Here is a 56739-nt window from a genome sequence, read left to right as displayed (position 1 = left end):
GCGTTTGTACTCATAGTCATACCGTTTGGGTTGACCTGCTTGGGCAGCGATAGGAGTACGCACTTGTGCAATCAGAGGGCAAGGACGCTCATCAAAGCAAATGACTGGACGCTTGGGGTCATAAGCCTCTGCATACAAGTCCAATAAGTCCTCCATCCGCCACACATATTTCGCATCAACTTCAGGAATACACCATTGCTCTTTCAACCACGGTTTAACGTCGTTTTTTTCAGGGTCTGGCGCACAGTTTCATCCGAAATTGCCTCTACCACTTGCAGTTCAACCAAGCGGTTGGCTAACAACTGCATTGTCCACTCGGAGCGCCCATCTGGTGCATTTGAGCAAGCTGTCGCAATTAACAGTGCTTCCGCTTTGGCATCTAGTTTACGAGGCTTGGGCGGATGGGGGCGATCATTGAGGGCTTCCTCTAGCGTCGCTGAGTGAACAAATTTTTCACGGGTTCGCTCTACTGTTGAAAGATTCACACCTAAATTGTCAGCCACTTCCCGGTCGGTCTTGCTCTCATGAACCTGTAACAGGATACGCGCACGGGTGAGTTTGCGAGCCGAGTGTTTTCCAGTCCTCAACAGGGTTTCTAACGCTTGAACTTCAGCATCTGTCAAATCGACAATATAGCGCTTCTCACTCATGACCATCTCTCTAGGTTTGAGTCAGCTTACCAGCAATACCCCCACTAGGCAAAGTTCACTTGGTAGACTACTAGGTTCTGAGATGCAAGATAACCCGATATAAGGAGGAGGTATGGAAGGAAGAATGACGGACATAAGTAAAGATGCACTTGGGGCAATGGGATTCAAAGAGCACCCCTCTGATGAAATACTTGAAGCAATCTTTCACTTAATCAAGGTATATTCTATTCAAGGTTTTGAATTTAATGATTTAGAGGAGATCAAGCAAACCCAATCAATTCGATTTGGACAAATTTGTACCGCAATTATTGGCAACAGCGTCAATGCTATATCTAATACATTATTCAAAGAGGATATTGTAGAGAATGAAGAAGAGTGGCAAAAAGAGTCTAAAGCATCTCCACCTTTTCTTTTTCTTTGTTTTGGACCGACGGAACTTCATCAACTTAAAGGTGGGTTCAGGCAAAAAGAGAATGATGAAATACTGACTTATGATTGTTTTTCTAGTGCAAAAAAGCAACTGATTAGCTGGGAGAATGAATTCCTGTCATCAGTAATGACTTCTATATCTGTTAAGTTCTCATCTTCTAAAAAATTAGTCAATTTCATTCCGGTATCTCGCAGTTTTTTTTGGAAAAACTACCAAAGGTGAAATACTGCACGACATCAGAATTGAAATGTCTGCTACTCTCAGCTTATCTACAAGGATGAACTTGGAGCAAGTCAATTCGTTGTTGTTATCGTCTTCAAAGCTGTATTGCAATCTTGATACCAAAATTAGTAAACATTTCTATATGGGTCTGGAGGAGAAAGATAAATTTAAGCAATTTCTATACTTCTTCCTATGTATAGAAAGGTATACCCACCACGTATTCAAAAAAATTGAACACGACAAGTCTTGCAAGAATCTGGTGAATATTCCAGTTAGGTTGGAGGAGTCTGCACTAAACTTTCTAGTTGAGCAGCAGCAGGAATCAAAGAATCTTGCTCAACGTTTCCACTGGTGCTCAATCTTGGTATGGGAAGGTGTTGTAGACGAAGATATTAAAAGATTTAAGGAACTTAAGAGAATACGAGATAGGATATCGCATGGTGAAGATGTGCAAGAATCAGAATTACCAGTTTATATAGCCCGAGAACTGGCGTTAAAACTATTAAGCTATAGCCAGTTTTGAAATATTTGTTTGCAGAGTTGTATGGGTTGGCAATACAAATTCTTTACGAAGATTGCAGTTGTGAGGTTGTTTACGTTTGTGATTGTTTTCATTCACAAGAGATGTAATGGATTCGACAAATCCTGGAACTTGGGAACCATAAAGTCCCTTATATAATGGAGCTTAAAGTTCTCATAAATCTAAACGCTCCCGCTATGCAGATTCAGAGCGACAAACCCAAAGTTGGCGATCGCCCCTCCCTAGCTGACTCCCTTCGACAGCGGCGACAAAGATTGGCGGCGTTGGTTGGTTTTCCGGTGGTGTTGTGGTCAGGGCGCAGCAGTTCTCGCAACTTTCCGGCGAATGTGTTTCCGTTTCGGGCAAGCAGTCATTTCCTTTACTTTGCCGGACTGCCGCTAGAGAATGCTGCCATTCGTTTGGAAGGTGGCAGGTTAGAGCTATTCATGGATGACGGTACGCCCGAGAGTGCGCTCTGGCATGGGGAAACAGCAAGCCGTTCTGAAATTGCTGAACAAATTGGAGCAGATGCCGCCTATCCATTAGCGATGTTAAAGCCGCGAACTGAAGAGGCTGCTACGATCGCCGTTCAGGATGCTGCGACTCGGCTGCAACAGTCGCACTGGCTAGACCGAATGTTGTCTCCTGCCAATCAGTCACAGGGGATTGATCTGAAGTTGGTGAAGGCGATCGCCACTCTTCGTCTGACCCACGACGAAGCTGCTCTGGCAGAAATGCGCCAGTCCGCAGCCGTCACCGTTCAAGCCCATCAAGCAGGAATGGCTGCAATTGCCAACGCCGCAACCGAGGCTGAAGTGCGGGCTGCAATGGAAGGCGTGATTATGGCAAATGGCATGACCTGCGCCTATGCCAGCATCGTCACCGTACAAGGAGAAGTGCTGCACAACAATCACTATCACCATGCTCTGAAACCAGGCGATTTGTTGTTGGCAGATGTGGGGGCAGAGACAGCATCCGGTTGGGCAGCAGATGTGACGCGCACCTGGCCCGTTTCGGGTAAGTTTTCTCAAACCCAGCGCGATCTGTATGATGTAGTGCTGGCGGCTCATGATGCTTGCATTGAGCAGGTGCGCCCTGGTGTCGAATATCGCGAAATTCACCTGCTAGCTGCTAAGGTAATTGCGGCTGGGCTAGTCGATTTAGGTATTTTGCGCGGACAGGCTGAGGATTTAGTAGATATGGATGCCCACGCGTTGTTCTTTCCGCATGGAGTCGGGCATCTGCTTGGCTTGGATGTGCACGATATGGAAGATTTTGGCGACCTGGCAGGGTATGAAGCGGGGAGAGTAAGGAGCGATCGCTTCGGCTTGGGCTATTTACGGCTCGATCGCCCTCTACGACCAGGAATGGCAGTTACGATTGAACCTGGTTTTTATCAGGTTCCAGCAATTCTCAATGACCCAGAGCGGCGAGAAAAGTATCGGCAAGTGGTGAACTGGGAACGGCTAGCTGAGTTTGCTGATGTGCGAGGCATTCGGATTGAGGACGATGTGCTGGTGACAGAGACAGGTCACGAGGTGCTGACTGCTGCTTCCCAATTGCCATAAACGAGACAGCCACTAACTCTTCCCTACATCATTGATCAACTGACGGTGCTGAGAGACAGAAGCTAGGGTGTTTGCTGCAATCATGCCGCTAGCAGCAACCGCTGGCACCCCAATTCCTGGAAAGGTAGAATCGCCACAGCACAGTAGGTTCTTGAAGGGTGTCTTACAGCCAGGAAACAATCCCTGTCCTGCTGCGATCGCCGGCCCATAGCTGCCCCGATCTCGCCGCAGGAATCGTTTATGGGTCAACGGCGTTCCCACTAATGTCACTTCGCAGCGATCGCGAATATCAGGGATGATCCGCTCTAACGCCTTCCAGAGCACCTGAGACCGTTCTTGCTTCAACTGTTGATAGCGATCGCTGTTGCGATTGATTCCGTCCCATAATTCATAGGGTTCTGTAGCTGGAGTATAGGCATGGATACAATGCTTACCGGGTGGTGCAAGGTCAGGGTCTAGCACCGACGGAATGGACACGACAACCACATTTTGAGGCGCATCCACTCCACACTCCCAATCATTCACAATCAGATAGTGGCACTCCAAGTCAGACGGCAAACCCGTCGCATCAATGCCCAAATGCAGGTGCATGAAGCTGGGACAGGCAGGCAGATTTTGCCGTTTTTGGAGAGCGGGTGAGCGAGTTTCTTCCGGCAGCAGCTTGAGGGTATCCCAGCTAGACGCATTCGAGACAACGGCATGACGGGCAAGAATCTGCTCGCCCGTTTTCAACTGCACACCCACTGCCTGCTGACGTTCAATTAGAATCTGCTGAACGGTTGTGTTTAGGCGTAGCTCTCCCCCATAGCGTTGTAGTCCCCTGATGAGCGAATTGACTAACGCCCTTCCGCCTCCCTTGGGATAGTCCAACATGACATCAGGACGATACCAGTCTGCAAACATAAAAGCCATTTCAGCCGCCAGAGTGCCTTTAGCAGGTAAACCGGAGAGCAAGAAGCAAAGCAAATCTATCCAGTGACGAATGAATGGGTCTTGAACCACTCCCTCTAACAGTTTGGAAAAAGGGCCTGTTAATTGGAAGATACTCCCAACTTGTTTAAGCGCATTCGGCAGGAAGGGATAGAGGGTGTTGAGCATACCCCAGTCCGATCGCACCGCAATGGGAGGAATAGCAGTAGAAGCTGCCTTCAGGGGAGCCATCACCTGTTGCAACCGTTGCCACTCTGCGACTGCCTCTGCTCCCCGCCATTCTTGCAGAATCTGCTGAAAGGGTTCTGCCCCAACCACTGCCCGAAAGTATCCTTCGGGTAAGAAACAGCCCCAAGCGTTATAAGTTAGCCAGGGAATATCTTCTCCAATCGCATCTAAGACTTGGCGCAATGGATTGGCAGAGGGGCTATAGGAAAGTCCTGAGTAGAGAGAGGGCCCAGAATCAAAGTGGAACCCTTGCCATTCAAAAGTATGGGCAGCTCCACCTGGAAGATTGTGGCTTTCACAAACAACTACCCGGAAGCCGTATCGAGCGAGTAAAGCTGCACAACAAAGACCCCCGATACCACTGCCAACGACTACGACATCTACGGTTTCCATAACTGATTAATCCGGCTACAGAGTACCTCAACTTTTCGCCCTTTTACACCTAAACCAATAACCAGTAGTCCTCGGCCCGTTTGCTCCTGTGCAAAGATGCCTTTCAGATCTGAGAACTTCATGCATCCACTCTCTGTTAAGAACCTAGACTTTTGGCAGCAACAGTTTCAGGGCTTTCGTACTGATTGCGATGGCGATCGCTTAATCGCACATATTCCGGATCAGTCTTAGCCAGTTGCCACTTCTCATAGAAAATCCTGGCAGATTCAGCTTTGATCGGATCTTCTTCACGGGGTAGAACTACTTTGGAGCCTGCTGCATATTTACGCCCCGACTTGTGATTGGCATAGCGGCGAGAGCGGGTGTAGCCCATCTGCAAAAACTTTCGTGCCATATCCATCCCAACGAAATCGCTTTCCGCCTTGTAGTCGAGAAACAGGCTATAGATTTTGTCAGCAGACTGACGGGCAAGGTCTGGGGTTTTGAACTTCCAGTAGGGCAAAATCTCGCTCTTATAGGGTTCAACCAGCAAAACGCCCTGTTCACCCCGACCCATTCGGTACAGTTCTGGATGCTGGCGAAAGTCGATCGCCTTGAAATCGAGCGAGTAATCAAATTCCTTCATCTGCAAAGACTGAACTAAACCTAAGACTGCCAATTTTGATTCAGCTTCTTTATCTTGATCGAATCTATTGCCGATGGAATCGCTCTGCTGACATACTGCACGTCCGTTCCTGCGACAGCAAAGATGTGCATAGACAACTTAAAAGGTTGGGCGATCGCATCAAAGGTTTGTGTCGTGCAACTTCAATGTTGCTCTATGACAATAAAGGAAAACATAGACAACATTCAAGATTGAGCGATTGCACTAAAGGTCCGTCAAGATAATACGACGTTTGCAGCGATCGCATCAAAGGTTTGCGTCGGCAAACAAAAGGATTTACCGCTGACAACAAAGGATTACCTAATCACAACAAAGGAGCGTTAGTGAACAGGAAAGGTTGAACTTGATACAACAAAGGTGTGAAGAGACAACAGGATAGAATCAGTCGCAAAATTAAAGGATCAACCTGTGATTACTTTGAAACAGGAGAAACAACAGACTATCTGCTGCGATATTAACTGCTGAGTTAACCTGACGGGGAGAGAAGGCGATCGCAGAAGGCTTAGGCAAATCTACAAAGCTTTGTACAACAAATTGTTAGGCTACTTACTCCAATGGGAATTCTGGATTTAGAACTACTTCCTAGTGGAGAAACTCAGACATGGCTTCGCTGCAAGAAATACTAGCCGAGTTACGGCAGGTAGAAATCAATGTTTTAGAACTAGCAGCCGAAATCAATCTTTTCTTCACTAGGGCTAGCGAAGTTCAACAACAAATCCTGAACATCCAGCTAACTCAGAACAAGTTGAATCAAATCAAGAGGGAGCTACAAAAGAGGCAATCAGACAGGGGTTGGGAAATTGCATGGCAGTCCTTAGTGAACTCAACTGGAAAAACTTTTTCAGAGGATCTTGGAGCAGCACTTGCAGATTCACTTTTAGGATTAGATCCGGAAGAGCGAAGAAAACGCTTGCAACGTGAACAGAGGCTGTTGAGAACCCAAATTCAAACAAAACTTTGTCACACAATCCCAGCTTTAATTGAGCAACACGTTAAACGAGGCGATCAGCTTGTTGCATTGGGTTACGAATATCTCAAAAACCCGGGCAGAGTAAAGGCTCGTTTACGAGCAGAGAAACAGCAAAAATTGCAAGCAAAATTATTTATCTGGACTGTTGTGTTTGCTGCAATCGGTTTGCTTTTACTAGTTTCAATGGCTAACGGGTGGATGGATAGTTCTGGAATACTTGCGTTTTTGGTTGGCGCATTTGGTTTAGCGTTCTTTGCTTTCGAGAATGTTAGGCAGGATTTTGGGTGAACGAAGTGCGTTCGCTATCTCGTAGGGTGCGTCATGATGCACCTTTGATTATGTGTAGCTATAAACAGAATAATTGTCGAATATTCAAACAGTATGAATTAGTGCGTTTGCTGCGATCGCATCAAAGGTTTGTATCAGCACACAAAAGAGTTGTCTGGTGACAATAAAAGTTTGTCAGCAAACAGGAATGGTTTAGCCTCACATAACAAAGGTGTGATAGGGCAACACAACAGAATCAGTCGCCTCAACCTCTCAGTCAGGATTATTGCTCTCAGAATTGGCTTGCAATACCGCTAAAACTGCCTTGGGCGAGAGTTTGTCCTTAAACCAAATTACTTTGGCGGGAACATCGCTGACCTTAACACCTGCTTTCTCCAAGTTAAGCCGCTCCGAAATCGCCAGAATTAGATTATCGCGTTCGGATTGACGCACCTGAGAGAACTTCTTGCGCAGATATTCGGGTCGCCAGTAGCCAACAATCTCTAACAAAAAGTCACGTCCGTCAGGGTGAACCAGGCGAAAGTCGGGAATCATGACGCTGCCAGGAATTGGGATCAAATCTACTTCTCGTTCCAAAACCCACTCAGATTTAAGTGCATTCCAGCGATCGGCAAAAGATTCCTCTAACATGCTGTCGTAGGGTTTACCGGGTGGATAGTGAGTCACCAAACCACAGTCCGAGTTGAGGCTAAAGCGACGAGTTTTTTTAGCGTTGGTGTAGCTATCGCGGATTTGCAGTTCTGCGGTGAGGCTCCACTTCGTGACGTGCAGCAAAGCGGGAATCAGTTTGGCAATATCCAACCCATAGCGAGTGCTGGGTTTGAACAAGCTGGTTGGTCCATCAATGGTGATTGTGAAACCGTGATCGGCATCGCCCTCAATGTACGCCATCAAGCCAAATAGCTTGAGGTAGCGAAACAGCAGCTTATATTCACCCGGATCGTTGCGATGGGCAGTAATGGTGATGTGGCTGGCTTTGTAGAAAATGCCCTGAACTTGAGACAGGTTGTAGCGATGCAGCAGTGCTTCTGAGGTAGGAGCTTCAAACTGCGTCAGAATACGGTTTTCTGCCAGGTCAGCATAAAGTCCAGCGCGAATTTGGTCGGGCAGCACTTCGCGGTCTAGCTCTTGGGTCAGGTGGTCCGCCAGTTTGGTCAGAGTTGCTTGAGCGGTTTGGGGCAGGGGGGCAGCCTGGGCAGAGAGCGCAAAAACCCGCTGGCGCAAAAGCTGCGGTTCGAGTGGACTGACGATCTCAAAGGTGCTAAAGCTGCTTCTAAGGATGTGGGCTAAGCCGCGCTTAATTCGATAGTCGGTGTCTTCGCCTTCTAGTTCCTGAAGCTGACGGTTCAGCTCGCCCTGGGTTTTACCCTGCATCTGCTGAAAGAGGTTGATCAGGTCAGTGGCGATCGCCCCATACTTCTGCCCAATCCCCAATCGCTTCGGCGCGATTTCTTCTCCGTTTTGCCGACTGATTAAGAGATCGCTGGGCAACATGATGCTTTCTGGCTAACAGCCTTCATCCTAATACTCCTCATCGCTATAAAGATCGTCGAAACTGTAGCCTCGATTGACCCAATAGTGCCAGTCGGCGATCGCTTCCTGAGTTTGCTCGTTGGCTGCAAGTGGCTTAATATCATACAGCCTTGCTGTGAAAGTATCTTCGCTCTCCCCGTCCCGGTAAAGCACCTCAACATACATTTCGGCCGAGCATTCCTCCTCTGGAGCCATACCTACAACGCTGACTTTCTCACTATGGCTGGGCGATTGATGCCCTCCAGTTAGCCATTTTGCCTCAAACGGAAAACCAAGCGCATCTTCCAGGTAGCAATACCAGCCCATTGCTTGCTCTTCTGAGCTATACGCATCTACGACTATTTCCATCTCAATTCGATGCTCCCGCTCGTTGTCTCTCTCAACGGTAGACATAGGACACCGCCTAGCAGGTGAATTAAATGCTGATTATAGTAAGCCAAGACTCAATTCAATTCGCATCTTGAACAAAACTTTGTGACTGGACCTCTTGCCTGCATCAGTTCTTAAAAGTGTGAATTGTTGCGCGGCAAGTCACGCAACAATTCACACAAAAGATCTGCGAGGTTGCCGTTTGGGTGTGCTAAAAAAAATGCAGTGGTGAAAGGGTGAGATAAAGATGAGAATCGGCGCAGCAAAATTCCCATTTCTGCTAGGGTTAGGTGCGTCATTGGCTGTGTTGAGTCAAGGGGTGATCGCTTCCCCTCCTCCCTCTCCTCATTCCTCCTCCCTTATCCCTCATTCTTTCGCTAGCGATCGCTGGCAGGTTGACCTTCAAACGCCTGATCTGCCTACTCTAGGAGAACAGACAGAATATTTACCCGAAGAATTGGCTGTTGTCCACCTGGTACTGAAATTAGGACAGCGGCGCGTTTATGTGCATCGTGGGGAAGAAGTTTTGGCAAGCTACCCCGTGGCGATCGGAACGGCAGATACGCCTACCCCGACAGGCGAATTTGAAGTGTTTCAGATGATTGAAAACCCAGTTTGGCAAAACCCCTGGACAGGTGAAGTGCGATCGCCTGGAGCCAACAGCGCTCTGGGATTGAGATGGATTGCTTTCAACGAAATGCCCAACGGTATCATTGGCTTTCACGGTACGCCAACCATCTCTTCAATCGGTCGGGCTGCCTCTAACGGCTGCGTCAGAATGCACAACGCCGACGTAGTTGCCCTGTTTGAACAAGTAGAAATCGGCACAACCGTCATCGTTGAACCTTGAATAGTCAGTCAACAAGACAGCCAATCGATTTGACATTCGTACCTACAAGTGTGCTACAAATACTACAGGTCTTGGGCGAACCTGATTTGCATGAATGCAAAAGGAGGAACATATGGCTGAGTCGGTCGCAGATTTGATCCCTACAAAAATTCCGGCACAGTCCACAGAGGTTCCTGCCTGCTCATTCCTTTTTGTTGAATGATCGTCAGATTTCCTTTGTGAGACTTGCCCCCACACAAGATTTCACATTTAGGAAACTTCAATGAACCTATCAGAATTAGGCTGGAGTGACTTTTTCGCTCACAGCTTTGAGGCTTATCGCGTACAGGGCTACACGGTAGGCAGAGTTGCTTTGGAACATAAGCAGGCTTACACGCTTTACGCCGAACAAGGAGAACTCTCAGCCACCGTTTCCGGTAAGCTGAGGCACCAGGCTACCGCAGCAGAAGATTTTCCGGCTGTCGGAGATTGGGTTGTCGTTCGCATTCGAGATGAAGGGCAGGCAACCATTCACGCTATCCTGCCGCGGAAGAGTAAATTCTCCCGCAAAACGGTAGGGGGTAAAACCCAGGAACAGATTGTTGCTGCCAACATTGATACCGTGTTTTTGGTGGCAGGTTTAGACCACGACTTTAATCTGCGCCGGATTGAGCGCTATCTAGTGCTGGCATGGGAAAGCGGAGCTACCCCGGTGATTTTGCTCAACAAAGCAGACCTTTGTGATGCTGTTGAAGAGCGGGTCTTGGAAGTGGAAGAAGTGGCGATCGCCGTTCCCATTGTGGTGCTGAGTGCTGCCCAAAATCAGGGATTAGACGCTCTCCAGCCCTACCTCAAACCCGGTCAAACCTCAGCCTTACTGGGGTCATCAGGCGTGGGCAAATCCACCTTAACAAATCAGCTTGTCGGCACTGCCCAGCAGTCCGTTCAACCCGTGCGTCAGGGAGATAGCCGAGGTAGACACACGACGACCCATCGAGAGTTGCTTCTGTTGCCTTCCGGTGGCTGCATCATTGATACGCCAGGAATGCGCGAAATCCAGATCTGGTCAGAGGGAGCAGGCTTAGAGGAAACCTTTACCGACATTGAAGCGTTGGCAGAGGAGTGTCGATTTCGAGACTGTCAGCACCAACAAGAACCAGGCTGTGCGGTGCGGCAAGCCCTCGAAGCAGGTGCGCTCGACGAGCGGCGATTCGCTAGTTTCCAAAAACTTCAAAAAGAGTTGAACTATTTGATTCGCAAGCAAGACCAGAGAGCAACCCTGGCAGAAAAGGAGAAGTGGAAGCAAATTACTAAATCTTTGCGGAAAATGAATAACCGCTAAGAATGGTTTTGCTTATTGCCTAGTTCTCAAGTTTCAGCCTCCTGCCGTTCACGCAGGAAGATTACTGAACCGGGGCTTGAGAACCAGGAGCATCCTTCTGTTGTGCAGTTTCTTGAGGAACTGTGTTTTGAACCTGGCGGTTTTCCCCTGTGCTTTGCTGGGACTGCTCTGATCCGGCTTCTGCTTCGGGTCCGACTTCTGGTGGGGGAGCAGGCTCAGTTAGGGGGTCAGGGGCAGCAGGTGCTACTGGCTCTTCAGGAGCCGCCGGGGCTGGAGTCGGCTCAGTTGGTTCTGCTGTCTCTTGAGACTCTGCTTCTGGAGAAGTTTCCTCGGGAGCGGGTGAGGGCGGCAAGCTATCGGCATCTTCAGGCAAAGTGTCCAAAACTGGCTCATCCGGGGAAACTTCTTCCAGAGGCTCTTCTTCTGAAAGCTGTGGCGTATCTGGCTGCGCCTGAGCAGGTGCTTCAAAGGTGGGGGAAGGAGCCTGCTGGGTAGGCTCAGAGGGGGCGATCGCATCGGGTTCAGATTCAGAGCCTGAAGGCGACAACGCCTGCAAGACACCTACGACTACCGCAGCCGGAACGATTAACGCCATTGCGATTAAACCTGCTGCAAACCACCTGCCTCTTGAATGACTGTTCTCTTTACCAGGAAGGTTATGAACAGTACGTTGAGGAGTCGCATATTCTGTTGCAACCGAGCGACGACGCTGAGGAATCACCGCCTGAGTTGCCATGTGGCTGATGGTTGCGCTCGCTGCTGCAAGGGTTGAGTTGCCCGACGCAGCCGGAAATAGCGCTAACCAGCGATCGACATTGGCAGGACGGTGCTGTGGCTCAACAGCCATGCCGCGCATCACAGCTTGACTTACTGCTGCACTTAACTCCGGGCGAACGACACGCGGAGCGGGCAGATCTACCCGATCGCGCAAGGCGGCAGCAACAGGGATGCGGGCAGTTAGCAGGGTGTAAAGCGTAGCGGCAAGCCCATAGACATCAGTGGCGGGCGATCGCCGCTCCTGAGAAATGTATTGCTCAATCGGTGCATACCCTGCCGAGATCAGACTCGTGTGCGTCTGAGTAATCCCTGGCGTAAATTCGCGGGCAATGCCAAAGTCAATCAGCACTACCTGGTCAGTGCCCTGGCGCAAAATGATGTTTTGCGGCTTAATGTCTCGATGCAGCAAACCGCTCTGGTGAACAACTTTTAGCGCTTCGCCCACCTGCCGAATGTAGTGAATTGCGGTCTCCTCAGGCAGCGGCTTATCTGGCATTACCAGCGTATCCAGAGTTTGACCGGGAATGTAATCCATGACGATGTTGGGTAAGCCTTCTTCGATGAAGAAGTCTGTCACCCGAACGATATTGGGATGGGAACAGACCGCTAGCCGCCTTGCTTCATCCTGAAACTGACGATAAAAATAAGCAAAATTAGGATCTTGCCGCAGAGATTCATTAATTGTTTTAATCACTACGACTTGAGCCAATGCATGGTTCGTGGCTCTGTAGGTAATGCCAAAACCACCCCGCCCTAGCTCCTGGTCGAGCGTGTATTTGCCATTCTGTAGCGTTTTCTGAATCGGGATAGTCATAAGCGATCGCAGTTTAGATGCAGTTCCTTCACAGGTGTCAAGGGAGGAGCTTAAGTGCAGGTTGGGCAATCATGTAGTCTGAACGGGCTGAACAGGACGTGAAGAGTACAGTCTAACGGCAAACCAGTCGACTGAAAACTGGGGCATTTTGCTCCAGCATATCAGGAAGGCTCAAGGATCGATTGTACTGACAGATAACATCCTGTCTATAGCTTCTTGAATCAGTTGTAGGAGCAGGTTGTGACAGGCGCATCCCTCTCATAACCTTTTTAGGATTGCTATGTCTGTCTATTTATCTATCTACCGGGTTTTAGGAGATGTATAGGTCAAGACATTCCTCACAACAGAGCTTGAGATGAGTCAGACCCATTAGAGGCGATTCATTTTGAGCCAATCGACTCGGTACTCGCTTTTAACCATCTCGACCGCTACTGCGATCTCGACCGCTTTTACAGTGAGCAAGGAATTTTTTCCAGGGCGATCGCCCCTTGCTTGGGAACGGCGCTAGCTAAAGTGCATCGCAGCACATTGAGCGCCAGGACTACAAGCAATTTCTTAGCCACAAGCTCAACTTGGGCGACGATGAAAGGCTTGGACAGGTTCCCGATCTGAGTCAAAATTTGTGGCAAGTTTCTCCTGAGATATTTAGCACAACCGCTGCGGATGGGCTGCAATTTTACGAACTCTATTAGCGCTATAAAAGTTTAGGGGAAGGCGATCGCTGAGACATCACAGAAACTTTATCCGTTAGTGTTCAAATAGTGTGTAAAACTCAGTTCGCACAAGTTTATTGATAAAGGGGATGAGACTAACAGTGAGGCGATCGCCCTTCACTCCAAAAGTCTACGGTTCTCCTCACTGTCGATCCAGGTAAGTCTATTTAAAGTGGAACTATCAGCTCCAGTAGAAGTCTGATCTTTGGAGCGAGTCCTAAAGTCGTCTCAGCATTCAATGCTGAAAGTGCCACTATGTCCAAAACCCTGGAAATGCTTCAACTGCCAGCTTCTCAAGCAGGCGTAGCGCAGAGGCTAGAGGGTGCAATTCAAGCTGCGATCGCCGAAGCTCGTGCAACTTGTGATCTCAAAGGTGCTACCTCAGGTGATTGTGCTGTTGCTTGGGATATTGTCGAAGAGTTGCAGGCTGAATGTTCTCACCGAAAAGCAAAGAAAAATTCCCTGGAACGCTACTGTGATGAGAATCCTGATGCGGTTGAATGTCGAGTTTACGACATTTAAGCTAAACATCAACAGTTTTGAATAGGTAAGCCTGAGCCTACCTTACATCTCAAAGGGCTATTGTTTTGGCAGTAAAATGTTGTCAAAACAGTAGCCTTTTTACGTGAAATACATTGCCCTGGTGCTAGTACTGGTTTTAGCTTTTGCAGTTGCTTTGCCTGCCCAGGCTGCTTTCTGCCGCACGGTGAATGGACATGATATTTGCATTCTGAGCATTAAACGCAGTGCCAAAAATTATTGGGAATACAGAGCGTCTGTGAGCATGGATGGGATTGCAAGACCGATTGAAGTTTATAACTGTCGCGATCGCCAACGAATTCAAAAAGATGGAACGGTGACACCTTTTGTCGAGAACGGTCTAGGCGAGCTAATTTGCTCTGTACTGAAGTGAACCGTACTGAAGTGAACTGTTGAAGATTCTGTAGGAAACGGATTTAGGCTGGCGAGGCATAGCAGATTTACCGGACGAGTAGAGCCGATCGCTGAAGACTATTGTGAATTTTGATCTCGCTTTAATGGCGATCGCTACCTACCATGCTGAAAATTGTTACCTCTATTGCTTTGTTGACCATCCCGCTGTTGAGCGTTGCTGCAAACGCTGAAGATACTGCCATTCCTGAACTAGACTCAGCGCTGCAAACAAGTATTTGTCAAAACAGCTGGAGTTCATCTATTCGAGCAGTTAGCTTGCTGATTGGCAACTCAGAAACATCACCCGATTATCGGGAAGACCTGGTTGCATTCCGTTACCAGCTTCAAGATTGGCGGGCAACTGGGGCGATCGCCGCTGAAGTCATTCCCGCCTGTGAAGGCGTTGCAGTCCTGGAAGAAGACGGCATCTCCATTCCTGTCAGCGTTTCATCGCCACCGCTTAACTTTGAGGCAGCCATTCAGTCTGTTGAAGAGATGAACTCTCCCTACAGTAGCTTCGTTCCCTATACAGCACCGGAACCCACCACTTTCAGCCGTGAGTGTTGGGTCGTTGATCAGTCCGGACAGCGATTTGATCTCGCCATGATGTGTAATGGTCAGTAGTTTAACGTCGGAACTGATCTAACGGAACTGATCTAACGCAGCCAAGTCAATAAAGCCAGGATGACAAATCACCTATCTACGATATCCATAGGATTTCACACGATGGCACTCCTGGCTAAAGTTGTTTGCATAACTGGAACTGTGTTTGGCTTGATGACTGTTGGAGCCTTGTCTACCTCAAGCATGGTGCTGGACAGGGGCGAAGTGATGAGCAATAGTGTCTCATCCCACCCCCCAACTTCCCAAGCTGAAATCTTGGTGGCACAGCGCTCCCTTGCGGAGGAGATTTTAGAGGCTCATAACAAATATCGTGCAGAGGTAAACGTCGCACCGCTAACCTGGTCAGACACGCTAGCTAGCAATGCTCAGGAGTGGGCAAATTATCTTGCTTCACTGGGTGGAAATACGCTGCAGCACAGCCCAAACTCAGGCGAGGGGGAAAACCTTTGGCTTGGTACTTCTGGAGCATTCACCTATACCCAGATGGTTGATATGTGGGGCGAAGAAAAGCAATATTTTGTTGATGGCGCTTTCCCAGACGTGAGTTCTACAGGAAACTGGTTTGATGTCGGTCACTACACGCAAATGGTGTGGGGAGATACTGCAGAAGTCGGATGTGCGATCGCCAACGCAGGCGGAAATGATATTCTAGTGTGTCGCTACAATCCACCAGGCAACTATTTAGGACAGCCTGTTTTTTAGCGTTGGGTAATTCCTAAATATGGAAGTTCGGGTTAGAGAAGGGAATGAGGCTGATGTAGAAGCGCTTGTACTCGTTGCAGCACGCACTTTTGCATTAGCCTGTCCTGCAAACACACCCCAAGAAGACATAGAGAACTATATTGCAACAGAATTTACCTCTGAGAAATTCAAGCAATATATCAATGACCCAAACTTTACTATCTATGTAGCAGAGGTTGCTGGAGAAGCAATAGGGTACTGTCTGCTATGCCGCTCCGACCCACCTTTAGAAGAGCTGCCTTCAGGGGAATGTGGGAACACCATTGAACTAAAACGTTTGTACATTCTGCCGAAATTTCATGGGCTTGGAGCCGCTCAAGGATTAATGCAGGCTGCGCTCAACTTTGCTCTGACAACTGCCTGTACGCAAGTCTGGTTGAGCGTTTCCAACCAAAACATAAGAGCTATTTCCTTTTACAAAAAATCGGGCTTTATCAAAGTCGGTGAACAGAAATTTTACGTCGGCAATGATATTCACAATGATGACATCATGCTCAACTGTCTCATCTAAAGACCGTTGGGGCAGGAGAACCTGTTGAATCAGGGGAAACGGTTGGAGCAGAGGCAAGACCAACACACCCTTCAGACGGTGAGTTTTCATCTAGCAAGGAAGTATACCAGCGCAGCGCCAAATCATTGAGTTGGTCAAGGATAACAACGAGTTCTTGTCCTCGCTCGGTTAACCCATAAGTCACCTGGGGCGGCACGGTTGGCTCATAGTGGCGATAGAGAATTTCCTCTTGCTCCAGCATTCGCAACCGCTCAGTCAAGACTTTTGTGGAAATTCCTTCAATTCGGCGTTTTAACGCACCAAATCGGGTCGGACCATCGGTAGAAAGCACCCACAGCAGATACATCGTCCAGGGGCCAGATAGAACCTCCATCAACATGCTGACTGGACATGGGCTGGGATAGCGAGAACGTGACATAGCTGGTTACCTGAAAGTGCCTATTAGTTACTTTAAAGTGTCTACTTTACTTTGGTAAGTAGTTACTTTTAGCATCTATTCAGTTAATAGAACATTTGCTGAGGTTCCTATGTCAACAGTTGCTATCGTGTATTTTTCCGGTTCCGGCCATACTCATTTGATGGCTGAGGCGATCGCAGCAGGAGCCAGATCCAAGAACGTTGGGGTTGAATTGCTGCAAATCACGAGTGAGCAAATTGAGCAGGGACGCTGGCAAGATGCAGAAATCTTGGAGAAGCTGCATCAGGCAGACGCAATTGTGTTTGGTTCTCCAACTTATATGGGTGGGGTTGCTGCCCAATTCAAGGCATTTTTAGACGCAGGCGGTTCAGTTTGGTTTGCCCAGCAGTGGAAAGACAAGATTGCGGGAGGCTTTACTCACTCCAGTTCTCTGAGCGGAGACAAGCAGGGAACGCTGCTCTACCTGTCGATTAACGCCGCTCAACACGGCATGATTTGGGTGAGTGTAGGTGATTTGCCTAGTCCATACCTTGGCAAAACCGACGGGGTCAATCGGCTGGGTTCATTTCTAGGTGTGATGGGGCAAAGCCCATTAAATAGCGGCGGAGAAGAGGCAGCTTTGGACAAGGGCGATCGCCTCACTGCTGAAAAATACGGACAGCGGATTGCTGAAGCCGCTCTGCGCTGGAGCTATCCACTTGTAGCCGCCTGATGGCACTCAGAATTGCGAGATAGCTGTCGCTACACAAGTCAAGACAAAAAGGGAGGTACGACGAAGCCCTACCTCCCTTTTTGTCCTAACTAAGTGACTAGCGCTATATCTAAGATAGGAAACTTATTTTTCGGTGCCATGAAGCTCAAGCGACTCGGACACGTAGCCATTTGTGTCAAAGATCTCGACCAGGCGGCTCAGTTCTATCAGAACTTAGGGATGGATCTAGTGTGGAAAGATCCTGACTGGGCTTATCTCAAAGCCGGTGATGATGGTCTGGCTTTGCTTAGTCCCAGCTATGGTCAGGCTGGTCCTCACTTTGGATTTATTTTTAGCGATCGCTCTGAAGTCAACGTTGCCTACGAGCGACTCAAAACAGAAGGGGTTCACCTCACTCCCATTCACGAACATCGGGATGGTACTGCCTCTTTTTATGGCAAGGACCCAGACGGCAATTGGTTTGAATACCTTTACGAACCTGCCCCTGTTGCCAGTGCAATCTGAATGATGCAATCATTCGCAGTGTTGCAGAAACAAGAGACTGACGCTAATTAAGAATTCAAACCGGATTGGGTAGGGGCGATTAGCAAATCGCCCCCACAGGCTGGTCAAACAATATCCGAATTAGTTTGCTTAACTGCCTTGAGTCTCACGCTTAGCACACGCGGCTACTGCTGAGAGTCAGGTTAATCCTGGTTCGGTCAGAGCTTGTCCCGCCATAGCGTTCTGTACGGGCAAACCTAATCCGAGAGCCGAAGTGCCAGCCAGATCGGTTTGGCGTGTGGTTGGGTCAAAAATGATGCTGTATGAACACTCAGGGGAAAGGCGCTGCATTCGCTTGAGATGATCTTCAGCATTGTTGCGACGACGAAACCGGGCAACTACAAGCTGTTCAGTAGGTGCAGCCGATTGTGTAGCCTCGGCTGCATGGCGAATAATGCACCAGGGGTGAAGCTGTTCTCTATAAGTCATAAGCCCCTCCCAATGACAAATGCATGGAAGGGGCTTACAAAAATCTGATCTGCGATCGCATCGAAGCGACAGCAGCGGCTCGACAAGATCGGCGGTGGTGCTGATATCATAGTGACTTACCTCCAACTCCGGTTGGTGTGTGTGCGATCGCCCTTCGGTTTTCCAGGCAGGAGGGCGATTGATAGTCTTTACAAGTCCATTAAAGGCTCACGAACTGCCATTTGTCGATAAATGGTTAAGGTTCTGCAATTTTGCATTTCAGCAGATCGCTGAGCAAAAAAGGCTGTTGAGCCAAGGCTTGGTTGATATCATTTGTCGCGGTTTTTGCCGCTTCTTCCGGACTGCCAACACGTTATGTAATAGATTCCCAATATCGAATCCTGTTGGCTGCAGCACCGTACGGGTAGGTTTAGCAAGAAAAACCCCGATGAGACCAAGGTTCAATGCCAAAACCTACCTCTAATCCCTAACTCCCAATTCCCATTCACTTTGTCAAACCATGCTCCAATGCATAGCGCACCAGCTCTGTGCGGCTATTGGTGCCCGTTTTGCTAAACAAGCGGCTGACGTATTTCTCTACATTACGAACGCTGGTTTCCAAGCGACGGGCAATTTCCTTGTTCATCAGACCCTCTGCCACCAGTTCCAGAACGCTTTGCTCACGCGGGGTGAAATCAAGCCGGACAGGAGCAGGAGTTTGGGCGATCGCCCCTCTCTGAGTCAGCAACGCCCGAATTTCGGCAATTTGTCGCGCCATATCTGCAATATCGGGGGCATCGCCATCCCCCGCCGCTGCCCGGTTTGAGACAGCTCGTCGCTCTAACAGATTGCTTACGATCGCCACTAACTCATCCGGGTCAAAAGGTTTGGACAGATAGGCATCACAGCCCGCCTGGTAGCCTTGAATTCGGTCAGTCGTCATGCCTCTCGCTGTCAGAAATACGACAGGAATCGCTTGAAACCGTTCGTCTTCCCGCATTTGCTTGAGAAATTGATAGCCATCTACCTGCGGCATCATGATGTCGGAAATTACCAGGTCAGGCGACGTTTGCTGAAGCAACTCCCAACCGTCACGGGCATTGCTGGCGACGTTTACTGTAAACCCGCTGTCTTCCAGGTAGGCCTGCACTGCTTCCCGCAATCCTGGTTCATCATCCACCAGCAACAACCGTCCTTCCATGCTTTTCCCTCACCTTCGGCTTTGCACATCTAAAGTAGCCCTTCATAAAAACCTGGGACAGCGCTTCTGAAAGGTACTTCCTCAGTTTTTATAGGGATTCATCTACTTATATTTCATTTATTTCATTATCGGATTGCAAGAGGAGGATTGGATCGCTCATTGGTACTCATTCAAACGAAAAACGTAGTTTTATTTCTTAATTTGATTAGCATTTGACCAGGCTGGATCGGGTTAGTGCTGCAACAATGCGATCGCTGGCTAACCTTGCGCCTGCCAAGTTACGGGCAGTAGGGCCAATTTGCAGCGCTGCTAGACCACCCATTAGAAACAGGTTGCAACCCTGCCAGCGCAGATGGTCATCCAGGATGGGCAAGCCGTTCACAATACCAGTCGGAAATTCTTCTAGAACGTTTGCCAGGAGTGGATTTTGGGTCACGTCTAGCTTTGTCCCGGTGGCAAGCCAGATGCGATCGCACTCTAAAACTGCACCATCTTGACAGCGGACTTGCCAGCGATCGCCCAGCCATTCTGCCTTGACTACCTGACAGCGTTGGTGCAGCGTCAGTTTTCCTGTTTGCTGCAACTGGCGCAGATGAGCCATCATGTCAGGAGTCATAGAGCCGCCATTACGGGCTTGCTGAATCATTTCCCACCGAACTTCCCAGTCGCGTTCGGCAACAAATTCCTGGCAATCGCTGGAATTGAGCCAATTAGGATCAGCGTCAAACCATTTCTCTAGAAGGCGACGACGAGAGAGCAACTGCACCTCGGCACCCCGCGCGATCGCTCCTACTGCCAAGTGTCCACTCGTTAATCCGCCTCCCACGATCAAAATTCGCTCACGCCGCAAGCGCAACTGGCGCAAATCAACCTCGTGGGAATGGCAAAGTCTGTGTTTTGGGTAGGGGGTTGAAACTTTATTCACCCAGGCTGGAAAATTGAGCATTCCGCCACCCATTGCCAGCACGACCCGCTGAGCCACTAACGATTTGCCGCCAGCCAAAGCAATGCTGAGGCAAGGACGATCTTGCATGATCGGCGTGATTCGCTGGACTAGAGCGCGATGCACCTGCTGCTGTAGCTGCCAACGGTAAACGAGAGTCTGGCAAAAATCTTGAAACAGTTTTGCGCCTGGTAGGTCGTGTGGTGAAAACAACTCGTTAAGTCGATGTTTTGCAAACTGACGCAGCGCGTAAGGGTTGGGGTCGGGCTGGTGAATGGCAGGCGATCGCAAATGCGAAATTTCCAGCATTGAAAACAAACGCTGCCACTGATGCATCCAAAACCCGTTTGGATCAAGCACAACGATCTTTTCCTGCATTTGCGATCGCTTTTGCAGCAAATGCGTTGCCAGGGTGAGAGCGTGAGGTCCAGCCCCGATGATGGCTATATCAGTCTGAGTGGGTAGATGCATTACAAAGACCTCCAAAAACGGAAGCGAGAAATATCATGATAATGATTGTCTTTATTATGTAGAACGTGATAAGCAAATTTTATGCGTCGCTAGCAAAGAAATCTGTCTACAAATTGAACAATTTATTGCCGATTTATGTATTTCCTTCAAAAACGTCTTAATTCAAGCCGCGCAGGCTTATGAAAGTTGAGCAATTGATTCAGAATGGAACCTGCTTGTTAAGACAGCGATTCATCGCGTCCTATGCTCAAAGCATCTGTTACTCATGAAGCCTACTTGTAGAATGCGATTCATCAGGTCTTTACCAAGAATTTTGTAAGATTGGGAGTTTTTTTATGAATGCGATCGCCCCTCCTCTCAACCCCACTAACCCTGCCGGAATTGGCGGTACTCCCCACGAGTTTGTGTGGAATTGGAAGCAGCAAGCCCACACGGTTGTCTACGAGACGTTAGGACAGGGAAGTCCTGTTTTGCTGCTGCCTGCTTTTAGCACCGTGTCTACCCGTTCCGAAATGCGAGGTTTAGCAGAGCGGCTGTCTACTCAATTTCAAGTCTGGGCGATGGATTGGCTCGGTTTTGGAGAATCTGACCGACCGTCCATCGACTACCGCTCAGCGGTTTATCACCAACTTTTGCAAGATTTTGTCCGCAGCCAATTTGACACGCCCGTAGCAGTGATTGCTGCCGGACATGCAGCGGGCTATGTGATGCAGTTGGTTTCGATGCAGCCCGCAGTCTGGTCAAAGATTGTGTTGGTGGCTCCAACCTGGCGCGGACCGTTGCCGACGATGGGTGCAAATCAGCAGGTTGCAGGTGTGGTGCGGGAAACGGTGCGATCGCCCCTGCTGGGACAAGCGCTTTATAAGCTCAATACGGTGCCCTCCTTTCTAAATTTGATGTATCGTCGTCACGTCTATACCGATATTGAGAAACTCACGCCTGAATTCATTCAGCAGAAATACCAGATTACCCAACGACCTGGTGCCCGCTTCGCTCCAGCGGCCTTTGTCACAGGTACCCTCGACCCTGCTCAAAACCGCGACGAATTTCTGCAAAACTTTCAATCCCTCTCAATGCCGTTGATGTTAGTTATCAGCGAACAGGCACCTCCAGGCTCAAAGGCAGAAATGGAGGCGATCGCAGCGCAGCCCAACGTGCAATCCCAACGGCTTCCCGGCTCCCTGGGATTGCACGAAGAATATGCTGCAGAAGTGGCTGCGATCGCCCTACCCTTCCTTACGACTAACTAGTAGGTTGGCAATGCTTGAGTAAGAGTGAACACCCGTTTGCCCTTACGAAGGTAAAATCTTCTCCAAAAGCTTCCGAGTTGCACTTTACGTCAATAACCTAGGACTCCACATGACGACTCAACCCGATTCCAAATCACTCAACGTCTGGGATTACAAACCCTGGTGGTGTCAGCCCTGGTCAATCGTTTTGACAGGCATCACCCTCATCAGCGGTAGCTGGCTGCTGCTGCGACTCTGGTGGCTGACTGCGCTGGTCGCTATTCCTGTATTAACTTGGATGGTGTTCTTTGTGCTGATCTACCCCAAGCTGGTTGCCCAAAGCGGTATCCTTTTGGATGAAAAAGCATCGGAGTAGTAGAGTGCGATCGCGATTGATAGGTAGAGGGGCAATCTTTTGTCCAAGATTTGTCCTATTAAAGTGCTTCTGAAAAGTCCGAAGCTGATACTTAACAGCACGCTTCACGCTAGAACTACTCAAATTGCTCAGCCTTAAAAAGAAGCTCAATATGGTAGCTGTTACTGCCTAAATATTTGAGTTTTTATAAGTTCATCCTTTAGGTAGTCCTGTTGTCTTTTAGATCTCTTTCAAAAGACATATCTTCCAACAGAAGTTCTATTAACTCAAAAGTTCACGAACCTTCTGTGTAGAAAAAATATTGTTGAGAAATTGATCGAAAGAATTTTGCCTCTACAGATTTTTATTTCTGTAGGATAAATCCTGCATTCATTCTAGATATTTTCCGACTTTTCGACTAATTGACAGTCGTCTACGTCACATTTACTACCATTTTTGTGTAGAGTTACTTAGATCAAGCAAACTAAATTCCTTCTTTCATCAAATCTAAGGTTCTGAATGTAAACGGATTTAACATAAGATTTTTTAGCGCAATACTTTGCTATGTACGATTAGGTACGTTAAATCGAGCTTAAAGCTCTGCAACCCCCATTTGGTAAGGAATGTAGATCAGGTTGAGCATAGAAATAAATCAGCAATAGACTCAAATTCACTTAAACTATTCCCAACGAAATACCTATATACGCCTACAGCCTCCTTCTCTTGATAGACCGAAAAGATTAGGTAAATCGTCTAGTATTTCTGCAGGTGAAACTGTTGAAATATTATTATCCATTGCATATCCATCCCAAAGTGCTTGCTTAAAGTCCTCCTCGTTCTAGAAAGTCGAAAGGTTAGAGATGAACACGATCCGTGTAGCCCTAGTGGAAGACCATACTTTAACTCGCGTTGGTATTCGCACAGCACTACAGCAGCGAGACCAAATTGCGGTAGTTGGTGAAGCAAGTAATGCTTTATCTGCGCTTGAACTTCTTAAAATCACTCCTACCGACGTTGCTATTGTAGATGTTGGTTTACCCGGAATGGATGGGATCGAATTAACTCAGCGCCTCAAGAGCATTCCTCCCGCAGGCGATGTGCCTGAAACGAAAGTTTTAATTATGACAATGCAGGACGATGAAGAAGTCGTCATGTCTGCTTTCGCGGCTGGGGCAGACTCTTACTGCATGAAGGATATCAGCATCAATGATCTGGTAGAAGCTATTCGAGTAACCTCTCAGGGTGATTCCTGGATTGATCCATCTGTTGCTCGTGTTGTCCTGCGACAGACGCGTGAAGCGCAGGCTGAGGCTTTTTCTAAAGCTGAATCTGGCACGATCGCCATTAAAGCAATGGACAATGAGTATGATCAGGTTGTTCAGGCATACCCATTAACAGAGCGAGAATTGGAAGTTTTGGAGTTGATTGTAGACGGATGCAGCAATGCCAAAATTGCTGAACGGCTCTACATCACCGTTGGAACAGTCAAAACTCATGTACGGAATATTTTGAACAAGCTCTGTGCTGATGATCGCACTCAGTTAGCGGTTCGTGCGCTTCGCTCAGGACTTGTGAAATAACTCTACTCCTTTACTTAGCAAGGGACGCAGATCCCCGGCTTCTCTACGAAGCCGGGGATTTTATTGCTACCTGACTAACGAGTCTGTTAATGAGATGTTTTTGAACGTAAAGGCTTTGTTTCAGTGCAGAGTTTCAGTGCAGGGGCGATCGCCCAGAGCATCACGTTTGATACCAGATTGACTCGATAGTTTGGGCAATTTCTGTGGCTTGCGATCGCTGCTTAGCTGCATCGCTAATATCCATCAACACAGTCACATGTCCCAACTTACGCCCCGGTCGAGACTCTGTTTTGCCATACCAATGCACCTGAGCCTGGGGAATTTGCGATAACTGCTGGCGTTTCTCTAAGTACTCACTTTGGGAATGCTCGTAACCCAACAAATTCACCATGACAGCCGCCTCAGTCCGCAAGGCCGGATTGCCCAATGGCAAACCACACACTGCACGAAGATGTTGCTCAAACTGAGACGTGACGCAGGCATCTAAAGTGTAATGTCCGGAGTTGTGAGTGCGAGGTGCAATCTCGTTGACCAGCACTTTGCCGTCACGAGTTAGAAACAGTTCAATGCCAAATATGCCGACAACATTGAGTTGAGTGAGTAAGGTGTGGGCGATCGCCTCCACTTCCTCCTCTACTGTCGCCAAATCAGAAGTCACAAATACTCGATGACAAACCTGTGCTTCCTGCTGAGTTTCCACAACTGGGTAGGTGACGATCTCACCTGTCGTGCTACGTGCCGCCATAATTGCCAGTTCACGCTCAAAGGGCACAAATTCTTCGACCAACCAGGCTTGCCTTGCCGAGTTCGCCAAAATTTTCTCTAAATCTGCCCGATCCTTGAGAACAAACGTTCCCTGCCCGTCATAGCCGTGGCGACGCGCCTTCAAAACAATGGGATAGCTGAGCCATCTGGCAGAAAGGGTATCTGCGGCTTCTAAAGTTGAGAATTCAGGAGTGGGTAGCCCAATGTCCCGCAAATAGCAGCGCTGATGATACTTATCCAGCAGCGGAGCCAGGGCTGTGAGTTGAGGATAAAAACGAACGCCCTGCTTTTCTAAATGAGTCAGGGCTTCCAGGTCAATAAACTCATTCTCAAACGTGATCACGTCACACTGGGCAGCAAGCTGGGCTGTCGCAGTAGCATCGTCAATCCGAGCAAGAATCGTCTCGGTGGCGATCGCCACTGCCGGATCACTCGCCTCAGGAGTTTGCACAATTAAATCGACTGCTAACGATCGCGCCGCATCTGCCATCATCCAGGCGAGTTGACCGCCACCAATTACACCAACCCGCATAGTCAAGGGCAACCTAAAGATTCACGTGTATCGATACCTGTTTTGGGATTTGTGCCGCTAGCCCGTGCACATAACTCCTTCACCTGTGCCCCGTCCAAAATGGCGTAGCTAAAATCGGCTCCGGCAATATCCACATCCTCGAACGTCGATCGCAGCAAAATGGCTTCGGTAAAAACCGCATCGCTCAAATCGGCTCCCGAAAAGTTTACCTGATCTGCCATTGCATTGGTCAAATCTGCGCCGTGCAGATTAGCTTTAGTCATGACCGACGCGCTAAACACGGCTCCTCGAATATCTGCATCGCTGAAGTTAGTGAACTCCAAATTTGCGTTAGAAAATTCCGATGCCTGTAGACTCTGCCCTGAAAAATCTCGCCCTTTTAGCTCTGCATTACTAAAGGACATAGGCATCGTCCAGTCTGCGTGAGCCGGAAGACTCCAACCCCAAAGCATCAGAGACAGCAAAAAAGCTGCCAGTTTTTGCCAAGTCATGCTCAACCCCAAATAGAGTCACTGACTCTATCTTGCCAGGATTCTGGTTGCGTTGAAGCTGGATTCAGCTGGATTCATAAAAGGGAGACACCTGGGTTAGTAAAATTCGAGGTACCTGGAGGACCAAAGGAATCACAGGGGAAACTAATCAGTTGAGCAAAAGATTAAGAGCTTTGCACGTATCCACCCTGGAATGGGCATGATTCATTATGATGGAGTTAGAGAAATTCACTATTTGTAATAGGTTACGGTTTCATGACCTCTCAAATTCTGGTTGAAAAGAAAAAGCTAGCAAAGCCGCCCCTTCAACTGCACTACTTGGGCGATCGCGTCTTGCGTCAACCCGCCAAGCGCATTAATAAGGTTGACGATGAAGTGCGCCAGTTAGCCAAAGAGATGCTGCAAACCATGTACAGCGAAGATGGCATTGGTCTGGCAGCTCCCCAGGTTGGAGTTCATAAGCAACTGATCGTGATTGACTGCGAGTTAGACAACCCCACCACGCCGCCTTTGATCTTGATTAATCCAACTGTCAAGCAGCAAAGCCGAGACGTTTGTGTCGTTCAAGAAGGCTGCCTCAGCATTCCGGGTGTCTTTTTAGATGTGACTCGACCTGAAGTGATTGAGGTTTCCTACAAAGACGAGAATGGACGGCCTCAAAAGCTAACCGCAAAGGGTCTGCTATCGCGGGTAATTCAGCATGAAATGGATCACCTGAATGGGGTAATGTTCGTCGACCGCGTGGATAATGCCCTGTTGCTCAATCAAGAACTCGCCAAGCACGGATTTTCGACTCAGGCCGTTAAGTCTGTGAGCTAGTCCGTTTTCTGCTAAATTAACGAAGTTGGGTGAGCAGAAGCAACGGAGCAAAAATGACCCCAAAAAGTAGTGTGTTTCTGGGCGGTTCCTGTGTTGCAGCGATCGCTGCCGTCGGTTCAATTTTTGAACTTTCTTCTGGCACTCCTCAACTGGGTACGCTGTTGACGAGCATCATCCTGGCCTTGAGCACTCCCGCGGTAGGGCTGCTGTTTTATGCTGCAGTTCGGGATGCAAGAGCAAACCAGTAGCTACCCCGAAATGATCGGAAAATGCTGTCAAAATTCGCAGGGTGTTGAGCTTATAGTTAAGGCAGGATATTTGACTCCTACGTCCTCCCTAGCGCAACATCTTCACTGATGACGGGACAATCTTCTCGAAAGGCAGTTCTTCGACAGGTTTCCACCAGTCAACCCGAAGCCAATTCCCTTTTACATTTTCTCTCTCCTACTTCAGAAGTTCTAATTGGGCGCGATCCGCGTTGTCAGATTGTTCTGGACTCTTTGTCTTATGGCAGTGTTTCCCGTCAACATGCCAAGGTTCACCTTGCTCCAGCTCAGGTATCTGGGCAACCGCTAAGCTGGCAGCTTTGCGATCTGGGTAGCGCTAATGGCACTTACTTAAATGGGCAAAGATTACAGGGATGTCGTACCTTGCGAGAGGGCGATCGCATCGTGCTGGGTCAAAATGGGGCTCAGTTTATTTTCGAGTATCAGGTAATAGAAGGAAGCCCTACCGCAGACTTTCCCCCAATTCCTCAACCAGTTGTCTTTCCGGGAGCCTATTCAGCCACAGCTCGCCCTGATACACAGGCGGGTCTGAATGCGACCCCGGCGGCTGATGGCGTTACATTGAGTCAGCTTTTTCCGATTGTTTCAACGGGGCGAGATTTGACTCGCAAAGCATACCTGATACCGGGCAGCATTATCGTTTGCGCCGTGGTGTTGATGTTTGCCTCGATTGGCAACACGATTCTGTTTAATCTGCTGCTGGCGCTGCTGTTAGCAGGTGGTGCGTACTACTTTATCTACCAGCTTTGCGGCAAACACAAACCTTGGTGGCTGCTAGTAGGGTCGGCTATTCTGACGATGCTGCTGTTGCTTAGCCCGGTGTTGAATGTTTTTATTTTTGTGTTTCGCGGTGTGCTTCCAGGTAATGTGCCGGAGGACATTGAGTCAATTAGCTTTCCAGTCCTGCTAATCAGGATGTTCTTTGGAGCTGGCTTGATGGAGGAGTTGCTGAAGGCGATTCCAATATTCGTGGCCTATGCCTGGGGAAATCGACTGCGATCGCCCCAACGAGAACGCATTGGTGTTTGGGAGCCTCTGGACGGCATTCTGCTGGGAGCAGCCTCAGCAGCAGGTTTCACAATCTTGGAGACCTTGGGTCAATACGTTCCGGGAATTGTGAATCAGGTGTCAATTCAGTTTGGAGACGGTCTGGCTGAAGTGTACGCGATTCAGCTATTGATTCCTCGCATTCTTGGTTCTGTTGCAGGGCACATGGCTTACAGCGGCTACTTTGGCTATTTTATTGGGCTAAGTATTCTCAAGCCTTCAAAGCGCTGGCAAATTTTGGGTGTCGGCTATCTCACTGCCTCTGCCCTTCACGCATTGTGGAATGCAACAGGAGTGTTGAATTTGCTGATCTTGACGCTGGTAGGGGTAATGTCCTACGCGTTTTTGGCTGCGGCAATCTTGAAAGCTAGAACTTTGTCTCCGACGCGATCGCAAAACTTTGCGACTCGCTTCTCACGACTTCCTTAATTTGCAGCATACACACCAACTTCTATCCCCCTCAAACGCCCTATCCTAGGGACTTGTCGTTACTGCTCAAAGTCCTCCAAAACGGGAGATTTGAGGGGCGAAATGCGGTGTTCTAAGAGCGATCAGAAAATCAGTGTACAAGGCAGATCCCGGAGTGGGAGATGGGGGATTAAGCAATCCTGTACAGGCATGATTCTTTCGTCTTGGCAAAGAATCATGAGTTTGGAACGGAGTTTTGATAATTTTTTGTGTAGCTACTCTTGTATAGAGGGGCTAGGAAGCTGGGCGATCGCATAGCGAGCAATGGCTAGACTTAGGCGGGCTTGCTCAATTCCTGATAGCTCTGTCCAGGCTGCACAACGAACTGAGCGTAGAGCAGCTTCTAACATTTCTGTTTCTGCACCTCGCATCGCATAAGCAAATGGGCGGGCAAGCACCTGGAGATCATCTTCGCCCCAGTCAGGTAGAAGCTCTTGCACGCACTGCACCAACTGATCAGCCAGGGAAAGATTGGTTGCAATAATCTGGTTTGCGCGACCAATAATTTTATCTAACAAAGCTTTAGGCACCTGAGCCGAAAACTGTCCAAACAGGTCTGCACTGAGTGACTCAGCAGCCGTTTTCTGAATTGTGGTCGGTAAAACAGTTGCCCAAAGCTGCTCTAGCGTGTTGGACAGTGCTTGCCCTTGAGCTGCCAGTTCGACAGCCGACCAACTTGCCTCCACTTCCTGCTCAAGCTCAGCAAAGTAAGCTTCTGCACTTGGCTCGGCTGGATTCCAGGGGTAGGAAGCTTCTGACTGCAAAATGAGCTGCAGTAGCTCTCGCTCTGCTTGGGCATGAAAAGATGAGGAGTGGGGACGAGCCTGATCGTTTGCCATGAGTTGCTCCTGAATGCAATAGCTAACCAGATCTGAACACCGATATCTACAAGGGGGAGTGGGACTGTTCCGTAATTGGCTAAAATCTCAGCCAATTGGCTGAGATTTATCGGGCGGCAAAAGGATCTTCGATCGAAAACTCTAAAGCTTGACTTTGAGAACTGCCAAACTTGAGCTGAGTCTTTGATTTCAAAGGAACTTCCTGATGGTGAATCTTGTGCCAGCCGTTGGCATCCAGCACCAGCGTGCCAAAGCGAGAAAAATCTCGGAGGAAGTAGGTTGGCTCTGCAGTGCCCTCCAGGAAAGCATCTCGGTAGAAAATCTCAGCATGCTTACGGGAAACTCCAGGTTCACCTCGCAGCACCAGATCGTTGCCATCCTGACTGCCAATTCGCATTCTGCCACCGTGAATGCGCCAAACTCGGCTGGGAGCTGCTAATGAGCGCAAAGATGCTTCGGGTGTCTGCCGTCCAATCCAACTAGGGGAATGGTCGGGGATTTCGGTGACGTTTTCGGCTAATGGCTTGATTAACTCGCCGTTAAACTCTGGATGCATGTAGAGGACGGGCAACGTCCAGGCGGGCTGGTTGAATTTGTAAAGGGTCAGCAGGTGCTGTCGAGCAATCGCCATAGCCTCGTCAATCGGTGCTCGTTCAGCTAGCGATCGGGCAAATGCCTGAATAAAGCTGAGTGCTTCCCGATCGGCGATCGAGTCACGCATGGCCAGCACCGCCGGAACGCCATGATGAATCAGCACCTCCGCCAGGCTGCTGCGAGGAATCGCCTGCTGACTCTGCTGGTCGGGCTGTGCCCCCCAACAGGCATTAAACACCGCCAGCTTGACGTGGCAGCGAGTTAACACTTGAGCCAGTTCTGTTCCATTTAGGGTGGCATCAGAGCGCAAAAACAATAAACCTCCATCTGGAGCAGGTATCCCGTGTCCAGAGTAAAACAAGACGTTGTAGGTTTCTGTTTCCAAATGATCAATCAGAGCCGCTGCGGTGGGCTGTAAGAGTGTAGTCACCTCGCAGGGCACAGGCATGGTAAACCCATCACTTGCGTCTACCTCTCCCGATGACTCTAGGATTTTTGACAGCGCCTCTGCTTCTTGCTGCAGTTTTAGGGCTGGCTGTCCCAGTGAGCCTGAACGGGCCGAATTGCCTGAGGCAGATGGATCTGCATCCTGCCCTAAAACCAGCAAAATCTTGAGTGCTTGCTCCGGACGCAGGGAAGGAAGCGGGTCTACGTCGCTGGTGGTGCGGCTAAATAAGATCTGCTGGCTGAGAGAGATGGCCTGCTTTCCGGGCTGCGGCTGCATAATTTCCCAGGGAAGCTCGATCAGGTCGGGGTCACGAATCTCCAGTCGCAGTCGCAAGGGATTTCCCTGTCCGATAGCAATTCCTTGGCTCTGGTCGAGGCTACTTTGAATCGGACCGTCAAACAGCCAGCGCCATAGGCTAATCCCTAAATGTTGCATTAAACGGCTGCTGTAGCTGGTTCCTTGTGTGGAGGAAGATGGCATTGCCATCATGGGAGTCAATGACGGAGCAGACTGGGGCAGCTGAGCCGGAGAAATTCGAGGGACATCGGGTAGCCCACGTAGCGAAAACAATCCTTGCCAAGCCTGCCAGGTTTGGGTGAGTTCGCCAGACCACATGCAGTCGTGATGAACATACCCTCCTGGAAAAGGCGCTTGTAAAACCCAAATCGCATAATGCTCAGGCTCAGCAGCCTTTAGGCGGGCGATCGCCAAGCTCAAGCAAGGACTCTCAGACACAAACATGTAAAACTGCTGATTCTAGACCCGAACAGATTAATTTCCTACTAGTCTATATGGTTCCTTTAGAACAAACACACTTTCAAATTGGTTTGATTGGTCAGAGCAGTAGGCGATCGCTTAAATTCTCTACTGCATTACTGTGCTAGTACGGTTTTGGGCGATCGCCCTACTTCAATCAATTTGGCAGACGCTCAGGCGATTAGCGATCGCTTCCATCGTAAAAATACCAAACTTGTCTCCCAGGAACGGCAAATGTCCGACTGGGGCACTGAGCGAAAAAGTAATTTCGTCGTAGCGCTTCCAGCGGCGGTCTACTAAAAAGCTGGTGGTGCGCCAACCGACCCGACCCCCAAATCTGCTCCAGACCTCAGTTTTGTCCCACAGCAGGTTTTGTAGCGGTTGCCAGATCGATGCCTGAACGCTGAAGCCAAAGCGATCGCCACTGTGTTTGCGCCAAAGCCGATCGATAATTTTTAGGTCTTCACAGGGAATGTCATCAATCCGGTAGCTGGGAAACTGCTCGGTCAGCGTCAGCCCACAAGCCTTGAATAAGGCAAGTTTCGTCTCCTGGTCTGCTTCCTGCCATTGTCCTTGAGCTAGGACACTCTCTAGCCGAGTGTAGTGCGATCGCTGATAAAACTGCTGCACTGCCTGCTGCACTCGTGGCTCTGGTCTGTCCTGCAACAGATGATAGGCTTCCTGCTGAACCTCAATAGAAGGATCATTCAACGCTCGAACTACTAAAAACAGTCCCTTTTGTCCATACTTAAGGGACTCCGGGAGAGCTTCCAGGCGATGCTCGGACACTGGGCTAGCTAATCGTCGCTTCACTCCTTCAAATCCACCCAAGACAACACTGCTTGCTGGAATTGCACCCTGACCGCCCAGGACAGCATCATGGTTTTGAGGTTGATTGAAACTGCTGGTCATAGGGCGATCGCTTACCAAGTTTAGGGATCTAAGCGGAAGGAAACATCTTTTAGAAAAACTCTACCTGCTTCTTTCTTAGCTTATTCCCCAGACTCGCAGAGTTCTATCTTCGCTGCCGCTCAGGAGAATTTGCCGCTTGGGGGCGATCGCCACTGCTGTCACCAGGCTGGTGTGTCCTCTGAGGATGCAGACTTCTCGCCCCGTTTTAAGATTCCAGATCTTGATCGTGTTTTGGCTGCCGCTGATCAGGTGTTGGGTGGTGCGGTGGCGATTGGGGCTGACGGTGACGGATGAAATGCTGCGAGTGGGTAGGTCATCTGCATCGATTTGCTGTCCAGTTCGCATATCCCAAGCTTTGAAGACCCGTTCTCTAGTTTTGATCACGAACATGCGGCTGTCAGGAGTGATGGCGATCGCATACACAAAACTTGGCTCTATAACCCGCATCACTTCCTCCCTCGCCTGCAAATCCCAAACTCTTAGGGTTGCATCGCGACTGCCGCTAATAGCGATTTGCCCATCAGGGCTGAGGGCAACGGCAGTAATGCCACCTGCATGACCTGTGAGTGGATAAAGGCATTCAAATAATGGATAAGTATCGTAATGGCGTAAGGCGTTTTTTACGACTGGTTCTTGGTGTTGGCGCAGCAGTGCATAGGCTGCTCTTTGTACCTGAATGGACGGATCTTGAAGTGCCTGGATGAGCAGATTTAAGCCTGTCTGACCGTGTTGAGACAGTTGGGCGATCGCTCCTATCCGTTCCTCGGTCAAACTGCTGGACAGTCGCCGCTGGATTCCTACCAAGCCGCCTAAAACTGCACCGCTAACCGGAGGCGGATTTTGCCCGCCCAACACAACATCGTATTCTTTGGGTTGTTCAGGTTTGGAGTGTTCGGATTTGTATGGATTGGAGCTTTGCACCACAGCTAGACGAATGCATCTGTTCTAGTGTGACGGATTTTGTTGTTTGACGGATTTCGCTGGGTAGATAGGAGGCACTATTCTGCAAAGTACCTGTTCACGATTTGGTTTTAGGACTGCTGTAGTTTGCCACTAGACGCGCCAACACATCCAACGCTACAGGTTTAGGTAAGTACGCTGCGGCTCCGGCTTGCAGACAGGTCTCGCGATCGCCCGCCATCACCATTGCAGTCTGTACCACAACGGGAATCGACTTATACTTGGGGTTAGCCCGAAGCTGCTTGATGAGCGTAAGTCCGTCTACATCAGGCAATCCGACATCCATCAGGATCAGAGCAGGCAGCGTATTTTTCAAGCAAACCCAAAATTCTTCTGGATTTTTTGCCCAAAGCACCTGGTAGCCCAGCTTTGCTAGATAGGTCAGAATGAGTCTGGCACTGGACACATTGTCTTCCACGACTAAAATCGGCTTGCCCAAGGTTGGTGGAGGAGTTCTGCTGCTAGGGCTGATGGGAGCAGTCGGGCGATAGGCTGTATCACTGGGGTTTGAGGTCAGTCGAGGATTGAGAATAGGGGGCAGGGTTGGTCGAGAAATTCCCGGTGTTGGGATTTCTGGAGGTGATTGGCGATCGCCCACCGCTGGAGTCAGCGGCAACACTAATGTGAATTGAGAACCATGATTCAGTTCAGAGTGAACTTCGATCCGCCCACCATGAAGTTGTGCGAGCTTTTGGCTCACTGCTAACCCCAAACCCGTTCCTTCATGCGTTCCTACGACTTCATTGGGATGGGTATAGGGTCGAAACAGCTTTGTCTGGTGCTCTTTGCTTATGCCCGCACCCGTATCCCAAACGGTGAAATGCAGAAACACCCCAATCAGATTGACTCTTAAGCCGACGGTTCCAGATGGGGTAAATTTCACCGCGTTAGACAGCAGATTCAACAGCATTTGCTTCAGGCGCAGTGGGTCTGCCACAAAAGTTGTAACGCTGGAATCCAGATCTATCCGCAGTTGTAGCCCTTTTGCATGGGCTTTCTCTGCAATTAGGGTCATCAGGTTATGGCACAGATCTGGAACGTGAACCGTTTCCCTTTGCAGATCAAGCCGATCTGCCTCGACTTTTGACAGGTCAAGGATGTCGTTGACTAGCGCCAAGAGATATTGACCGCTGCTGAGAATGGTATTTAAGTAGTCTTGATGGGCAGTCAGGTCAGAACTGTGGTTTTGGTGAAGCAACTGCACAAACCCCAACATGGAGTTGAGCGGTGTACGAATTTCATGGCTGGTGCTGGCTAAAAACTCGCTTTTAAGCTGATTGATCCTTTCTAGTTCTCGAATTCGGTTTTCTAGTTTGTGACACTGAGGGCATTCCAGTTGCAGCAGTTGAATTTGGCTGATGGCGATCGCACATTGCTGGACGACTCGCTCGATTAGGTCTAACCAGGCTTGGTGCAGCAGAGTGGTATCTGGCAGAGTGGCAGGGGAGACAATCAACCAACCCACTAAACCACGACTCGTTTGAATCTTCCAGGCAGTTTGCCAGTCAGATGACCCCTGCTGAAAATCTTGAAGAAATAATGTTTCTCCTGGTCCGAGTCGTGCCTGTAGCCCTTGGAGCCAGGATGCGTTTGTCGGTTGGTTATAACGACGAGACTCTAGCGGGGCAACATGACAAACCTGAAACACGGTTGTTGAAGGGGAAGGAGTGGTGTCAAACCGCGAATCAGGATCATGCCAGGGCAGCGCGATCGCCACAACGCCATTTCCTAGAGCGGCTCTTAGTTCATTCACGACAATGTGAAAAAGCTCAGCCGCAATCATGTCCTTTTGCCCCGATTGAAGGGGGCGATCGCGAGACAACAAGCGTAAAAGTTGACTGTTAATTTGCTGAGTTAGCTGGTTGCTGTGACGCTCTAGCCACAGCTGTGTCTCAAACTGGTCTTTAGGATTAAGTGCTGTACTAGGAGCTTGCCCATGAGGTGCAGACGGCTCAGGGGCAGACAGGTTTGAATGCTGGTTCATAGTCTCAGGCTGGGATGTGCAACGTTGACATGGCACAATTCACCCTGCTGCGAGTCTAATCGATCACCATAGCCTCAGCCTGAACAGTGAAACTCGCTCATCAAAAGCTTACAGAAATTTGCCTCTGATTAAGCTGTTTACGGGCAAAATTAAAGCTTTCTAAAACTTCTAAAACTCTCGACGAGAAAATAAAAGACTGGCGATCGCCAAAAGCAGCACGGTATAAAGTAAACCGTAGGCAGCATGACCCAGCAGTTCCACGGGCGCAGGTAAAGCCGCAACACCATAAACCGCTTGATTCTTTAAATCCAGTCGAGACAAGTCAGGTAAAACCAGGTAAAGCGCTTGCGTCACCCGTTGAATACTGGGATTTTCAGACAAATTACCAAGTGCCACCAGATCTCGGCTAAAGTGACCCATCAAATACACCGCAAAAGTTAGCAGCGTTGCCAACAAAGAACTGGTAAACACGCCAAACAAAATCGCCACTGCGGTAATCAGAGCCAGCTCCAATAGCAGGTAAACCGCCGCCAAAAGCGTACTGCTGAGCGGATAAGACACCTGATAAAAACCTAAAACTGCCAGGTAAATCAGCGTCATTGTGGACACTAGCACTGCCAGCACCATCGTCAGCCCTAAATGCTTGCCAATGATAAACTCGACTCGGCTGACGGGTTTAGCAATCAAAACAAAGACAGTGCGCTTTTCAATCTCTTTGTTCACTAACCCTGTACCGACAAATACAGCAATGACTAGACTGAGCAGGGCGATCGCCGCTAAGCCCAAATCTTGCAAAATTTTGTCTTCCGTACCAGCTGCCACCTCTGGCAAAAGTACCGCTGCTGCCACAAACAGCAGTGCAAATACACCGATTAAATAGAGGACGCGATCGCGAATCACTTCACGAAACACATTGATAGCGACGACCAGAATTCGACCCAGACTCACCAACTTTCTCCTTCTAACTCCCTTGAGACGACGCTGTAATAGGGTTAAGCGGAATCAAATCACTAATTGGATTACATTCAATCTGACTCACAGTAGGCGGAGAAGCTGCGGGTGGATTTCGCACAGGCTGTTGTGTAATTGAGCAAGGCTTCTGCAAAAAATAACCTCCTGTTTGAGAACTTGGGCCCTGCCAAATTGCTTGCAAATTCAGCGTATAGCGTGGAGCATTCCCAGAAACTGAGCCTTCCAGGTTCCACAAAGCATTCTCTTCCAGTGAAGAAATTCTGTCTAAAACCCGGCTTTCTATGTCAGCAACTCGCGATTGGACATTAAATAGCCAAAGTTCAGTCTCTGCCAGTGAGCGACCTTCTAACTCATCGACAACCATTGACTCTGCCAGATTCAAAATCAGAACGCCTCTAGAATCGCTGACTCTTGGGCTAGCAGTGTTAATCACAAAAGCACTTCTGTCAAAGCGATCTGCCAGAATACTGGGATAGTCTCCCAGCCAATCTTGCAACAGAAAATGAAAGCTAAACCAGCAGCTCAAGATAATGCTGACTAGAAACAAAATGACTAGCTCTTGTCGCCCCTTTGCATCAGGCACTTTAAATCCGGGTCCGCGCTTTAGAAACCTAGGCACAGCGGCGATCGCCGCCGAGATCAGCGGCCAGCTAACAAACGGCAATGCCGGAAACTCTTCACGCAAGCCTTCAAATAAAAACGTGCAGGTCAATGCCCCTGTAATCCACGGCCCGGGATAAATTTTGAGTCCCAAAAACTCAATCTTGAAGTCTGCTAACGCCCAGCCCACCCCCAGCGTCAGAAAAAACCAGCCCATCGTTGCCAGAAAATCTTGCACAAACTCGGTGTCGGTCAAAACCGAGTTCAACAACGACATGCCCCAGGAAAACAAACTCAGAAAAATCAGAGTTTGCCAGGAGAATGAGCGAGGCGGCTTGAACTGCGTCCAGAATTGCTCAAAAAAGCGTTTGATTGCTTCCAGCACAGGGGAGGCTCCAGAGGGGTGACGTTAAAGGCGAATGTCAGCAGGAACGATAATCCGAATGAAGAGGACAAGCAGGATAGCCGTATAGCTTAAAGCATTGGCAATGAGAACGGCGTTGGCCCGACTTGGACCTTCACGAGCATTTTTTCTGGCACGGATTGTATTCTGATAGCGCTTGGACTTGTCAGCTTGAATTTCTTGCTCTGACCGTTTTTCCTCTTTGTCTTGCAGCAAGAGCTTGAGCAAATCTAACCCCGAAAGTTTGACTAAAAAGCTGATAAAAAAGGTGACAAACCCCGCAAAAATGATCCAGGCTGCAATACCGCTTGACCACTGATCAAAAAAAATGCAGTTAATCAGTTGAAACCTCAGATTCGTTGGAACCAATGGCTCGATGCTAAAGAAGATCAGCCAACCAATTGCAGTCGAGAGTAAATTGATCGAGGCTGCATACTCCACGCTTTTGCGGTATGGCAGCTTTAGTCCTTCATGTAGAACTGCTGCTTCAACGGCGATCGCCAGCAGCAGAAACAAACATTGAAATGCGATCGCTCTTAACGGCAGCACAGAAAACATCTAAGCCCTCACTCCGCCCCAGATACGGCACGTTCTATCTAGATTGATATCAGTAAAATCGAGAAATTGAAGCCCCACTCGACCAAGTCTTTAAAATCCTATAGCAAACCTCAACAAGTTGTAAGAATCGCGCTTCAGATAAGGGGTTAAGTCTCTCGCAACCTTCTTAGAGAATTCCTAAAGACAAACGAGAATAGAGGTTTAGCGTTCAAGAAGTGATGCAGGAATTGCTCATTGTCGGGTTAACCGTCATAATGAGTCAATCATGAAGCACTACAGATGGGATTCAAGCTTTAGTCGATCGCTCTAAAGACGCTATCTGTAGTGCCGATAATTTCAGCAGACGGAAACTCAACTTGTTGTCTATATTTCCTTTACCTATTCACCTCACCGGAGCCACAACACCAGCGCTATGACGAGGACAGGCATCGGTATCCGTACCGCTCAAACACGCTCTGAGCGCATGACGGGTCAAATTCACGTTTATGACGGCGCAGGCAAGGGCAAATCTCAAGCAGCGCTAGGCGTAGTGTTGCGCTCAATTGGCTTAGGCATTCGGACATCCTGGCAAACTCGCGTACTGCTGCTGCGATTTCTCAAAGGTCCAGGCTGTACCTATGACGAAGATGCGGCAATCGAGGCGCTTCAGCGCGGCTTTCCGCACCTGATTGATCAGGTACGGACGGGTAGAGCAGAATTTTTTGGCGCAGACGATATCACCCGATTCGACCGCATGGAAGCGCAGCGAGGTTGGGATGTAGCCAAAGGGGCGATCGCCTCTGGTCTCTATTCAGTTGTTGTGCTGGACGAACTCAATCCGGTGCTAGACCTGGGGTTGCTACCAATTGATGAAGTCGTGCAAACCCTCAAGCGCAAACCAGAAGACCTGGAAATCATCGCCACTGGGCGGGGTGCGCCTCAGCCTTTGCTTGATGTCGCCGACCTGCACTCTGAGATGAAGCCTCATCACCACCCGTCTGCCCTAGAGCATGGGATTGAAGGGGTCGAGATTTATACGGGGGCAGGCAAAGGCAAGTCTACCAGCGCTTTGGGTAAAGCACTTCAGGCAATTGGACGGGGCATCAGCCAGGATAAATCTCACCGGGTGCTGATTATGCAGTGGCTTAAAGGCGGCACGGGCTACACCGAAGACGCGGCGATCGCCGCTCTCCAACAGAGTTATCCCAGCCTGGTTGATCACCAACGCTGTGGTCGAGATGCGATCGTCTGGCGCGGACAGCAACAGGAGCTTGATTATGTAGAAGCAGAGCGGGGCTGGGAAATTGCGCGAGCGGCGATCGCCTCTGGACTCTACAAAACTATTATTCTGGATGAGCTAAACCCAACTGTCGATTTAGAACTACTGCCCCAACAGCCAATTATTCAGGCGCTGCTACGCAAACCTCGTGACACAGAAGTGATCATTACAGGTCGCTGCAAGAACCCGCCCGCTTACTTTGACCTTGCCAGCATTCACTCCGAAGTCTACTGTCACAAACACTACGCCGAGAAGGGAATTGACTTAAAGCGGGGCGTAGATTTTTAAGTTACTCCTACCGTCGCGCTAGTTCCCTGAGTTATTCCAAAAAAGGGAGGAAGGGCTTAACCCCTCCTCCCTTTTTTGTCCTACCCAATGCAGCTGTAGAAAAAGACTTCTAGAGAAAAAGACTTCTAAAATATTTGCTGCATTTCGCGCTCAAGCACGTTGACCAAGTTTTGGTCGCCTCTTTCCCTTGCAACTTCGATTCGGTGCTGCAAACTGCGCTCAATGTTTTGGCGATGAACGTTTGCAACTTCGCTCAAAATTGCCTGCCGCGTCCGAATTGCAGAACGAGCCTGATCCATCCCACTGGGACGAAAGACATCGCGAACTGCTGCCTTTGCTGCACGAATCGCTGGCGAAATGGATTCAGCTCCACCAGTCGCATTCGTCTGGTAGGCAACACCCCGATACTTTAGTTCCAATACAGGCTGTCGAACGGGAATGTGTCTGGGATAGGTAAAGTGAAAGTTGCTTCCACGGTAGTTCCCCGTACCTTCACTTTCAACTATGTTTATAGGGGTAGAAACACTGTCATAACGGACACCGCGATAAGAAAGTTTCATAATGACGATCGCCTCCTGCAAAGGATAATCCTGTAATCTCGGAATGAGGCGCGTTCCTTCGGGACAAAACTCCCTACTTCCGTCTCTACTAGAACCCTACCTGGAGGCGGGGAACTTGGGAGATGAACGAAATTTATTTTCTGTCTGTATCTTATTTTACGGTTTTGCCTTTTGTCTTGCCAATTAAGTAAGATTTAAGATCCTGTGAAGATACTTCAAAGTTATGCCGTAGGACTGTTGCAATAAGTTGAAGTTAAACTTCTGTAACGGACGAGAAGTGGACTTGAGGTAAGGAATCTGCCCCTGCCCCTACACCCTGCAATAGCACTTATTAAGATTTGCAATGAAAACTTTACGTAATGCAATCAACATTTTTATCAGCGTGGCGCTGATTGCCTTTATTGGCTTGAATCTGTTTCGACTGGCAGTTTTCTTTTTACATCCCAATCCGCCTCTTTAGGTCAACAATCCTTTTGAGATTCAATTTGGAGACTACCAAAATTTGAAGTTTCCCAAGAGGAAAGCGTCAGTTCCTAAAACTGGCTTAGATTGAAGTAACTTTAAAGTAAGCACTGTACAGCTTGAAATTTGGTAGGAAGCTTAAGTATGGCTGATGCCCTTTCTCCTGAAATTAGCGATCGCATTTGCAAGCACATGAATGATGACCATGCAGATGCAGTGGCACTTTATGCCAGAGTTTTTGGCGATGTTCCTCAAGCAACAGCCGCACAAATGCTCAAAATCGATGCTCAAGGCATGGATTTGTCTGCCCAAGTAAATGGCACTACTCTTCCAGTCAGAGTTGTGTTTGACCATGAACTTGTAGATTCAGAAGATGCTCACCACACTCTAATTGCAATGGTTAAGCAAGCTAGATCTTAGGAGATTTCTGAGAAAAAATTTACCCCTGGGTAGGGGCAGGTTTTGACAAAATCTTTGCAATTGACCGACAGCTTTAATGCTAAATCTGCCCCTACAGGTATCTTGTTTGCTAGAAATCTCCTTAGTCTTAGAAATGCAGGGAGTCTAATCTAAGGATTGTTGGAATGGGCGATCGCTCCAATTTTGTTTGATTTCTTTCCTATAGAAGCGATCCAACGAAAGGAGGATTCAATCTACCACTTCAATAAGTATCTTTTATAGAGTGGTACGCATAGGACGAAGATGCAGTGATTAAAAAACTACTGCAAGCTGCCTTGATTACTTTTTTGCTTTATCTAACCGCAGGTGCTGGTTGGCAACCTGCTAGTTTGGATTCTATCAACTCGGACTTGAGACGAATTTCAGACCCGATGAGCTTTCCTGTGAACTGATCTTTTCAGATGCTTGTCTCTCAAAGAAGTCAGTTCAGAAAGCTAATTCAGGAGCATAAACTGCGTCAGTCTGAAATAAAGGATTACATCCTTTTGCTAATAGCTTCAGTCAGTCCAGTCCTAACGTAATAGACTTCCTACATGAATACTGTTTTGGAAGCGTGAATCGTTGCGCGGCGGAGCCGCACAACGATTCACGCAGGAAGTTAAATATGATGCTACTGCGGCAATGGGCAAATCGCATCCTTTTAATTGCAGTTTCTAGCCTGGTGCTGCTGGTTAGCTCAGCGTACGCTGAAAACTTGAATCCTTTAGTACGTTTGAGCGAGACAGAAGTTTCTGATCGTCTACAGCAGCTACCAGATTGGACAGTTCGTGATCAACAGCTTGTTTGCACCTACCAACTTGGTAGCTTTGTGGAGGCGATCGCATTTGTCAATCGTTTGGTAGACCCTGCGGAAGCGGCAGAACACCATCCTGACTTACTAATTTCCTACAACCGAGTTACGGTCACTCTAACAACTCATGATGCGGGTGGACTAACAGCGTTAGATTTTGCTTTAGCAGAGGCGATCGCTCAACTTCATAACGAAATTCATTCCTCTACTCCAGGCTGTCAGCCCAACTAAAATTTAGCAAACAGTCGCAACACTTTCATCCCAACTGAGAGAAATGAGTGCATTTCTTCGAGTGGAACTTTAGCACTAGCGCGGTAAAAGATTAACCGTGAGTCACTCGCCTCAGTACAAAGCCCTCTGCTATCTTCATAGAAAGCAATTGCTTCAGAATGAAAGGCTTTGCGAATCGATGCCTCGTCCTCGCCGCGCAGTAGATAACGGCTGGAAAATTCCGGGTAGCTCGTAAAATCGATGTCGTGATAGCCCAAGAAATCGCCCATCTTGTGAAACAGATTTTCAGGGTACAGCGAGAATTTGGGCATCTGCAAGCGATCAGAACGTAGCAAAATAACCGTTTGGGAATGAGTGTGCGAGTTTTTTCCGCTCCCGGTCGTGTAAAGGTAGTCAAAAATAGCGACGAATGCTTCTTCAACTTGTCCCTGAATTAAATTCCTAACTCGTCGGTTGCGGCCTCTAGAGAAGAGTTGAAAGTCATGAACGAGCCCCATAACTTGTCCATGACCGTTCTTGTAAAACTCCAGGTTTAGGTCTGCGGCGATCGCTTCTAGTTTTTTAGTTCTCTGGCGCTCAAAATAAATAGAAAGTACGACGCCAACAATCGCCAGCACAATGAAAAACAGAATAAAGGAAAAATCCATAAGGTTTTACTGACCTTTCTTAGCTTGGTAACAGAACAATAATTTGCCCTGTTTAGTATGCACAGAGAGGGGATTATACCTTTTCGGCAAAAACGAACTAGAGGAGGGAAGGTACCTTCCCTCCTCTAGTTCGTTTTCTTGGAATTGGAATTAACTAGCTTTTAGGCAAGTTTAGCCGAGGTTATGGATGCCATGGTGGATCGTTTTTACCCACTTCAGACGTTTTCGCCGCAGCGAAACACGGAAGGTCATGCTAGCAACGATGGGTAGCCAGTGGAACATGTAGACTGTGCCCTGCAATGTCTGGAAAAACAGCAGAAAGAGCGATTGAACTGTCACCTTGGTGGCGTTTCTATCAGGTTCTGTTCGTCGTAGTCCTATGACCATGCCGATAATAAACAGCACGATGGTTAGGCTGGCGATAGGGCTAAAAATTGGCACCCGATTGCGGGCGATCGCCATCAAAAAGTCAGGCACTGCGGCAGTTGGCATGACATATTGAGTTACCCAAAACATGAATAAATCAACAGTTTTGCGAGTCCCCATCCGGTTCGATAAAATTAGCCGCCAATAGTCCAAATAGCGCTGATAGCCGCCCTCTGCCCAGCGGTTGCGCTGGTGCCATAGCCCCAGCGGACGGGTTACCCCTTCCTCCCCAACGGGTGGAAATGACAGAAAATCAATATCCCACTGATCCAGGTGCAGTTTGAAGGTTAAATCCAGGTCGTCTGTAATCGTTTCTTCGTTCCAGCCGCCGCAGCAATCGAGTGCCTCTCGTCGCACAAACTGGCCATTGCCGCGCAGTTCTCCAATGCCGCCGATCGCTAATCGCTGCTGCTGAAGGTAGGAATCCAGCGCCATTTCTGCAACCTGATTACGGGTCCAAAAGTTAGCCGAAGCATTGGCGATCGCCTTCCTGACCTGCACTGCTCCAACCTTCTTGCGCTCAAACATGGGTAGAACGCGCCGCAGCAAATCCCCCGGTACCTGAGCATCGGCATCAAATACTGCGATGATCTCCCCTTTCGTAATGGGATAAACCTCGTTTAATGCGCCAGACTTACCGCCCCCAGCGCTCGCAGAACGATGAATCACCCGAAGCTGGGGATACTCCTCCGCCAAGTGGTCTAACAAAATGGGAGTGCGATCGCTGCTATTGTCATCAATTACCCAGAGGTCATAGCGACAGTCCGGATAATCAAGATTGCACAGCGTTTTAACCAACGGCACCACGACCGCTTCCTCATTTTTCGCCGCGACCAACAGCGAAACATAAGGACAAGCTTCAGGGTCAGTTTCTGCAAGCGGCTCAGGCATAGCGATCGGCCGGGCAAACAAAATCCGTAGAGCATGAATGCCCATTAGAGTCGTTAAGCCCAGGACAAACCAATAGCCCCAGGAAACCAGGTGAAGTGCAACAGTACCACTCCAGACGAGCGTTAAGACTACAACTGCCTTACGCCTGCGACCTTTCAACCCTCGATGTAAAGAATTGCTTGTAGCAGAAGCCTCATGCTTTGAGTCCGTCAGGTCAGTTAAAAGTGAGCTGATAGGCTCTAGTTCGCTATAGGAGTCGTTTTCGAGCCAGGAATTCTCCGGCATAGATTGCTTAATTTAACCACCAAAATTAACCACTACTCACAGGGGAGCAAAATAAAGCCGTACCAAACAGCACAACTTAATCCCCAATAGCTTTCCCTACGACAACCAAAATCACCTATTCCACCTTAGACGGTTTGCAAATCAAATTCCCAAATTGCTAGAGCGACAAAGCCGCTATTCACATCGGTCTAATAGAGATTCTTGGGCTATTTTTAGTTGCAGTAGAAAAATCGTACAGCCGCTCCTGGTCGAGTACACCGATAAGTACACCTACCTGGAAAAGTAGCTGAGCAGTAGCAGTTTATCATCTTCTTCACGGTCAGCTAGTCAACTGTGCCTGGACATGCACTAGAAAATGTAGTGCGTAAAGATTCATTTGGGATAGATAGAAATGCGGCAGAACTGACTGCCCAACGCCAATGCAAGCGTTGTACTAGCCTTTTTATCATCATTCTAAGCGCATCCATGACCTACAGTCTTAGAGTGGCAGACCTGCCCGCCACCGAGCGACCTCGCGAACGACTGCTCACGCAAGGAGCTAAAATTCTCTCTACAGCCGAGTTAATTGCCATTTTGCTAGGCACGGGGCAAGGTCCTGGTCGCCTCTCAGCCGTAGGTTTAGGGCAGTACATTTTGCAAAAGTTGGGGGAAGATCAGCGAGATTCTCTTGCGGTCTTAAGAGACGTAAATGCCCAAGAATTGATGCAAATTCCGGGTGTAGGTCCAGCCAAAGCAACCACCATTTTGGCGGCGATCGAGCTTGGCAAACGAGTCTTGCAGGTGCGCCCGTCAGAACGCACCGTGATTGATGATCCGGCTGTGGCAGCAGCAACCCTCAGCCACGACCTGATGTGGCAATCTCAAGAGCGGTTTGCGGTACTGCTACTAGACATCAAACATCGGCTACTGGGAACTCGGGTCATCACAATCGGGACGGCGACAGAAACTCTCGCTCACCCTCGCGACATTTTTCGGGAAGCGATTCGTCAGGGTGCGGTGAGGGTGATTGTGGCCCACAATCATCCCTCTGGGAACGTTGAACCCAGTCCAGAAGATATTTCTCTAACTCGTCAACTTCTTGCAGGAGCGCAGCTTCTAGGAATTCCGGTACTCGATCACTTGATTTTGGGTGATGGAAATCACTTGAGTCTCCGGCAGACGACCAGCCTTTGGAATGAATTAGCTCAAGGGGATTAATTTTTGGGTTGCAGACGGCCTCATCCTGACTTATACTGAAGCCTCGAATTAAGCAATATTATTGTTAGACAGTATCTGGTATGGGAGGTTTTTATTCCTGAATCACTAACCCTGACCGTAAGTTTAAGAGGCACCCGCGAAGTCAGGGAAAATTGCCAGCTTTTTCGCCTTGCCGGACTTTTAGATGCCTTCTCAGAGCCAACGTTTCGCAAGGTGTTCGACAAGTTTGTAGAGGAAGGTCCAAAGAATTTTATTCTAGATCTATCTCAAATAGACTTTGTCGATAGCTCTGGGCTGGGTGCTCTCGTGCAGCTTGTCAAGAAAACGCAAACTGCTGGAGGAACTTTGCAAGTCGTAACTAACCCTCGCGTTACGCAGACGGTCAAGCTCGTTCGGCTTGAGCAGTTCCTGTCTCTCCAGCCATCCGTTGAGGCCGCTCTAGAAAACGTCAAGTCGGCTTGATTTAGATTCAACAGAACGGTTGAATTATGTGACCAGATTGGCTTCTGGCACTCTAAGCTGTCTATGCGATCGCAGAAAGTAGATGCGATCGCATTTTGCTATGGCATACGTCCTTAATCGCATTTGGGGCTACTATGCAAGTGAAGGAAGGTAAAGAAAAACAAAGGTTTATAACAGTGAGGGAGCCCTTGCGTGGCACCGAAGGATGAAACAGGTTTAGACTACTTCGCTACTCGGCTGCTGGAGCAGACTCATTTGTCTAGCTCAACGTCTTTGCCTGCCTTGACCCCTGACCAGGTTAAGCAGCTTTCACCTGCTGCCCTAGCTTATATTGGAGATGCGGTTTACGAACTTCATGTCCGGTTGTCCTACCTCATGCCGCCCAAGCGCTTGCAGACTTATCATAGTCAAGTGGTGGCTCAAGTTAGGGCGGAGAGTCAAGCTAACCATCTGCGATCGCTTGAACCTTACCTGACGACGGCTGAATTAGAAATCTCAAAGCGGGGCCGTAATGCTGCCTCCAACCGTCCCCGAAGAGTTGCTTTAGAGGTTTATCAGTCTGCTACCAGTCTGGAGACTCTAATGGGTTATCTATATCTCACTGATCCCCAGCGGCTTGCCCAACTATTCGCAAAATTAGATCTAGAAAAGCTATCAGAGTAACGATCTAAATTCTTGTAAAGACTTTCGGTCAGACCATCCAAGTAGATAGGTGGATGGTCCTTTATAGGTCCCCTAAATCAGCATTTTTACGGCAAGGTCGAATACCTTGCACAATTTTGAGCAATTCAGAGGAATTTGTACCATGGCTCCTAAACATCGCAACGCATCGCAAGATCGCTCTCCTCGAAAAGGTGCAGCTAAGTCAAAAGACAAACGCGTTCATTTAAAACCCAGTCGTTCTCAACCAGATACAGAGCGTCGGGGTGAACGTAGAGTTGCCAAGCCCGATGCAGAAGGTCGGCGTGAGCGCAGAGTTGCCAAGTCAGATACAGAAGGTCGGCGTGAGCGCAGAGTTATCAAGCCAGATACAGAGCGTCGGGGTGAACGCAGAGTTGTCAGTGGCAGAAAAATTAAACAGCGCTCTGTGATTCAGATCCAACCTGTGAATCGTTCGCACATTGCTGAAAAGCCAGGACGGGAGCAACAGGAGCAACAGGCAAATATTGCCGATTCCCAGTTTGAAACTGCTAATTCGGTTGGTGTGACGGATGTGCCTGATACAGATAACGATCTGATTTATGGTCGTCATCCAGTTTTGGCCGCACTGGAGAGCCAACGACAGCTCAATCGCCTCTGGATTACTCCAAGGTTGCGCTACGACTCCCGCTTTCACTCTCTTTTGCTTCAGGCTAAAGCCAACGGAACGGTCATTGATGAAGTTGATCACCGACGGCTAGATCAGCTCACTCAAGCGGCAAACCATCAGGGGATCGCGGCTCAGGTTACCTCCTACGTCTATGCTGATCTGCAAGAAATGATCGAGCGGGCTAAGGCAACATCTGAGCAACCTGTAATTGTGGTTGCCGATAGTATTACAGATCCTCACAATTTAGGAGCAATTATCCGCACCGCAGAAGCGCTGGGATCGCAAGGGATGGTGATCCCGCAGCGGCGGGCCGTGGGGATCACATCAGCTGTGGTTAAAGTTGCGGCAGGAGCTTTAGAAACTTTTCCAGTTGCAAGGGTTGTCAATTTAAGCCGGGCATTGGAAGAATTAAAGAAAGCTGGCTTTTGGGTTTACGGTACAGCGGTAACGGCCAGTGAAGATTTGGACACCGTTAAATTCACGGGGCCGATCGCTCTGGTGATTGGCTCAGAAGGTGAAGGGTTAAGTCTGCTCACGCAGCGCTGTTGCGATACCCTAGTCTCGATTCCGCTGAGAGGCAATACACCTAGCCTGAATGCCTCTGTAGCAGCCGGAATGGCACTTTACGAAATTTACCGACAGCGACGAGCTAGCACTGTACACCTTGGTGGATGTTTTGCAAAAAAAAGTGCGACAGAGTATAACAAAACTTGAAACTTCTTAAGGGCAGTTGACAATTCGCTTAGCGTTTACCCAGCACACCCTGTTATTCAGCAGAGACAATTCGGTAAAACTATGAAAGAACTTTGGACAAATCTACTTCAAACCGTTGGTCTGGCTTGGTGGGTTGAGATCCTTACTGACAATCCGCGTTGCACCTACTATTTTGGACCTTTTGCTAGCGCTAGTGAGGCTGAGGCTGAGAAAGCTGGCTACATTGAGGATCTGGAGCAAGAAGGCGCTCAGGGTATCAAAGTTGCTGTGAAGCGATGCAAGCCAGACAATCTGACGATTTATGAAGAGATTGCAGATCGTCCTAGCCGTGGCGGACCAGCTCCCGTTTTTAGCGGTCAGGTTTAATTAGCAGGTTTGTTGTCCTTCTGCATCTAGCTTAGAGCGTTTGACCTTTTGTCTACAACGTCAGGGTTGCTCTCAATCCAATTGTCAATGTCCCGGAGTACCTGATTGGGGATCTCCCAGGGGAAGAGGTGTGCGACATCAGGGTAGCTGAGCCAATGGCATTTTGGCAGATGTTGAGCAGTTTCCAGACTAGATTCAAGCGTAATGTGTCGATCTGCCGTTCCAGCCATAACCAAGCTGGAGCACTTAACCTGATTGAGGTCTGCGAGTCGGTTGTAGTCTTGCCTAAGAGCATCGTTTAGAGCTTGACGAGCACTAGGTGATGTCTGAAAGTAGGCTGGCATTCCTTCAATGGCAAGGTGCTGGTAGGCGATCGCTGTGTGTTGCTGAATCAGGTAACGATAGAGCGATCGCTTGCCAAAGGTGTCAATGTTCCACCGCCAGCCTGGTTGCAGCCAGTTGATTACTGATGCCAGCCCCGTGTAGAGGTTATCTTCCCAGCTAATAGGTGGGTGACTGCTGCGAGGACGCATTGCTGAAGCAATCAGGATCAGTCCGCTGATTCGCTCTGGTTGTCTTAGTGCTAGCTCCGTCGCCAAAATTCCTCCCAGTGACCAGCCCAAGACTAAGCATCGCTCAATTTGATAGCGATCGAGTAACGCATCTAGATCGACCAGGTGATCCTGCATGGCAAACGCTGTCTTAGCCTGACTCTTGCCATAGCCACGCAGATCAGGCGCAAAGGTTTTGAAACGCCGAGAAAAGTGCTGAGTAAAGACCGACATACTGGCCCCAGTGCCAGGGTGCCCATGCAAACAGAGCATCGGGAAACCGCTTCCCTGCACCTGAACTGAGAGTGAAATGGCTGGGGGATCAGACTGCTGCATAGGTCGAAACTGCGCTTAATTAAAGGGCTTTATGGCTGAGCCGATGAGCTAGACCAAACTTTGATGTTGCCTTCCGTCACAGCAACAAAGAGTCGTCCGTCGGGACTAAACGCACCATTAGTTGCATTCTCCTCAAAAGTTTGAAGCGTTTGCCCGGTAACCATATCTAGCAGGTTGATGTCTTCCTCATAATTAATAACAGCCAGGATTTTGCCATCTGCACTTGGGATTAACCAGTCCTGCTCGACGAACTCCGTTGCTGTATTTACAAGCTCTCCTGTGTTGATATTCCAGGTTGCGACTTGACGGGGCACAACTGTGCCATTGCGACTTACTGTAAAAGTGCCCGTTACAGTTTGGCTGTCTGGACTGAAGGCTATCTTAAAGGCATCTATGCCGCCCTCAAAGGTTCGTTTGATCTGCCCAGAAGCAAGGTCAATCAAAGTTAATTCGCCATCCACATGGGTACTAGCGAGCATTTGCCCATCTGAACTGACTTTCAGAGTTCGAATGGTTTTCCGATACCCGACTAAGCTGCGCTGAAGTGTTCCTTGGTTGACATCCCAAACCTGAATCAGAGGACTAGTAGCACTGCTGTAGAGCGTTTGGCTGTCAGGGCTAAAGGCCAAAACACTACTGAAATAATAGCCGCCCTCTTCCATAAACTTAGGGGTGATAGCTCGTCTAAGCGTGCGGATCGTTTGACCACTACTCACATTTCGCAGGCGGATGGTCAGCATTCGGTTGTCAAAGTCATAATCGGCAGTAGCAAGGAGTTGACCATCAGGGCTAAAGGCGATCGCCGAAACCATTGCAGCATGATCACTCAATGTGTAGAGCGCTTCGCCTGTTGTCAGATCCCACACTCTAACGGAGTCTGCGTACTCGTTGGGATCAGTCGTAACGGCACCGGCAACCATCCTCCCATCTGGGCTAATAGCAATAGTGTCAGTCCCCCCAAGACTCACCTGATCATCCGAAATAGTCAGAACAGGTTCGGTAGTCCAGTTAACCTGAGCAGATGAAGACTGAGCTAGAGAGACAGCTGCGGGAACTGAATAATTTTGAGCATAAGCAGGGCGATTGAGTTCTTGCCTGCTGGCAGTTGCAATAGGGGCGATCGCTCCAGAAATGATTGTGGCAGCAGCAAGAGCAATCCCTGGCAGCAACTGGGCTAGGCGTAACCTGACAAAATTTTGAGAAGAGTCTTGAGCAACCATATTCTGGGCAAGAGACGCGATGAATTACGTCTGTACAAGTAGGCTACGCACTATTGTTGACTGCGGCACCGCTTTTCGGATGCGAGGGTAAGCCGATTCTGTATCTGGCTACCCTAACCTCTTAGAAACCTTTTAGAGCTTTTCCTCAAGCGGTTTGCAAAAATCTTCTAGACCCGTTTTAAGCACATAAATGATCACTGGAGTTGCCAGACTGGGGGGAAGCTCTGTTGCTTTGGTTAGCGATCGCATTGCGTCCTGAAGTGATCCTGCTGCCAAATTTGCTCTGAGATCAGACTGACACAACACGGCTCGACAACGTTTGGCGAGACCTTCTAACCAACGGTCAGACGTGTCAGGTTCTTGCCTTGCCTGAAGTGCCAGGGCGATCGCTGCATCTTCCAAATCGCCTTCGCAATCTTCGATCATATCCAGCGCTCTAAGCGCTTCTGGACTCGCTGATAGCTCAGATCGGTACTGAGCAATTTCCTCAAATGTGACTGTAATCATGCTGCCAATTTAACATTTTGACAAAAGGTGAGAGGTGGTAAAAAGCGGGGGAATTTTGCCTCACGGTTTCGCGATTTGGCTAAGCTAGGTAGGCTAGTAAAAGTCGTAAATTTGCAAAATCTCCCAGATTCCTTAAGGCAAGATCTACATGACCACAACAGCTCAGGTAAAGCATGAAGTTAAAGACCTCTCCTTAGCAGCACAGGGGAGACAGCGAATCGAGTGGGCAGGGCGGGAAATGCCCGTCTTGCGGCGAATTCAAGAGCGTTTTGCTCAAGAAAAGCCTTTGGCTGGAATTCGTTTGGTAGCTTGCTGCCACGTCACGACTGAAACTGCTCATCTAGCGATCGCCCTTAAAGCGGCCGGAGCCGATGCTCTGCTCATTGCTAGCAACCCTCTATCTACTCAAGATGACGTAGCTGCCAGTTTAGTTGCAGATCATGGCATTCCGGTTTTTGCTCAAAAGGGTGAAGACAATGAGACCTACCACCGCCACGTCCAGATTGCGCTAGATCACCGCCCCAATCTAATCATTGATGACGGCAGTGACGTAGTTGCCACCTTAATTCAAGAGCGGCAAGACCAAATTGCTGACCTGATTGGCACCACCGAGGAAACCACCACCGGGATCGTGCGCCTGCAAGCCATGCTCAAAGATGGCGTACTCACCTTCCCAGCGATGAACGTTAACGATGCTGACACCAAGCATTTCTTTGACAATCGCTATGGAACAGGACAATCCACACTAGATGGAATCATCCGGGCAACCAACATTCTTCTCGCAGGTAAAACGATCGTTGTTGCAGGCTATGGCTGGTGCGGCAAGGGTACAGCCCTGCGGGCACGAGGCATGGGTGCTAGCGTGATCGTGACTGAGATTAATCCTACCCGCGCCCTCGAAGCAGCAATGGATGGATTCCGCGTACTGCCAATGACCGTTGCAGCGCCTCAAGGTGATATCTTCATCACCGTGACGGGCAACAAGCACGTCATCCGAGCAGAGCATTTTGAAACCATGAAAGACGGGGCGATCGTTTGCAACTCTGGTCACTTTGACATTGAGATTGACCTCAAATCGCTCAAAGAAATGGCAACTGAAGTGAAGCAAGTCCGCAACTTCACTGAGCAATATCGTATGCCAAGCGGCAAATCCGTTGTCGTTTTGGGTGAAGGTCGACTGATCAATCTGGCTGCTGCTGAAGGACACCCCAGCGCCGTTATGGATATGAGCTTTGCCAACCAAGCGCTTGCCTGTGAATATTTGGTGAAGAACAAAGGCAATCTAGAACCTGGAATTCACACCATTCCTGCTGAAGTCGATCAGGAAATTGCGCGGTTGAAGCTCCAGGCGATGGGAATTGCGATTGACGCGCTCACGCCTGAGCAGACCGAATACATCAATTCCTGGACATCAGGCACTTAAACTAAGCTAGAGCCATCTATTTTGAGCGGGGGCGTTGCTTGCAGCGCCCCCGCTCTTTAAGAAAACGCACGAGTGAAAACGCACGGGTGAACCCCGCAACTTATGTAAAGAGATATAGCAATCTCAAATGGTCATGAGCCCGCGCCCCAAGGGGAGTGGAGATCACAGCCACAACTTCATTCTTGCGTGTACTACACAACGGTGGGGCAATCAGTCTAGCTGGGTTAGGGATATGCCCGATAGCAGGGGTGCTTTCTGATTGAAATTTGTTAGCTATTCTTTTAGCTATTCTTAATGAGGGCTCTAGCCTGTCAGATTGGCTCAATGCTTCGCTTTAACGGGACTTTGCAAGGAACAGCCTTATGGTCGAATGGATTACTAACACGATCAACAGCCTCGGTTACGTTGGCATCGGTTTTCTGATGTTCATGGAAAATCTGTTTCCACCGATTCCTTCTGAGCTAATCATGCCGTTGGCAGGTTTTACTGCGGCTCAAGGCGAAATGAACGTCTTTTATGCGGTCCTGGCAGGAGTCATTGGCACTGTTTTAGGAGCGCTGCCCTGGTATTTTGCCGGAAAGTTTTTGGGAGCCGATCGCCTTAAAGCTTGGGCTGACCGCTATGGCAAATGGCTGGGGATCAGCAGCAAAGAAATGGACGAAGCCACAAAATGGTTCGTCAAGCACGGCGGCAGGACTGTATTGCTTTGTCGCCTCGTGCCTGGAGTCCGGACGCTGATTTCGATTCCAGCGGGCACCTGCAACATGCCTTTCATCCCCTTTTTGGTCTACTCAACGATTGGGACTGTAGCATGGGTTAGCTTACTGACAGGAGCCGGGTATCTACTGGGCGACAACTACGAGTTGGTTGAAGTCTATATTGGACCACTTTCTAAACTGATAGTCGGAGGTTTACTCGTTGCCTTCATTGTTTGGGTTGTGCTCAACCGTCGCAAGCAAAACAGCAAACGTCGGCTTAGATGAAGCATGATAACAAGTGCAGCGATGAACACTATTGCTCATGCTTTTTCCTAGCACTAACTATCTCTTACTTGAGAATCTAATCTTCTTTGCGATCGCCACTGCTTTCTTTGCGGTCGTCGGTTGGTCCTGGCGAGACACAGCCCCTTATGAGCTTCCTAAACCGCTTCCAGGCTGGTTTAGGATCTGGTTTTTGTCAGTTCAGTTTTTGGGTATCGTTCCACCCCTAGTCGCTTTGCTGGTGTGGGGAATATGGCAGGGCAACTTCGATGTAGTCGCAATCTTTGCTGCTTACTTTCTCATGTTGGGGCTACAAATTTTGTCTGAAAGTTTGTCGTTAAGACGCTTTCAATCCACAGTATTTGTCATGGTTCCCTATCTGTATTTGCCCTATCGGTTTTGGCAGCTTTACGAGGGGCTGAATCTCTTGAGTTCTGATCCAGCACTGGTTTGGGTTCGATACATTCTTGTCCTGGAAATTGTAGTCTGGATCATAAATTATGGTTTGGATTTAGCGCAACTTCCAAGGTTATTCCATTGGAATGGCGCAAACATCGACGATTGAATAGGACGGGGCGATCGCCCTCGTCCTATTCAATCGTTTTATTACTTTCTAGGCGATCGCCCAGCGATAGAGGTGTTTTTCTCTGACACCGATAAGATAGCTAGAGGTCCTGTCTGCTATTGAGGCTTCCACCTGAAAGGGAAAGGAAGCCATGATAGGATTCAGTCAGTTTCAGGAGGTTTTCGTGGATTTTCGCCAGATTGTTAACTTCAGACTGGTCAAGCAAGAGGCAAATGACCTATATCGCTCTCTAACTTCCATCTTGGAGTTAGACGAACGGTTTGCAGATCTAATATTAGTTGACTTGGCGAAAGTCGTAAGAATTTGTGGACGTAGCAACAAAGAAATTAGCTCTGCTGAACTGCTAGCCTATCTAGTAATTTATGCGCTGATTAAAAAAGATAGAGAAAAACTGAACGTTGCTGTCAATTCATGGGAATTTTCTAGCGAAGAACGGCTTAAATATCAAAAAATTACTATTCAAATTTTGCTTGATTTAACAGGGGGCGATCAGCAGACTGACCAGCTTGCATTGCCCTCTATTCTGAACAAGCTAGATGAGGAAAAAAGCACAGAATATCTAGGTTATGCTGTCAACGCCATCTATAAGTTTGCTCAAGTAATTACTAAAGCGGATGGTGTCGTGACGATGCAAGAAATGGAGGCATTATCAAAAGTTTGGCAACTCCTTCATTCTTATCAGAAATTAGACAGCTATCAGGCAGGTTTAGCGTCTGTTCCTATTCCTAAACTGACTCAAGCATCGGCTCCAAAACCTGAGCAAACTTCTGAATCTAAACAGCCTCAAAACTCCGGTGAACCTAAGCCTCAAAGTTCTGAACCCACTCCGAAGGAAGACCCAACCAAGATTTTAGAGCAAGCTCTGGCTGACCTGAACGAGCTAGTTGGGATGGAGAATATTAAGGAGGAAGTGCAAACTCTAACCAACTTCCTGAAGGTGCAGAAGATTCGAGCAGAACGAGGTTTAGCAAAAACGCCAGTTTCACTTCATGCGGTCTTTTGTGGACCTCCAGGTACGGGTAAAACGACCGTTGCTCGCCTGATGAGCAAAATCTATGAAGGACTAGAGTTTCTCAGTAAAGGGCATTTGGTGGAAACCGATCGCTCTGGCATGGTGGCAGGCTATGTTGGGCAAACGGCTAAAAAAGTAGATGAAATGGTGGATTCTGCTCTGGATGGCGTCCTGTTCATTGATGAAGCCTATGCTTTAGTGCCGCGAGAAGCGGGGCGTGATTTTGGGCAGGAGGCGATCGACGTTCTGCTGAAGCGAATGGAAGACTATCGCGATCGCCTCGTCGTCATCGTGGCAGGCTACACCGATGAGATGGAAGCCTTTATCGAATCAAATCCTGGCTTAAAATCACGCTTTAACCGTTACTTCTATTTCAACGACTATACACCCGAAGAGCTGCTAGCAATTTTTGAGCGAATGGCTGGAAAAAGTCACTTCAAGTTGACACCAGAAGCAAGAGAGAAACTGCTCAAGATTTTCAATCAGCTTTACGATAATCGAGACAAAAACTTTGGCAATGCTCGCATGGTTCGTAATCTGTTTGAGAAGAGCATTGAAAAGCAGGCAAATAGACTGGCTGTACTTTCTTCTTTGACCGATGAGGTATTAACAACACTCATTCCTGAAGACATTCCCAGTAACTATTCAGAAACTGCCAGAGTCTAGAGGCTGTTTGAGCGGTCTATTTGTAGCCTACCTCAGGGAAAATATCTGTGATGTTGAATCCTGCTAAATAACTCAACACTGTACGGGTAGGTTTAGCAGACCGAATATTAATAGAGCCGAGGTCCAACAGCAAAATCTAGCCCACCAAGAATTACGGTTAATCGAACGGATTTGGTCTTACTTTCCAACCTCCTCTCGAACTGCTCAGAGTCATTCAAAAACCGTTTGAGTAATCTTGCTCACTCTATTTACTCATTCTTTGATTCATCGTTCGGAGTGTTTATATCACTTTTTCAAAGCTACCTCTTTGGTTGGGGCGGATGACAGGCAATAGGTATGACGTTTTGTTGGAAAAGATTGCTGAGAATGGAGGCAATCAAGCGGAAATCCGTTCTCAAGTAGCAAAATCCATTCAAAGTAATTTTGGGTCGTGACAATCCTAAATCCCCTATACGAACAGGCTTAGTGGAAATTAAGAGCTTAAGCTGCTTGCCCTTTGAAGCAAGGCGTTCGTAAGCAATTTAAGATTGTTCAAGTCTATTGAGCTAGTTGATTTTTAAGCGGCTTGATTGGAGATATCAGAAGTCAAATTTATCTAAGTGAGTTTGTTCTGTGTCCAGATTACTTCTGAAATGGTGATAAACAAGTTCGTCAAAGATGAACTGTTATCCGTTGCCTTGGAACCTAGCTTCTGAGCAAATTAGTAACAACGCAATTAGGAGATTTAACAAAGTGTTTTTTCACAACAAACGGATGCAGTATTTCACCAAACCGGAACAACCGGATGCGGTTTATGCCAAGAAGATTCAAGAGCTGATCGGCGGACCCTTTGGTGAAATGACTGTGATGATGCAGTACCTCTTCCAAGGTTGGAACTGCCGAGGTCCTGCTCGTTACAAAGATATGTTGCTCGATATCGGCACCGAGGAAATCGGACACGTTGAGATGTTGGCGACTATGATCGCCCATCTACTAGATGAAGCACCCCTAAAGATGCAGGAAGATGGTGCAAAAGATCCAATCGTCGGCGCTGTGATGGGTGGTGTAAATCCACGAGACGTAATTGCAGCAAGCATGAATCCTCAACATGCGATCGTTTCTGGTTTGGGTGCAACACCTAACGATAGCGTGGGCTATCCCTGGAATGGTCGATACATTATCGCTAGTGGCAACCTGCTAGCAGACTTCCGCTCTAACTTGCACGCAGAGTCTCAGGGCAGATTACAGGCTGTGCGAATGTATGAAATGTCGGATGACCCAGGTGTGAAGGATACCCTCAGCTACATGATTGCACGGGATACTATGCACCAAAATCAGTGGCTGGCGGCGATCGAAGACCTGGAAAGCTCTGGATTGGAGACAACCCCTGTTCCTAGTTCTTTCCCACTGGAGCTGGAGAAACGGGATGCAGCCTACCAGTTCTGGAATCTGTCTGATGGCGAGGAAAGCCGCGAAGGACGTTGGGCAAAAGGTCCATCAATGGACGGCAAAGGTGAGTTTGAGTACCTGGCAAATCCTCAACCTCTGGGGCCAGAGCCAGAACCCCCCATTCCCGACCCTCGTCTGCACGGCACAGGCAAGAAATAGGAGTGAGTAACCGTGGAGCAGGCAAACTGCTTGCTCCATTAAAGGATGCCTAAGAAGTCTGGATTTTTAGCCCAATACGGTAGGGGCGTAGCATTCGGTAGATGGGTCTTGGAATACACCGAAAGTCTCTGACCGAATGCTACGCCCTACAGAGCATTGTCTTCTTCCTAAACTTTCTTGAG

The 56739-nt window shown here is 48.7% G+C and carries 59 protein-coding genes, 1 pseudogene and 1 riboswitch (1 of these 61 cut by a window edge); of the genes and pseudogenes, 32 read left to right on the top strand and 28 right to left on the bottom strand.

Annotation, left to right across the window (positions count from 1 at the left end):
- Positions 1-650 (bottom strand): IS630 family transposase gene (locus tag H6G00_RS05715; protein WP_190795984.1). Its coding sequence is split into 2 segments (ribosomal slippage): positions 1-230 and positions 230-650, totalling 1128 coding nucleotides (it extends 477 nt beyond the left edge of the window); the frame shifts between segments, so codons are not numbered across the junction.
- Between the two features lie 112 nt (positions 651-762).
- Between H6G00_RS05715 and H6G00_RS05710 the strand changes: the two genes are divergently transcribed.
- The 3 genes from H6G00_RS05710 to H6G00_RS05700 all read left to right on the top strand — a co-directional run bounded on the left by H6G00_RS05710 (position 763) and on the right by H6G00_RS05700 (position 3390).
- Positions 763-1302 (top strand): hypothetical protein, encoded by a 540-nt coding sequence (locus H6G00_RS05710; RefSeq protein WP_190795983.1) that lies wholly within the window; start codon positions 763-765, stop codon positions 1300-1302.
- Positions 1303-1327: 25 nt separating this feature from the next.
- Positions 1328-1825, top strand: coding sequence for a hypothetical protein (locus tag H6G00_RS05705; protein WP_190795982.1), 498 nt, complete (start codon positions 1328-1330; stop codon positions 1823-1825).
- 194 nt (positions 1826-2019) lie between these two features.
- Positions 2020-3390, top strand: coding sequence for an aminopeptidase P family protein (locus H6G00_RS05700; protein WP_190795981.1), 1371 nt, complete (start codon positions 2020-2022; stop codon positions 3388-3390).
- A gap of 12 nt (positions 3391-3402) precedes the next feature.
- On the opposite strand, the gene H6G00_RS05695 is transcribed toward H6G00_RS05700, so the two are convergent.
- Genes H6G00_RS05695 through H6G00_RS05690 form a run of 3 tightly spaced genes read right to left on the bottom strand, consistent with a single transcriptional unit; the run spans position 3403 to position 5566 of the window.
- Positions 3403-4941, bottom strand: coding sequence for an NAD(P)/FAD-dependent oxidoreductase (locus tag H6G00_RS05695; protein ID WP_190795980.1), 1539 nt, complete (start codon positions 4939-4941; stop codon positions 3403-3405).
- A complete protein-coding gene (locus H6G00_RS36040; RefSeq protein WP_277881852.1) occupies positions 4929-5063 on the bottom strand; it encodes a hypothetical protein in 135 nt (44 codons plus the stop codon). Before H6G00_RS36040 ends, H6G00_RS05695 begins: the two co-directional genes overlap by 13 nt.
- A 14-nt stretch (positions 5064-5077) precedes the next feature.
- Positions 5078-5566 (bottom strand): DUF4385 domain-containing protein, encoded by a 489-nt coding sequence (locus tag H6G00_RS05690; protein WP_190795979.1) that lies wholly within the window; start codon positions 5564-5566, stop codon positions 5078-5080.
- Between the two features lie 784 nt (positions 5567-6350).
- Between H6G00_RS05690 and H6G00_RS05685 the strand changes: the two genes are divergently transcribed.
- A complete protein-coding gene (locus H6G00_RS05685; protein ID WP_190795978.1) occupies positions 6351-6863 on the top strand; it encodes a hypothetical protein in 513 nt (170 codons plus the stop codon).
- Positions 6864-7115: 252 nt separating this feature from the next.
- Here the strand turns inward: H6G00_RS05685 and H6G00_RS05680 are convergent, their stop codons facing one another.
- Both H6G00_RS05680 and H6G00_RS05675 read right to left on the bottom strand, forming a co-directional pair.
- Positions 7116-8357, bottom strand: a complete 1242-nt coding sequence (locus tag H6G00_RS05680; RefSeq protein WP_190795977.1) for a DUF790 family protein — start codon at positions 8355-8357, stop codon at positions 7116-7118.
- 27 nt (positions 8358-8384) lie between these two features.
- Positions 8385-8789, bottom strand: a complete 405-nt coding sequence (locus H6G00_RS05675) for a calcium-binding protein (protein WP_190795976.1) — start codon at positions 8787-8789, stop codon at positions 8385-8387.
- 223 nt (positions 8790-9012) lie between these two features.
- Between H6G00_RS05675 and H6G00_RS05670 the strand changes: the two genes are divergently transcribed.
- Positions 9013-9615, top strand: coding sequence for a L,D-transpeptidase (locus H6G00_RS05670; protein ID WP_190795975.1), 603 nt, complete (start codon positions 9013-9015; stop codon positions 9613-9615).
- 262 nt (positions 9616-9877) lie between these two features.
- The gene (gene rsgA, locus H6G00_RS05665) at positions 9878-10936 is read left to right on the top strand and encodes a ribosome small subunit-dependent GTPase A (protein ID WP_190795974.1); all 1059 of its coding nucleotides are present in this window, start codon (positions 9878-9880) and stop codon (positions 10934-10936) included.
- Between the two features lie 61 nt (positions 10937-10997).
- On the opposite strand, the gene H6G00_RS05660 is transcribed toward rsgA, so the two are convergent.
- Together H6G00_RS05660 and H6G00_RS05655 are read right to left on the bottom strand one after the other, a co-directional pair.
- Entirely contained in the window at positions 10998-12527 is a 1530-nt protein-coding gene (locus tag H6G00_RS05660) for a serine/threonine-protein kinase (RefSeq protein WP_190795973.1), read from the bottom strand.
- 449 nt (positions 12528-12976) lie between these two features.
- Positions 12977-13144, bottom strand: coding sequence for a hypothetical protein (locus H6G00_RS05655; protein ID WP_190795972.1), 168 nt, complete (start codon positions 13142-13144; stop codon positions 12977-12979).
- Between the two features lie 351 nt (positions 13145-13495).
- Here H6G00_RS05655 and H6G00_RS05650 point away from each other — a divergent pair, with 351 nt between their 5' ends.
- The 5 genes from H6G00_RS05650 (at position 13496) to H6G00_RS05630 (ending at position 16049) form a co-directional block, all read left to right on the top strand.
- Entirely contained in the window at positions 13496-13762 is a 267-nt protein-coding gene (locus H6G00_RS05650; protein ID WP_190795971.1) for a Calvin cycle protein CP12, read from the top strand.
- Positions 13763-13865: 103 nt separating this feature from the next.
- A complete protein-coding gene (locus tag H6G00_RS05645) occupies positions 13866-14153 on the top strand; it encodes a hypothetical protein (RefSeq protein ID WP_190795970.1) in 288 nt (95 codons plus the stop codon).
- Positions 14154-14296: 143 nt separating this feature from the next.
- Positions 14297-14797, top strand: a complete 501-nt coding sequence (locus H6G00_RS05640) for a hypothetical protein (protein WP_190643503.1) — start codon at positions 14297-14299, stop codon at positions 14795-14797.
- A 102-nt stretch (positions 14798-14899) separates the two neighbouring features.
- A complete protein-coding gene (locus H6G00_RS05635) occupies positions 14900-15499 on the top strand; it encodes a CAP family protein (protein ID WP_242042145.1) in 600 nt (199 codons plus the stop codon).
- 19 nt (positions 15500-15518) lie between these two features.
- The gene (locus tag H6G00_RS05630) at positions 15519-16049 is read left to right on the top strand and encodes a GNAT family N-acetyltransferase (protein ID WP_190795969.1); all 531 of its coding nucleotides are present in this window, start codon (positions 15519-15521) and stop codon (positions 16047-16049) included.
- On the opposite strand, the gene H6G00_RS05625 is transcribed toward H6G00_RS05630, so the two are convergent.
- Complete coding sequence (locus H6G00_RS05625; RefSeq protein ID WP_190795968.1) at positions 16042-16467, bottom strand: helix-turn-helix domain-containing protein; 426 nt, start codon at positions 16465-16467, stop codon at positions 16042-16044. The genes H6G00_RS05630 and H6G00_RS05625 overlap by 8 nt on opposite strands.
- Before the next feature lie 109 nt (positions 16468-16576).
- Between H6G00_RS05625 and H6G00_RS05620 the strand changes: the two genes are divergently transcribed.
- Complete coding sequence (locus tag H6G00_RS05620) at positions 16577-17179, top strand: flavodoxin family protein (protein ID WP_190795967.1); 603 nt, start codon at positions 16577-16579, stop codon at positions 17177-17179.
- 138 nt (positions 17180-17317) lie between these two features.
- Positions 17318-17683, top strand: a complete 366-nt coding sequence (locus H6G00_RS05615) for a VOC family protein (RefSeq protein ID WP_190795966.1) — start codon at positions 17318-17320, stop codon at positions 17681-17683.
- Between the two features lie 177 nt (positions 17684-17860).
- On the opposite strand, the gene H6G00_RS34625 is transcribed toward H6G00_RS05615, so the two are convergent.
- From H6G00_RS34625 to H6G00_RS05600, 3 genes are all read right to left on the bottom strand, one after another.
- Positions 17861-18151, bottom strand: a complete 291-nt coding sequence (locus tag H6G00_RS34625; RefSeq protein WP_199318328.1) for a hypothetical protein — start codon at positions 18149-18151, stop codon at positions 17861-17863.
- A gap of 484 nt (positions 18152-18635) precedes the next feature.
- Positions 18636-19331, bottom strand: a complete 696-nt coding sequence (locus H6G00_RS05605) for a response regulator transcription factor (RefSeq protein ID WP_190643497.1) — start codon at positions 19329-19331, stop codon at positions 18636-18638.
- A 205-nt stretch (positions 19332-19536) separates the two neighbouring features.
- Positions 19537-20745 (bottom strand): FAD/NAD(P)-binding protein, encoded by a 1209-nt coding sequence (locus H6G00_RS05600; protein WP_190795965.1) that lies wholly within the window; start codon positions 20743-20745, stop codon positions 19537-19539.
- A 335-nt stretch (positions 20746-21080) separates the two neighbouring features.
- On the opposite strand from H6G00_RS05600, the gene H6G00_RS05595 reads away from it, so the two are divergent.
- From H6G00_RS05595 to H6G00_RS05585, 3 genes are all read left to right on the top strand, one after another.
- Positions 21081-21995: an alpha/beta hydrolase gene (locus H6G00_RS05595; protein ID WP_190795964.1), complete on the top strand. Its 915-nt coding sequence runs from the start codon at positions 21081-21083 to the stop codon at positions 21993-21995.
- A gap of 109 nt (positions 21996-22104) precedes the next feature.
- Positions 22105-22350 (top strand): DUF6737 family protein, encoded by a 246-nt coding sequence (locus H6G00_RS05590; RefSeq protein WP_190690310.1) that lies wholly within the window; start codon positions 22105-22107, stop codon positions 22348-22350.
- Positions 22351-23189: 839 nt separating this feature from the next.
- Positions 23190-23909, top strand: coding sequence for a response regulator transcription factor (locus H6G00_RS05585; protein ID WP_190643493.1), 720 nt, complete (start codon positions 23190-23192; stop codon positions 23907-23909).
- Positions 23910-24069: 160 nt separating this feature from the next.
- Here the strand turns inward: H6G00_RS05585 and H6G00_RS05580 are convergent, their stop codons facing one another.
- Positions 24070-25206 (bottom strand): 5-(carboxyamino)imidazole ribonucleotide synthase, encoded by a 1137-nt coding sequence (locus H6G00_RS05580; RefSeq protein ID WP_190795999.1) that lies wholly within the window; start codon positions 25204-25206, stop codon positions 24070-24072.
- Positions 25207-25208: 2 nt separating this feature from the next.
- Complete coding sequence (locus tag H6G00_RS05575) at positions 25209-25697, bottom strand: pentapeptide repeat-containing protein (protein ID WP_190690313.1); 489 nt, start codon at positions 25695-25697, stop codon at positions 25209-25211.
- Between the two features lie 255 nt (positions 25698-25952).
- Here H6G00_RS05575 and def point away from each other — a divergent pair, with 255 nt between their 5' ends.
- The 3 genes from def to H6G00_RS05560 all read left to right on the top strand — a co-directional run bounded on the left by def (position 25953) and on the right by H6G00_RS05560 (position 28279).
- Positions 25953-26516: a peptide deformylase gene (gene def / locus H6G00_RS05570; RefSeq protein WP_190643491.1), complete on the top strand. Its 564-nt coding sequence runs from the start codon at positions 25953-25955 to the stop codon at positions 26514-26516.
- A 53-nt stretch (positions 26517-26569) separates the two neighbouring features.
- Positions 26570-26764, top strand: coding sequence for a hypothetical protein (locus H6G00_RS05565; RefSeq protein WP_190643490.1), 195 nt, complete (start codon positions 26570-26572; stop codon positions 26762-26764).
- A 108-nt stretch (positions 26765-26872) separates the two neighbouring features.
- Positions 26873-28279 carry a PrsW family glutamic-type intramembrane protease gene (locus H6G00_RS05560; RefSeq protein ID WP_190643489.1) on the top strand — a complete coding sequence of 469 codons (1407 nt, stop codon included), beginning with the start codon at positions 26873-26875 and terminating at the stop codon, positions 28277-28279.
- Between the two features lie 254 nt (positions 28280-28533).
- Here the strand turns inward: H6G00_RS05560 and H6G00_RS05555 are convergent, their stop codons facing one another.
- The 8 genes from H6G00_RS05555 to fraC form a co-directional block, all read right to left on the bottom strand.
- Positions 28534-29157, bottom strand: coding sequence for a hypothetical protein (locus H6G00_RS05555; protein ID WP_190795963.1), 624 nt, complete (start codon positions 29155-29157; stop codon positions 28534-28536).
- A 106-nt stretch (positions 29158-29263) separates the two neighbouring features.
- Positions 29264-30940: a CHAT domain-containing protein gene (locus tag H6G00_RS05550; RefSeq protein ID WP_190795962.1), complete on the bottom strand. Its 1677-nt coding sequence runs from the start codon at positions 30938-30940 to the stop codon at positions 29264-29266.
- A 168-nt stretch (positions 30941-31108) separates the two neighbouring features.
- Entirely contained in the window at positions 31109-31867 is a 759-nt protein-coding gene (locus H6G00_RS05545) for a GUN4 domain-containing protein (RefSeq protein WP_190795961.1), read from the bottom strand.
- A 75-nt stretch (positions 31868-31942) separates the two neighbouring features.
- Entirely contained in the window at positions 31943-32791 is an 849-nt protein-coding gene (locus H6G00_RS05540) for a hypothetical protein (RefSeq protein ID WP_190795960.1), read from the bottom strand.
- Positions 32792-32885: 94 nt separating this feature from the next.
- Positions 32886-34811 carry an ATP-binding protein gene (locus H6G00_RS05535; RefSeq protein ID WP_190795959.1) on the bottom strand — a complete coding sequence of 642 codons (1926 nt, stop codon included), beginning with the start codon at positions 34809-34811 and terminating at the stop codon, positions 32886-32888.
- 168 nt (positions 34812-34979) lie between these two features.
- Positions 34980-35759, bottom strand: coding sequence for an ABC transporter permease subunit (locus tag H6G00_RS05530; protein WP_190795958.1), 780 nt, complete (start codon positions 35757-35759; stop codon positions 34980-34982).
- A gap of 13 nt (positions 35760-35772) precedes the next feature.
- Positions 35773-36768 carry a DUF5357 family protein gene (locus tag H6G00_RS05525; RefSeq protein WP_190795957.1) on the bottom strand — a complete coding sequence of 332 codons (996 nt, stop codon included), beginning with the start codon at positions 36766-36768 and terminating at the stop codon, positions 35773-35775.
- A gap of 24 nt (positions 36769-36792) precedes the next feature.
- Positions 36793-37344, bottom strand: a complete 552-nt coding sequence (gene fraC / locus H6G00_RS05520) for a filament integrity protein FraC (RefSeq protein ID WP_190795956.1) — start codon at positions 37342-37344, stop codon at positions 36793-36795.
- 412 nt (positions 37345-37756) lie between these two features.
- Between fraC and H6G00_RS05515 the strand changes: the two genes are divergently transcribed.
- A complete protein-coding gene (locus H6G00_RS05515) occupies positions 37757-38890 on the top strand; it encodes a cob(I)yrinic acid a,c-diamide adenosyltransferase (RefSeq protein WP_190690344.1) in 1134 nt (377 codons plus the stop codon).
- 125 nt (positions 38891-39015) lie between these two features.
- Here the strand turns inward: H6G00_RS05515 and H6G00_RS35230 are convergent, their stop codons facing one another.
- Positions 39016-39450: a DUF4278 domain-containing protein gene (locus H6G00_RS35230; protein ID WP_190795955.1), complete on the bottom strand. Its 435-nt coding sequence runs from the start codon at positions 39448-39450 to the stop codon at positions 39016-39018.
- A gap of 47 nt (positions 39451-39497) precedes the next feature.
- A riboswitch (Glutamine riboswitch) is annotated at positions 39498-39581 on the bottom strand.
- A 475-nt stretch (positions 39582-40056) separates the two neighbouring features.
- Here H6G00_RS35230 and H6G00_RS05505 point away from each other — a divergent pair.
- Together H6G00_RS05505 and H6G00_RS05500 are read left to right on the top strand one after the other, a co-directional pair.
- Positions 40057-40332, top strand: coding sequence for a DUF2470 domain-containing protein (locus H6G00_RS05505; protein ID WP_190643477.1), 276 nt, complete (start codon positions 40057-40059; stop codon positions 40330-40332).
- Between the two features lie 643 nt (positions 40333-40975).
- Positions 40976-41392: a 4a-hydroxytetrahydrobiopterin dehydratase gene (locus tag H6G00_RS05500; protein ID WP_242042144.1), complete on the top strand. Its 417-nt coding sequence runs from the start codon at positions 40976-40978 to the stop codon at positions 41390-41392.
- Here the strand turns inward: H6G00_RS05500 and H6G00_RS05495 are convergent.
- Together H6G00_RS05495 and H6G00_RS05490 are read right to left on the bottom strand one after the other, a co-directional pair.
- Positions 41389-42039, bottom strand: a complete 651-nt coding sequence (locus H6G00_RS05495) for a hypothetical protein (protein ID WP_190795954.1) — start codon at positions 42037-42039, stop codon at positions 41389-41391. The genes H6G00_RS05500 and H6G00_RS05495 overlap by 4 nt on opposite strands.
- Before the next feature lie 171 nt (positions 42040-42210).
- The gene (locus tag H6G00_RS05490) at positions 42211-43641 is read right to left on the bottom strand and encodes a glycosyltransferase family 2 protein (RefSeq protein WP_190795953.1); all 1431 of its coding nucleotides are present in this window, start codon (positions 43639-43641) and stop codon (positions 42211-42213) included.
- A gap of 465 nt (positions 43642-44106) precedes the next feature.
- Between H6G00_RS05490 and radC the strand changes: the two genes are divergently transcribed.
- From radC to H6G00_RS05465, 5 genes are all read left to right on the top strand, one after another.
- Positions 44107-44838, top strand: coding sequence for a DNA repair protein RadC (gene radC, locus H6G00_RS05485; RefSeq protein ID WP_190643474.1), 732 nt, complete (start codon positions 44107-44109; stop codon positions 44836-44838).
- A 93-nt stretch (positions 44839-44931) separates the two neighbouring features.
- Entirely contained in the window at positions 44932-45300 is a 369-nt protein-coding gene (locus H6G00_RS05480; RefSeq protein WP_190643515.1) for an anti-sigma factor antagonist, read from the top strand.
- A 237-nt stretch (positions 45301-45537) separates the two neighbouring features.
- Complete coding sequence (locus H6G00_RS05475) at positions 45538-45963, top strand: ribonuclease III domain-containing protein (RefSeq protein ID WP_242042151.1); 426 nt, start codon at positions 45538-45540, stop codon at positions 45961-45963.
- A gap of 142 nt (positions 45964-46105) precedes the next feature.
- On the top strand, positions 46106-47323 hold the full coding sequence (gene rlmB / locus H6G00_RS05470) for a 23S rRNA (guanosine(2251)-2'-O)-methyltransferase RlmB (protein ID WP_190795951.1): 1218 nt from the start codon (positions 46106-46108) through the stop codon (positions 47321-47323).
- Positions 47324-47404: 81 nt separating this feature from the next.
- A complete protein-coding gene (locus tag H6G00_RS05465; protein ID WP_190690359.1) occupies positions 47405-47689 on the top strand; it encodes a DUF1816 domain-containing protein in 285 nt (94 codons plus the stop codon).
- A gap of 26 nt (positions 47690-47715) precedes the next feature.
- Here the strand turns inward: H6G00_RS05465 and H6G00_RS05460 are convergent, their stop codons facing one another.
- The 3 genes from H6G00_RS05460 to H6G00_RS05450 form a co-directional block, all read right to left on the bottom strand.
- Positions 47716-48576, bottom strand: coding sequence for an alpha/beta hydrolase (locus H6G00_RS05460; protein WP_190795950.1), 861 nt, complete (start codon positions 48574-48576; stop codon positions 47716-47718).
- Between the two features lie 29 nt (positions 48577-48605).
- On the bottom strand, positions 48606-49796 hold the full coding sequence (locus tag H6G00_RS05455; RefSeq protein WP_190795949.1) for a hypothetical protein: 1191 nt from the start codon (positions 49794-49796) through the stop codon (positions 48606-48608).
- Positions 49797-49928: 132 nt separating this feature from the next.
- The gene (locus tag H6G00_RS05450) at positions 49929-50303 is read right to left on the bottom strand and encodes a hypothetical protein (protein ID WP_190690368.1); all 375 of its coding nucleotides are present in this window, start codon (positions 50301-50303) and stop codon (positions 49929-49931) included.
- A gap of 148 nt (positions 50304-50451) precedes the next feature.
- Here H6G00_RS05450 and ahcY point away from each other — a divergent pair, with 148 nt between their 5' ends.
- From ahcY to H6G00_RS05425, 5 genes and pseudogenes are all read left to right on the top strand, one after another.
- Positions 50452-51726, top strand: a complete 1275-nt coding sequence (gene ahcY, locus H6G00_RS05445) for an adenosylhomocysteinase (protein ID WP_190690370.1) — start codon at positions 50452-50454, stop codon at positions 51724-51726.
- A gap of 362 nt (positions 51727-52088) precedes the next feature.
- The gene (locus tag H6G00_RS05440; protein WP_190795948.1) at positions 52089-52709 is read left to right on the top strand and encodes a DedA family protein; all 621 of its coding nucleotides are present in this window, start codon (positions 52089-52091) and stop codon (positions 52707-52709) included.
- A gap of 37 nt (positions 52710-52746) precedes the next feature.
- The gene (locus H6G00_RS05435) at positions 52747-53271 is read left to right on the top strand and encodes a hypothetical protein (protein WP_190795947.1); all 525 of its coding nucleotides are present in this window, start codon (positions 52747-52749) and stop codon (positions 53269-53271) included.
- Positions 53272-54160: 889 nt separating this feature from the next.
- Positions 54161-54970 (top strand): annotated as a pseudogene (locus H6G00_RS35225) (AAA family ATPase); the annotation flags it as partial.
- Positions 54971-55702: 732 nt separating this feature from the next.
- Positions 55703-56557: a manganese catalase family protein gene (locus H6G00_RS05425; RefSeq protein ID WP_190643464.1), complete on the top strand. Its 855-nt coding sequence runs from the start codon at positions 55703-55705 to the stop codon at positions 56555-56557.
- Positions 56558-56739 lie beyond the last annotated feature (182 nt).

It is taken from the genome of Leptolyngbya sp. FACHB-541, assembly GCF_014695875.1.
In the GTDB taxonomy this organism is placed as follows: domain Bacteria; phylum Cyanobacteriota; class Cyanobacteriia; order Elainellales; family Elainellaceae; genus JAAUTN01.
The sequence above is the reverse complement of the archived record's forward strand: the minus strand, read 5'-3'. Positions and strand labels throughout refer to the sequence as shown.

Bases quoted from the DNA above. Each gene is read 5' to 3' on its own strand.
- rlmB (WP_190795951.1), top strand. From the start codon at position 46,106: ATGGCTCCTAAACATCGCAACGCATCGCAAGATCGCTCTCCTCGAAAA.
- H6G00_RS05465 (WP_190690359.1), top strand. From the start codon at position 47,405: ATGAAAGAACTTTGGACAAATCTACTTCAAACCGTTGGTCTGGCTTGG.
- H6G00_RS05590 (WP_190690310.1), top strand. From the start codon at position 22,105: ATGACGACTCAACCCGATTCCAAATCACTCAACGTCTGGGATTACAAA.
- H6G00_RS05640 (WP_190643503.1), top strand. From the start codon at position 14,297: ATGCTGAAAATTGTTACCTCTATTGCTTTGTTGACCATCCCGCTGTTG.
- H6G00_RS05650 (WP_190795971.1), top strand. From the start codon at position 13,496: ATGTCCAAAACCCTGGAAATGCTTCAACTGCCAGCTTCTCAAGCAGGC.
- H6G00_RS05450 (WP_190690368.1), bottom strand. From the start codon at position 50,303: ATGATTACAGTCACATTTGAGGAAATTGCTCAGTACCGATCTGAGCTA.
- H6G00_RS05455 (WP_190795949.1), bottom strand. From the start codon at position 49,796: ATGGTTGCTCAAGACTCTTCTCAAAATTTTGTCAGGTTACGCCTAGCC.
- H6G00_RS05515 (WP_190690344.1), top strand. From the start codon at position 37,757: ATGACGAGGACAGGCATCGGTATCCGTACCGCTCAAACACGCTCTGAG.
- H6G00_RS34625 (WP_199318328.1), bottom strand. From the start codon at position 18,151: ATGACTTATAGAGAACAGCTTCACCCCTGGTGCATTATTCGCCATGCA.
- H6G00_RS05660 (WP_190795973.1), bottom strand. From the start codon at position 12,527: ATGACTATCCCGATTCAGAAAACGCTACAGAATGGCAAATACACGCTC.
- H6G00_RS05565 (WP_190643490.1), top strand. From the start codon at position 26,570: ATGACCCCAAAAAGTAGTGTGTTTCTGGGCGGTTCCTGTGTTGCAGCG.
- H6G00_RS05535 (WP_190795959.1), bottom strand. From the start codon at position 34,811: ATGAACCAGCATTCAAACCTGTCTGCCCCTGAGCCGTCTGCACCTCAT.
- H6G00_RS05435 (WP_190795947.1), top strand. From the start codon at position 52,747: ATGCTTTTTCCTAGCACTAACTATCTCTTACTTGAGAATCTAATCTTC.
- H6G00_RS05460 (WP_190795950.1), bottom strand. From the start codon at position 48,576: ATGCAGCAGTCTGATCCCCCAGCCATTTCACTCTCAGTTCAGGTGCAG.
- fraC (WP_190795956.1), bottom strand. From the start codon at position 37,344: ATGTTTTCTGTGCTGCCGTTAAGAGCGATCGCATTTCAATGTTTGTTT.
- H6G00_RS05615 (WP_190795966.1), top strand. From the start codon at position 17,318: ATGAAGCTCAAGCGACTCGGACACGTAGCCATTTGTGTCAAAGATCTC.
- H6G00_RS05675 (WP_190795976.1), bottom strand. From the start codon at position 8,789: ATGTCTACCGTTGAGAGAGACAACGAGCGGGAGCATCGAATTGAGATG.
- H6G00_RS05630 (WP_190795969.1), top strand. From the start codon at position 15,519: ATGGAAGTTCGGGTTAGAGAAGGGAATGAGGCTGATGTAGAAGCGCTT.
- H6G00_RS05580 (WP_190795999.1), bottom strand. From the start codon at position 25,206: ATGCGGGTTGGTGTAATTGGTGGCGGTCAACTCGCCTGGATGATGGCA.
- ahcY (WP_190690370.1), top strand. From the start codon at position 50,452: ATGACCACAACAGCTCAGGTAAAGCATGAAGTTAAAGACCTCTCCTTA.
- H6G00_RS05670 (WP_190795975.1), top strand. From the start codon at position 9,013: ATGAGAATCGGCGCAGCAAAATTCCCATTTCTGCTAGGGTTAGGTGCG.
- H6G00_RS05600 (WP_190795965.1), bottom strand. From the start codon at position 20,745: ATGCATCTACCCACTCAGACTGATATAGCCATCATCGGGGCTGGACCT.
- H6G00_RS05710 (WP_190795983.1), top strand. From the start codon at position 763: ATGGAAGGAAGAATGACGGACATAAGTAAAGATGCACTTGGGGCAATG.
- H6G00_RS35230 (WP_190795955.1), bottom strand. From the start codon at position 39,450: ATGAAACTTTCTTATCGCGGTGTCCGTTATGACAGTGTTTCTACCCCT.
- H6G00_RS05695 (WP_190795980.1), bottom strand. From the start codon at position 4,941: ATGGAAACCGTAGATGTCGTAGTCGTTGGCAGTGGTATCGGGGGTCTT.
- H6G00_RS05700 (WP_190795981.1), top strand. From the start codon at position 2,020: ATGCAGATTCAGAGCGACAAACCCAAAGTTGGCGATCGCCCCTCCCTA.
- H6G00_RS05620 (WP_190795967.1), top strand. From the start codon at position 16,577: ATGTCAACAGTTGCTATCGTGTATTTTTCCGGTTCCGGCCATACTCAT.
- H6G00_RS05505 (WP_190643477.1), top strand. From the start codon at position 40,057: ATGGCTGATGCCCTTTCTCCTGAAATTAGCGATCGCATTTGCAAGCAC.
- rsgA (WP_190795974.1), top strand. From the start codon at position 9,878: ATGAACCTATCAGAATTAGGCTGGAGTGACTTTTTCGCTCACAGCTTT.
- H6G00_RS05680 (WP_190795977.1), bottom strand. From the start codon at position 8,357: ATGTTGCCCAGCGATCTCTTAATCAGTCGGCAAAACGGAGAAGAAATC.
- H6G00_RS05440 (WP_190795948.1), top strand. From the start codon at position 52,089: ATGGTCGAATGGATTACTAACACGATCAACAGCCTCGGTTACGTTGGC.
- H6G00_RS05550 (WP_190795962.1), bottom strand. From the start codon at position 30,940: ATGTTTGTGTCTGAGAGTCCTTGCTTGAGCTTGGCGATCGCCCGCCTA.
- H6G00_RS36040 (WP_277881852.1), bottom strand. From the start codon at position 5,063: ATGAAGTTCTCAGATCTGAAAGGCATCTTTGCACAGGAGCAAACGGGC.
- H6G00_RS05635 (WP_242042145.1), top strand. From the start codon at position 14,900: ATGGCACTCCTGGCTAAAGTTGTTTGCATAACTGGAACTGTGTTTGGC.
- H6G00_RS05500 (WP_242042144.1), top strand. From the start codon at position 40,976: ATGATGCTACTGCGGCAATGGGCAAATCGCATCCTTTTAATTGCAGTT.
- H6G00_RS05690 (WP_190795979.1), bottom strand. From the start codon at position 5,566: ATGAAGGAATTTGATTACTCGCTCGATTTCAAGGCGATCGACTTTCGC.
- H6G00_RS05575 (WP_190690313.1), bottom strand. From the start codon at position 25,697: ATGACTTGGCAAAAACTGGCAGCTTTTTTGCTGTCTCTGATGCTTTGG.
- H6G00_RS05545 (WP_190795961.1), bottom strand. From the start codon at position 31,867: ATGACCAGCAGTTTCAATCAACCTCAAAACCATGATGCTGTCCTGGGC.
- H6G00_RS05605 (WP_190643497.1), bottom strand. From the start codon at position 19,331: ATGGAAGGACGGTTGTTGCTGGTGGATGATGAACCAGGATTGCGGGAA.
- H6G00_RS05555 (WP_190795963.1), bottom strand. From the start codon at position 29,157: ATGGCAAACGATCAGGCTCGTCCCCACTCCTCATCTTTTCATGCCCAA.
- H6G00_RS05490 (WP_190795953.1), bottom strand. From the start codon at position 43,641: ATGCCGGAGAATTCCTGGCTCGAAAACGACTCCTATAGCGAACTAGAG.
- H6G00_RS05705 (WP_190795982.1), top strand. From the start codon at position 1,328: ATGTCTGCTACTCTCAGCTTATCTACAAGGATGAACTTGGAGCAAGTC.
- H6G00_RS05560 (WP_190643489.1), top strand. From the start codon at position 26,873: ATGACGGGACAATCTTCTCGAAAGGCAGTTCTTCGACAGGTTTCCACC.
- H6G00_RS05495 (WP_190795954.1), bottom strand. From the start codon at position 42,039: ATGGATTTTTCCTTTATTCTGTTTTTCATTGTGCTGGCGATTGTTGGC.
- H6G00_RS05625 (WP_190795968.1), bottom strand. From the start codon at position 16,467: ATGTCACGTTCTCGCTATCCCAGCCCATGTCCAGTCAGCATGTTGATG.
- H6G00_RS05595 (WP_190795964.1), top strand. From the start codon at position 21,081: ATGAATGCGATCGCCCCTCCTCTCAACCCCACTAACCCTGCCGGAATT.
- def (WP_190643491.1), top strand. From the start codon at position 25,953: ATGACCTCTCAAATTCTGGTTGAAAAGAAAAAGCTAGCAAAGCCGCCC.
- radC (WP_190643474.1), top strand. From the start codon at position 44,107: ATGACCTACAGTCTTAGAGTGGCAGACCTGCCCGCCACCGAGCGACCT.
- H6G00_RS05585 (WP_190643493.1), top strand. From the start codon at position 23,190: ATGAACACGATCCGTGTAGCCCTAGTGGAAGACCATACTTTAACTCGC.